Source organism: Pseudomonas sp. MWU12-2029 (assembly GCF_023242425.1).
In the GTDB taxonomy this organism is placed as follows: domain Bacteria; phylum Pseudomonadota; class Gammaproteobacteria; order Pseudomonadales; family Pseudomonadaceae; genus Aquipseudomonas; species Aquipseudomonas kribbensis.
On the sequence record NZ_JALJDY010000001.1, the window covers coordinates 795,445 to 850,770 of the forward strand.

General features: G+C 60.4%; 56 protein-coding genes and 1 pseudogene (2 of these 57 cut by a window edge). 22 read left to right on the forward strand and 35 right to left on the reverse strand.

Going from position 1 to position 55,326, the window contains the following annotated elements; translation table 11 throughout:
• Window positions 1-12 carry the beginning of a phosphate-starvation-inducible protein PsiE gene (locus M5B44_RS03810; RefSeq protein WP_003221775.1) on the reverse strand. The gene continues 489 nt to the left of window position 1, outside the view, so only the first 12 of its 501 coding nucleotides appear in the window; it begins with the start codon at window positions 10-12; the stop codon falls past the left edge of the window.
• A gap of 293 nt (window positions 13-305) precedes the next feature.
• Between M5B44_RS03810 and M5B44_RS03815 the strand changes: the two are divergent.
• Window positions 306-563, forward strand: a pseudogene (locus tag M5B44_RS03815) (YebG family protein); the annotation flags it as partial.
• A gap of 167 nt (window positions 564-730) precedes the next feature.
• On the opposite strand, the gene M5B44_RS03820 reads toward M5B44_RS03815, so the two are convergent.
• A complete protein-coding gene (locus tag M5B44_RS03820; protein WP_085711736.1) occupies window positions 731-1,750 on the reverse strand; it encodes a Glu/Leu/Phe/Val dehydrogenase family protein in 1,020 nt (339 codons plus the stop codon).
• 184 nt (window positions 1,751-1,934) lie between these two features.
• Here M5B44_RS03820 and M5B44_RS03825 point away from each other — a divergent pair, with 184 nt between their 5' ends.
• Window positions 1,935-2,738, forward strand: a complete 804-nt coding sequence (locus M5B44_RS03825; RefSeq protein ID WP_085711737.1) for a SirB1 family protein — start codon at window positions 1,935-1,937, stop codon at window positions 2,736-2,738.
• Here the strand turns inward: M5B44_RS03825 and M5B44_RS03830 are convergent.
• From M5B44_RS03830 to hmgA, 4 genes are all read right to left on the reverse strand, one after another.
• Window positions 2,662-4,047 carry an MFS transporter gene (locus M5B44_RS03830; protein ID WP_248738272.1) on the reverse strand — a complete coding sequence of 462 codons (1,386 nt, stop codon included), beginning with the start codon at window positions 4,045-4,047 and terminating at the stop codon, window positions 2,662-2,664. The genes M5B44_RS03825 and M5B44_RS03830 overlap by 77 nt on opposite strands.
• 81 nt (window positions 4,048-4,128) lie before the next feature.
• The gene (maiA, locus tag M5B44_RS03835) at window positions 4,129-4,767 is read right to left on the reverse strand and encodes a maleylacetoacetate isomerase (RefSeq protein WP_248738273.1); all 639 of its coding nucleotides are present in this window, start codon (window positions 4,765-4,767) and stop codon (window positions 4,129-4,131) included.
• Between the two features lie 12 nt (window positions 4,768-4,779).
• Window positions 4,780-6,084: a fumarylacetoacetase gene (gene fahA / locus M5B44_RS03840; protein WP_248738274.1), complete on the reverse strand. Its 1,305-nt coding sequence runs from the start codon at window positions 6,082-6,084 to the stop codon at window positions 4,780-4,782.
• A gap of 3 nt (window positions 6,085-6,087) precedes the next feature.
• Window positions 6,088-7,383: a homogentisate 1,2-dioxygenase gene (hmgA, locus tag M5B44_RS03845; protein ID WP_248738275.1), complete on the reverse strand. Its 1,296-nt coding sequence runs from the start codon at window positions 7,381-7,383 to the stop codon at window positions 6,088-6,090.
• A 163-nt stretch (window positions 7,384-7,546) separates the two neighbouring features.
• Here hmgA and M5B44_RS03850 point away from each other — a divergent pair, with 163 nt between their 5' ends.
• Window positions 7,547-8,329, forward strand: a complete 783-nt coding sequence (locus M5B44_RS03850; protein ID WP_248738276.1) for an IclR family transcriptional regulator — start codon at window positions 7,547-7,549, stop codon at window positions 8,327-8,329.
• Window positions 8,330-8,341: 12 nt separating this feature from the next.
• On the opposite strand, the gene M5B44_RS03855 is transcribed toward M5B44_RS03850, so the two are convergent.
• The 5 genes from M5B44_RS03855 to M5B44_RS03875 form a co-directional block, all read right to left on the reverse strand.
• A complete protein-coding gene (locus M5B44_RS03855; protein ID WP_248738277.1) occupies window positions 8,342-11,791 on the reverse strand; it encodes a dermonecrotic toxin domain-containing protein in 3,450 nt (1,149 codons plus the stop codon).
• Between the two features lie 161 nt (window positions 11,792-11,952).
• A complete protein-coding gene (locus M5B44_RS03860; protein WP_248738278.1) occupies window positions 11,953-14,499 on the reverse strand; it encodes a helix-turn-helix transcriptional regulator in 2,547 nt (848 codons plus the stop codon).
• Between the two features lie 139 nt (window positions 14,500-14,638).
• Window positions 14,639-16,006, reverse strand: a complete 1,368-nt coding sequence (locus M5B44_RS03865; RefSeq protein ID WP_412546956.1) for a DUF1329 domain-containing protein — start codon at window positions 16,004-16,006, stop codon at window positions 14,639-14,641.
• A gap of 23 nt (window positions 16,007-16,029) precedes the next feature.
• On the reverse strand, window positions 16,030-17,823 hold the full coding sequence (locus M5B44_RS03870; RefSeq protein ID WP_248738280.1) for a DUF1302 domain-containing protein: 1,794 nt from the start codon (window positions 17,821-17,823) through the stop codon (window positions 16,030-16,032).
• A gap of 248 nt (window positions 17,824-18,071) precedes the next feature.
• Window positions 18,072-18,293 (reverse strand): hypothetical protein, encoded by a 222-nt coding sequence (locus tag M5B44_RS03875; RefSeq protein WP_248738281.1) that lies wholly within the window; start codon window positions 18,291-18,293, stop codon window positions 18,072-18,074.
• Between the two features lie 156 nt (window positions 18,294-18,449).
• Between M5B44_RS03875 and M5B44_RS03880 the strand changes: the two genes are divergently transcribed.
• Entirely contained in the window at window positions 18,450-20,558 is a 2,109-nt protein-coding gene (locus M5B44_RS03880) for an S-type pyocin domain-containing protein (protein WP_248738282.1), read from the forward strand.
• Window positions 20,555-20,815 carry a hypothetical protein gene (locus M5B44_RS03885; RefSeq protein WP_007957240.1) on the forward strand — a complete coding sequence of 87 codons (261 nt, stop codon included), beginning with the start codon at window positions 20,555-20,557 and terminating at the stop codon, window positions 20,813-20,815. Before M5B44_RS03880 ends, M5B44_RS03885 begins: the two co-directional genes overlap by 4 nt.
• Before the next feature lie 43 nt (window positions 20,816-20,858).
• Here the strand turns inward: M5B44_RS03885 and M5B44_RS03890 are convergent, their stop codons facing one another.
• The 5 genes from M5B44_RS03890 to M5B44_RS03910 all read right to left on the reverse strand — a co-directional run bounded on the left by M5B44_RS03890 (window position 20,859) and on the right by M5B44_RS03910 (window position 24,801).
• The gene (locus tag M5B44_RS03890) at window positions 20,859-21,770 is read right to left on the reverse strand and encodes an SDR family oxidoreductase (protein ID WP_248738283.1); all 912 of its coding nucleotides are present in this window, start codon (window positions 21,768-21,770) and stop codon (window positions 20,859-20,861) included.
• A gap of 152 nt (window positions 21,771-21,922) precedes the next feature.
• Window positions 21,923-22,825: an alpha/beta fold hydrolase gene (locus M5B44_RS03895; protein WP_248738284.1), complete on the reverse strand. Its 903-nt coding sequence runs from the start codon at window positions 22,823-22,825 to the stop codon at window positions 21,923-21,925.
• The gene (locus tag M5B44_RS03900) at window positions 22,825-23,607 is read right to left on the reverse strand and encodes a class II aldolase/adducin family protein (protein WP_248738285.1); all 783 of its coding nucleotides are present in this window, start codon (window positions 23,605-23,607) and stop codon (window positions 22,825-22,827) included. The genes M5B44_RS03895 and M5B44_RS03900 overlap by 1 nt, the downstream gene beginning before the upstream one ends.
• A 131-nt stretch (window positions 23,608-23,738) precedes the next feature.
• Window positions 23,739-24,425: an LrgB family protein gene (locus M5B44_RS03905; RefSeq protein WP_248738286.1), complete on the reverse strand. Its 687-nt coding sequence runs from the start codon at window positions 24,423-24,425 to the stop codon at window positions 23,739-23,741.
• On the reverse strand, window positions 24,415-24,801 hold the full coding sequence (locus M5B44_RS03910; RefSeq protein ID WP_248738287.1) for a CidA/LrgA family protein: 387 nt from the start codon (window positions 24,799-24,801) through the stop codon (window positions 24,415-24,417). Before M5B44_RS03910 ends, M5B44_RS03905 begins: the two co-directional genes overlap by 11 nt.
• A 95-nt stretch (window positions 24,802-24,896) precedes the next feature.
• Between M5B44_RS03910 and M5B44_RS03915 the strand changes: the two genes are divergently transcribed.
• Entirely contained in the window at window positions 24,897-25,784 is an 888-nt protein-coding gene (locus tag M5B44_RS03915; protein WP_248738288.1) for a LysR family transcriptional regulator, read from the forward strand.
• Here M5B44_RS03915 and M5B44_RS03920 read toward each other — a convergent pair.
• Window positions 25,774-26,229 carry a flavodoxin gene (locus M5B44_RS03920; protein ID WP_248738289.1) on the reverse strand — a complete coding sequence of 152 codons (456 nt, stop codon included), beginning with the start codon at window positions 26,227-26,229 and terminating at the stop codon, window positions 25,774-25,776. The genes M5B44_RS03915 and M5B44_RS03920 overlap by 11 nt on opposite strands.
• A 153-nt stretch (window positions 26,230-26,382) precedes the next feature.
• Here M5B44_RS03920 and M5B44_RS03925 point away from each other — a divergent pair, with 153 nt between their 5' ends.
• Together M5B44_RS03925 and M5B44_RS03930 are read left to right on the forward strand one after the other, a co-directional pair.
• Window positions 26,383-26,859, forward strand: coding sequence for a PAS domain-containing protein (locus M5B44_RS03925; RefSeq protein WP_114881444.1), 477 nt, complete (start codon window positions 26,383-26,385; stop codon window positions 26,857-26,859).
• A gap of 54 nt (window positions 26,860-26,913) precedes the next feature.
• Window positions 26,914-27,519 carry a hypothetical protein gene (locus M5B44_RS03930; protein ID WP_192559797.1) on the forward strand — a complete coding sequence of 202 codons (606 nt, stop codon included), beginning with the start codon at window positions 26,914-26,916 and terminating at the stop codon, window positions 27,517-27,519.
• A gap of 3 nt (window positions 27,520-27,522) precedes the next feature.
• Here M5B44_RS03930 and M5B44_RS03935 read toward each other — a convergent pair whose 3' ends face one another.
• On the reverse strand, window positions 27,523-28,482 hold the full coding sequence (locus M5B44_RS03935; protein WP_248738290.1) for a MerR family transcriptional regulator: 960 nt from the start codon (window positions 28,480-28,482) through the stop codon (window positions 27,523-27,525).
• Window positions 28,483-28,694: 212 nt separating this feature from the next.
• Between M5B44_RS03935 and M5B44_RS03940 the strand changes: the two genes are divergently transcribed.
• From M5B44_RS03940 to M5B44_RS03965, 6 genes are all read left to right on the forward strand, one after another.
• Window positions 28,695-29,264 carry an antibiotic biosynthesis monooxygenase gene (locus M5B44_RS03940; protein WP_248738291.1) on the forward strand — a complete coding sequence of 190 codons (570 nt, stop codon included), beginning with the start codon at window positions 28,695-28,697 and terminating at the stop codon, window positions 29,262-29,264.
• A gap of 56 nt (window positions 29,265-29,320) precedes the next feature.
• Entirely contained in the window at window positions 29,321-30,031 is a 711-nt protein-coding gene (gene folM, locus M5B44_RS03945) for a dihydromonapterin reductase (protein ID WP_248738292.1), read from the forward strand.
• 22 nt (window positions 30,032-30,053) lie between these two features.
• The gene (folE, locus tag M5B44_RS03950; RefSeq protein ID WP_085711759.1) at window positions 30,054-30,614 is read left to right on the forward strand and encodes a GTP cyclohydrolase I FolE; all 561 of its coding nucleotides are present in this window, start codon (window positions 30,054-30,056) and stop codon (window positions 30,612-30,614) included.
• Entirely contained in the window at window positions 30,615-30,986 is a 372-nt protein-coding gene (gene folX, locus M5B44_RS03955; RefSeq protein ID WP_007957207.1) for a dihydroneopterin triphosphate 2'-epimerase, read from the forward strand.
• Between the two features lie 68 nt (window positions 30,987-31,054).
• Window positions 31,055-31,351 carry a DUF1244 domain-containing protein gene (locus M5B44_RS03960; RefSeq protein ID WP_085711760.1) on the forward strand — a complete coding sequence of 99 codons (297 nt, stop codon included), beginning with the start codon at window positions 31,055-31,057 and terminating at the stop codon, window positions 31,349-31,351.
• Entirely contained in the window at window positions 31,344-31,682 is a 339-nt protein-coding gene (locus M5B44_RS03965; protein WP_248738293.1) for a HopJ type III effector protein, read from the forward strand. The genes M5B44_RS03960 and M5B44_RS03965 overlap by 8 nt, the downstream gene beginning before the upstream one ends.
• Window positions 31,683-31,745: 63 nt before the next feature.
• Here M5B44_RS03965 and trxB read toward each other — a convergent pair whose 3' ends face one another.
• Complete coding sequence (trxB, locus tag M5B44_RS03970; RefSeq protein WP_085711762.1) at window positions 31,746-32,708, reverse strand: thioredoxin-disulfide reductase; 963 nt, start codon at window positions 32,706-32,708, stop codon at window positions 31,746-31,748.
• A 312-nt stretch (window positions 32,709-33,020) separates the two neighbouring features.
• On the opposite strand from trxB, the gene cysZ reads away from it, so the two are divergent.
• Together cysZ and M5B44_RS03980 are read left to right on the forward strand one after the other, a co-directional pair.
• Entirely contained in the window at window positions 33,021-33,773 is a 753-nt protein-coding gene (gene cysZ / locus M5B44_RS03975) for a sulfate transporter CysZ (RefSeq protein ID WP_114881439.1), read from the forward strand.
• 42 nt (window positions 33,774-33,815) lie between these two features.
• A complete protein-coding gene (locus tag M5B44_RS03980; protein ID WP_248738294.1) occupies window positions 33,816-35,036 on the forward strand; it encodes a glycosyltransferase family 4 protein in 1,221 nt (406 codons plus the stop codon).
• On the opposite strand, the gene M5B44_RS03985 is transcribed toward M5B44_RS03980, so the two are convergent.
• The 3 genes from M5B44_RS03985 to M5B44_RS03995 all read right to left on the reverse strand — a co-directional run bounded on the left by M5B44_RS03985 (window position 35,005) and on the right by M5B44_RS03995 (window position 37,356).
• The gene (locus M5B44_RS03985; RefSeq protein WP_248738295.1) at window positions 35,005-36,108 is read right to left on the reverse strand and encodes an NADH:flavin oxidoreductase; all 1,104 of its coding nucleotides are present in this window, start codon (window positions 36,106-36,108) and stop codon (window positions 35,005-35,007) included. The two genes, M5B44_RS03980 and M5B44_RS03985, sit on opposite strands and share 32 nt — an antisense overlap.
• Before the next feature lie 157 nt (window positions 36,109-36,265).
• Complete coding sequence (locus tag M5B44_RS03990; RefSeq protein WP_248738296.1) at window positions 36,266-36,748, reverse strand: glutathione peroxidase; 483 nt, start codon at window positions 36,746-36,748, stop codon at window positions 36,266-36,268.
• 122 nt (window positions 36,749-36,870) lie between these two features.
• Complete coding sequence (locus M5B44_RS03995; protein WP_085711766.1) at window positions 36,871-37,356, reverse strand: FKBP-type peptidyl-prolyl cis-trans isomerase; 486 nt, start codon at window positions 37,354-37,356, stop codon at window positions 36,871-36,873.
• Here M5B44_RS03995 and M5B44_RS04000 point away from each other — a divergent pair.
• The 3 genes from M5B44_RS04000 (at window position 37,325) to M5B44_RS04010 (ending at window position 40,722) form a co-directional block, all read left to right on the forward strand.
• Complete coding sequence (locus M5B44_RS04000; RefSeq protein WP_248738297.1) at window positions 37,325-37,651, forward strand: DUF3565 domain-containing protein; 327 nt, start codon at window positions 37,325-37,327, stop codon at window positions 37,649-37,651. The genes M5B44_RS03995 and M5B44_RS04000 overlap by 32 nt on opposite strands.
• Window positions 37,652-37,712: 61 nt before the next feature.
• Window positions 37,713-39,812 carry a phosphate acetyltransferase gene (gene pta, locus M5B44_RS04005; protein ID WP_248738298.1) on the forward strand — a complete coding sequence of 700 codons (2,100 nt, stop codon included), beginning with the start codon at window positions 37,713-37,715 and terminating at the stop codon, window positions 39,810-39,812.
• A 4-nt stretch (window positions 39,813-39,816) separates the two neighbouring features.
• Window positions 39,817-40,722 (forward strand): acyltransferase, encoded by a 906-nt coding sequence (locus M5B44_RS04010; RefSeq protein WP_007959087.1) that lies wholly within the window; start codon window positions 39,817-39,819, stop codon window positions 40,720-40,722.
• 534 nt (window positions 40,723-41,256) lie between these two features.
• On the opposite strand, the gene cysN is transcribed toward M5B44_RS04010, so the two are convergent.
• From cysN to M5B44_RS04025, 3 genes are all read right to left on the reverse strand, one after another.
• A complete protein-coding gene (gene cysN, locus M5B44_RS04015) occupies window positions 41,257-43,155 on the reverse strand; it encodes a sulfate adenylyltransferase subunit CysN (RefSeq protein ID WP_248738299.1) in 1,899 nt (632 codons plus the stop codon).
• Window positions 43,156-43,164: 9 nt separating this feature from the next.
• Window positions 43,165-44,082: a sulfate adenylyltransferase subunit CysD gene (cysD, locus tag M5B44_RS04020; protein ID WP_007953546.1), complete on the reverse strand. Its 918-nt coding sequence runs from the start codon at window positions 44,080-44,082 to the stop codon at window positions 43,165-43,167.
• Between the two features lie 149 nt (window positions 44,083-44,231).
• Window positions 44,232-44,990 carry a Nif3-like dinuclear metal center hexameric protein gene (locus M5B44_RS04025; protein WP_248738300.1) on the reverse strand — a complete coding sequence of 253 codons (759 nt, stop codon included), beginning with the start codon at window positions 44,988-44,990 and terminating at the stop codon, window positions 44,232-44,234.
• A 103-nt stretch (window positions 44,991-45,093) separates the two neighbouring features.
• Here M5B44_RS04025 and algW point away from each other — a divergent pair, with 103 nt between their 5' ends.
• A complete protein-coding gene (gene algW / locus M5B44_RS04030; RefSeq protein WP_248738301.1) occupies window positions 45,094-46,251 on the forward strand; it encodes a Do family serine endopeptidase AlgW in 1,158 nt (385 codons plus the stop codon).
• 167 nt (window positions 46,252-46,418) lie between these two features.
• Window positions 46,419-46,790 carry a hypothetical protein gene (locus M5B44_RS04035; protein WP_248738302.1) on the forward strand — a complete coding sequence of 124 codons (372 nt, stop codon included), beginning with the start codon at window positions 46,419-46,421 and terminating at the stop codon, window positions 46,788-46,790.
• Between the two features lie 61 nt (window positions 46,791-46,851).
• On the opposite strand, the gene hisC is transcribed toward M5B44_RS04035, so the two are convergent.
• The 10 genes from hisC to M5B44_RS04085 all read right to left on the reverse strand — a co-directional run bounded on the left by hisC (window position 46,852) and on the right by M5B44_RS04085 (window position 54,802).
• Window positions 46,852-47,904 carry a histidinol-phosphate transaminase gene (gene hisC, locus M5B44_RS04040; RefSeq protein WP_248738303.1) on the reverse strand — a complete coding sequence of 351 codons (1,053 nt, stop codon included), beginning with the start codon at window positions 47,902-47,904 and terminating at the stop codon, window positions 46,852-46,854.
• 2 nt (window positions 47,905-47,906) lie between these two features.
• Window positions 47,907-49,232, reverse strand: a complete 1,326-nt coding sequence (gene hisD / locus M5B44_RS04045) for a histidinol dehydrogenase (protein ID WP_085711773.1) — start codon at window positions 49,230-49,232, stop codon at window positions 47,907-47,909.
• Window positions 49,233-49,357: 125 nt separating this feature from the next.
• The gene (gene hisG / locus M5B44_RS04050; protein WP_007953554.1) at window positions 49,358-49,993 is read right to left on the reverse strand and encodes an ATP phosphoribosyltransferase; all 636 of its coding nucleotides are present in this window, start codon (window positions 49,991-49,993) and stop codon (window positions 49,358-49,360) included.
• Between the two features lie 128 nt (window positions 49,994-50,121).
• Entirely contained in the window at window positions 50,122-51,387 is a 1,266-nt protein-coding gene (gene murA, locus M5B44_RS04055; RefSeq protein ID WP_248738304.1) for a UDP-N-acetylglucosamine 1-carboxyvinyltransferase, read from the reverse strand.
• A gap of 22 nt (window positions 51,388-51,409) precedes the next feature.
• On the reverse strand, window positions 51,410-51,649 hold the full coding sequence (locus M5B44_RS04060) for a BolA family protein (protein ID WP_096818978.1): 240 nt from the start codon (window positions 51,647-51,649) through the stop codon (window positions 51,410-51,412).
• Between the two features lie 115 nt (window positions 51,650-51,764).
• Entirely contained in the window at window positions 51,765-52,070 is a 306-nt protein-coding gene (locus tag M5B44_RS04065) for a lipid asymmetry maintenance protein MlaB (RefSeq protein WP_085711775.1), read from the reverse strand.
• Window positions 52,067-52,717: a phospholipid-binding protein MlaC gene (locus tag M5B44_RS04070; protein ID WP_085711776.1), complete on the reverse strand. Its 651-nt coding sequence runs from the start codon at window positions 52,715-52,717 to the stop codon at window positions 52,067-52,069. Before M5B44_RS04070 ends, M5B44_RS04065 begins: the two co-directional genes overlap by 4 nt.
• Window positions 52,718-52,728: 11 nt before the next feature.
• Window positions 52,729-53,196, reverse strand: coding sequence for an outer membrane lipid asymmetry maintenance protein MlaD (mlaD, locus tag M5B44_RS04075; protein ID WP_085711777.1), 468 nt, complete (start codon window positions 53,194-53,196; stop codon window positions 52,729-52,731).
• Window positions 53,196-53,993 carry a lipid asymmetry maintenance ABC transporter permease subunit MlaE gene (mlaE, locus tag M5B44_RS04080; protein ID WP_085711778.1) on the reverse strand — a complete coding sequence of 266 codons (798 nt, stop codon included), beginning with the start codon at window positions 53,991-53,993 and terminating at the stop codon, window positions 53,196-53,198. Before mlaE ends, mlaD begins: the two co-directional genes overlap by 1 nt.
• A complete protein-coding gene (locus tag M5B44_RS04085; protein ID WP_085711779.1) occupies window positions 53,993-54,802 on the reverse strand; it encodes an ATP-binding cassette domain-containing protein in 810 nt (269 codons plus the stop codon). The genes mlaE and M5B44_RS04085 overlap by 1 nt, the downstream gene beginning before the upstream one ends.
• Before the next feature lie 275 nt (window positions 54,803-55,077).
• Between M5B44_RS04085 and M5B44_RS04090 the strand changes: the two genes are divergently transcribed.
• On the forward strand, window positions 55,078-55,326 hold the start of the coding sequence (locus M5B44_RS04090; RefSeq protein WP_085711780.1) for a KpsF/GutQ family sugar-phosphate isomerase. It continues 726 nt past the right edge of the window; the window shows 249 of its 975 coding nt (coding positions 1-249); it begins with the start codon at window positions 55,078-55,080; its stop codon lies off the right edge, out of view.

Sequence of the window (55,326 nt, forward strand, 5' to 3'; positions counted from 1 at the left end):
GTTGATTTTCACGATGAAGGTTCCTTAGCCCGGTTCGAGCGGATGTTGCGTGCTGGACGTGACGGTTATTGCGCACGTACACAGATGCATGCAGAAAAGAGGCCACGCCATCATGGCGAGGCGCCGCGAAACCCGCGCCGTGGCGTTTGGTCGCACCTGTGCACAGGCGTCAGGCTGACAAACTCCGAATCCGGTCTACATTAAAAAGCCACTACCCAAAGCGCAGGGATTCGCTTATCCTTTTCGCTGTATATAGATACAGTAGTCGCAAAGACAACTTAATGTGAAGGCATGTGAGGTGGTGAATGGCCGTCGAAGTGGTATACCGCAGCAGCCGAGATCTGGAGCGCTTGTTCATGGATAAAGCCGAAGCTGACCGTCATGACAAAATGCTCGAACTGGCCGAACTGTTGGCCGAAGTGCTGGAAAAAGCCGTTCCTTCGTTGAGCGAGCAGCAAGTGGAAGAAGTCGGGATCTACATGGCGAAGAACCGCGATGTGTTTGCCCGGGCGTTCAAGAGCCAGCCTGATGCACTGTCGGAGCTGATCAACGCACCGGCGGCACCGGTTGTGGCGACCGAAACCGCAGACGTGGCCGAACCGGCAGAAGCCCCGGCCAAGCCCGCCAAGGCGGCGAAGGCTGCGAAGTAATCGACACCTGAATTGAAGCCTCTGAATTGAATAGCCCCTGAGTTGAATGACTCAGGGGCTTTTTCATGCCCGGACAAATCTCAGCGATACAACACCTTCTCCGCCAGCTCGTCCGCCACCCGCGCGGGTGAACGTTTTTCCGCCTGGGCGTGAGCGAAGACTTCGGTCAGCCGCGAACTGATCTTCGACAGGTGCGCGGTGATGGTCGTCAGCTCTTCGCCTCGATGCTTGAGGGAAACGTAGATCAGGCCGCCGGCATTGATCACGTAGTCCGGTGCATACAGGATGCCCCGCCGCTCCAGTTGATCGGCGACGTCCAGATGGGTCAGTTGATTGTTGGCCGAGCCTGCCACCGCCGAGCAGCGCAACTGGGTGACGGTGTGGCTGTTGAGCACACCGCCCAAACCGCACGGCGCAAGAATGTCGCACGGTGTGCTGAGCAGCGCGTCGTTGGCAATCGGATGAGCATTGAGCTGTTCCATCGCCAGTTGCACCTTGCCGTGGTCGATGTCGCTGACCAGCAGTTCGGCGCCGGCGGCATGCAGTTGTTCGGCCAGTGCGTAACCGACATTGCCCAACCCCTGAATCGCCACGCGCAAGCCTTCGAGGTTGTCGCTGCCCAACCGCGCCATGGCCGTAGCGCGAATCCCGGTAAACACGCCCATCGCGGCATGGGGCGCCGGATCGCCTGCGGAAGTGGTGCTAGTGACATGCTGGGTCTGCTGGGCGATGCAGTCCATGTCTGCCACCGAAGTGCCGCTGTCGATGGCGGTGATGTAGCGGCCGTCGAGTTGATCGATGCAACGACCGAACGCTTCGAACAGCGCGCCACGGTTTTCCACATGGGCCGGCCGCACGATCACGGCGACGCCGCCGCCCTGGGCCAGACCGGCCAGCGCCGCTTTATAGCTCATGCCTTGGGCCAGGCGTATGGCGTCCGCGACAGCGGACTCGTCATTAGGATAGGCAAGATAACGACACCCGCCCAGGGCTGGCCCGAGGCGACTGTTATGGATGGCAATGACCGCCTTCAATCCGGAGACCGGATCAACGCTAAGGTGCAGCGATTCCAGGCGAGTGCTTTGCATGAGAGCGAACATCGGCAGGCTCCCGAATCACTTCTGGTAGTCGCCAGTATAGGCTTGCGCCCAAAAATTGCTGAAGCACACGGGAATAAGGCCCGACAGCGACCAATGCGTTGCGGCATAACCCGATGGCAGAGCGGCGCGGTACTGGACGAATGACAGAGACGGGGCTAAAACGAGGCATTCTCCGGAGATTTTGATGAGTCCGCGCCAACGTTTTTTCGAGTGTCTGCACCGTTCACCGCCTGCGCTGCTGGAGGCAGCGTTGTGGATGGCCGCCGAGCACGATAAGCACGTCGATCCCGATGCGCTGTTGCAGGACTTCATCGAGCTGCAACAACGGGTCAGCTTTGGTTTGCCGTTGTTGCCGGTCAGCGAGCTGGCGCAACCGTTGCTGCGGCGCATGGTCGAGCTGGGCTTCGCGCAAGACGATTTTGCGCCAGTGCGCCCGCAGGCCGCGCTGCTGAACAAGGTGTTACAGACCCGCCGCGGTCAACCCCTGGCCCTGGCGCTGATTGCCCTGGAACTGGCCCGAGGCCTGGAGATTCCGCTGGTGGGCGTGAACTTCCCCGGACATTTCCTGCTGAAGGTTCCCGGAGCCGATCACCTGCTTGATCCCTGCGGTGGACGGCGCCTGTATCCGAACGATTGTCGCGAACTGCTGCATCGCCAATACGGCCACCAGATGCAACTCAAGGCCGACCACCTGCTGACCGCCACGCCGCTGCAAATGCTGCAACGTCTGTCACGCAATCTGCGTCAGTTGCATTTGACCCACGATGACTACATCGCGGCGCTGATCGATGCCGAACGCGTGCTCGAACTGGGCAATGCCAGCGTCGCCGACTACCTGGCCCGAGCCAGCCTGTATCAGCGGCTGGACTGCCCGAACGCAGAGCGCTTCGACCTGGAACACGCGCTGCTGCTCAGTGACGACCCGATTCAGCGGCTTCGCCTGACGGAGCGGCTGGGGCATCTGCCGCCCAATTCGGTGGTGCACTGACCGGCGAACGCACCTGAATGATCAGCAACGCCGCGATCACGGCCGGAATCGCGCAGAAGAAGAAAATCTGCTCCACCGGAATGTGCATCGCCAGCAACAGGCTGCCGAACAGCGGCCCGAGAATCGACCCGAAGCGCCCTACTCCCAGCGCCCAGCCAGTGCCGGTGGCGCGCACATGGGCCGGATAGAAATTGCTGGCGAAAGCATTCAGCGTCAGTTGGCCACCGATGATGCAGAACCCCGCCGCAAACACACAGGCCACCAGATAACGCGAATTGTCGTGATTCAGACCCAACAGAATCGTGCACAGCGCCGCGCCGGCCAGTACCCCGGATAGCAGACGCACTTTGCTTTTCAAACGGTCGGCGAACCACGCCATGCAGATCGCGCCCAGCGTACCGGCGAACAGGAACATCGACGTCACCAGGTTCGCCTCATTGAGTTTCAGGCCACTTTCCAGCAGCAGCGACGGCAGCCAGCTGATCATGAAATACAGCAGGATCAGGCTGACGAAAAACGTCGCCCAGATCAGCAAGGTCGGGCGTGCGTAACCATTGCGGAACAATTCCACCACGGTCAGTTTGCTGCCCTGCTCCCGCTCGTTCTGCTCGACCGATGCGGCGGGCGGTTGCCAGTCCGGCAGCATTCGCGCGGTGACCTTGCGCAGGCGCGCATACGGCGGTGCGTCACGCAGCAGTCGTGGCAAGGATTCCGGCAACATCCACCAGAGAAACGGGAACAACAGCAGCGGCGTGACACCGCCGGCGAGGAACACCGCTTGCCAGCCGAATCGATCAATGAACCCGGCCGCGACAAAACCACCCGCCGCCCCGCCGAAAGAGAAACCGCACGCCGCCAGCGTCACCATCAGCGTACGCAGGCGCGGTGGCGAATATTCCGACATCAACGCCATGGCGCTGGGCATTGCGCCGCCCATGCCGATGCCGCAAATGAAGCGCGCGATCATCAGGGTGTTCAGGGAATCGGCGAACACCATCAGCACGGTGAGGCTGGCGTAGATCAGTACACAGGCGAGCAGAATCCGCCGCACGCCGAAACGGTCGGCCAGCGGCGTCACGGCGAGCGAGCCAAGCGTCAGGCCGAGCAGGTTGGCGCTGAACACCGGGCCGAACGCCGACTTTTCCAGGCCCCAGTCCTGCGCCAGCGCCGGCACCACGTAACCAAGTACCTGAGCGTCATAGCCGTCGGTGACCAGCAGCAAGGCGAGAAGAATCAGGAGCAACCACTGAAAGCGGGACACAGGACGGGCGTCGAGTGCCGCGCGGAAGCTGGCAATCTGGTTGTGCATCGCAAGGTACCTGTTTTGTTTTTATGATTTTTTTCGGGTAACCGGAATGGCTCCCGTGCGCTGCACGGGAACCATCAAATGCTACTTCGGCGTGTCCGGCTGGTTCGCCGGATGCGCCGCAATGAACGCCGGATGTTCAGCGGCCAACGCGGCCACCCGACGGATCCTTGGATACGCCTCAAGCGAAACGTTAAAACGCTCGGCCGCGTACAACTGCGGAATGAGGTACACGTCAGCCACGCACGGCCACTCGCCGAAACAGAAACCGCTGTCGCCGATCAACTGCTCCACCGTCGCCAGCCCCTGACTGATCCAGTGGCCGATCCACTCGGTCACCTGCGATTCATCATGGCCCAACTGACGCAGGCGATTGAGCACACTGACGTTGTGCAGCGGATGCACGTCGCAGCCAATCACCGCCGCCACGCCGCGCACCTGGGCACGGGCAACGAGATCCTCTGGCAGCAATGGCACCTGTGGATAACGTTCTTCCAGGTACTCGATGATCGCTGGCGACTGAATCAGCAACTTGCCGTCATCAGTGCGCAGCGCCGGCACTCGCCCCTGGGGATTGATCGCCAGATACGCCGGTTGTCGATGTTCGCCACCGGGCGGTGCGATCAGGTTGACCGGCAACGCCTGGTAGTCGAGGCCTTTGAGCGCCAGCGCGATCCGTACCCGATACGACGAGGTGGAACGGTAATAGGTATAGAGATCCATGAGCCGCTCCTGTCAGCGCGCCGCCAGCACGGTGCCACGGCATTCGCCGAAACCGATGGAGGCAAAACCTTCGCGGGCGCAGCGAGCGCGCAGGATGATTTCGTCGCCGTCTTCAAGGAACTTGCGCACTTCACCGGACGCCAGTTCGATCGGCTTTTTGCCGCCCTCGGTGATTTCCAGCAGGCTGCCGAACTGACCGTTTTCAGGGCCGGACAACGTGCCCGAACCGAACAGGTCACCGGCCTGCAACTGGCAGCCGTTGACACTGTGATGCGCGACCATTTGTGCAACGGTCCAGTACATGTAGCGGGTGTTGCTCAGGGTCAGGCGATGGGCCGGCAGGTTCTGCTCGCGCATCTTCTCGGTGAGCAGCAGCACTTCCAGCTCGATATCGAAACCACCACCATCCTGATCACGCTTGTCGAGCAGGTACGGCAGCGGCTGTGGATCGCCTTGCGGACGCGCCGGTTGCGCGGTACGGAATGGCGCCAGCGCTTCGGCAGTCACCACCCATGGCGAGACGCTGGTGATGAAGCTCTTGGACAGGAACGGGCCGAGCGGCTGGTATTCCCACGCCTGGATGTCACGGGCCGACCAGTCATTGAGCAGGCAGAAACCGGCAATGTGTTCGGCGGCATCACCGATGGCAATCGGCTCACCCATCTCGTTGCCCTGACCGATCCAGATCCCCAGTTCCAGTTCATAGTCCAGCCGCGCACATGGGCCGAAGGTCGGCTCGGTCGCACCGGCCGGCAGGGTCTGGCCTTTCGGACGGCGCACGTCGGCACCGGAAGCACGCACAGTGGACGCACGACCGTGGTAGCCGATCGGCACGTGTTTGTAGTTCGGCAGCAGCGGGTTGTCCGGGCGGAACAGTTTGCCGACGTTCTGCGCGTGTTCGATGCCGACGTAGAAGTCGGTGTAGTCACTGATGCGCGCCGGCAGATGCAGCTGGCAATCGGCAGCCAACGGCAGCAGTTTTGCGCCCTGGGCTTCAATGTTGCCGCGATGGGTGCTGCCTTCGCTGAACAGCTCCAGCAGACGTTCGCGCAGGGCAACGCGGGCGTCGCGGCCGAGTTCGAAGAAAGCGTTCAACTGACCGCCGTGCATGGCTTCAACTGCACTGCGCGCAACGCCGTCGAACAGCCCGGCCTCCAGCGCAACCTGCAGATCGAAGATGTGTTCGCCAATCGCAACGCCCGCGCGCGGCGCCGAACCGTCGATGCTGAACACGCCCAGCGGCAGGTTCTGCAACGGGAAATCGGTGTGGCCGTTGGCCGAAGCGACCCAACTGCGGGTGATGGAATTCTGAGTCATTGGTTATCTCCGGGTCGGGTCGAACGTGGCGGGCAGGGTGGCCCAGCAGGCGTCGTAAGTGGATTGCAGTTGCGGGCAGTCGAGGGCGAAGCGGCTTGGGCGCAGCACCTGGCTGGTCTCGAACATGAAGGCCATGGTGTTGTCGATCTTCGCCGGTTTGAGGTCCGCGTTGATGGCTTTGGTACAGGTCTCGCCGTCCGGGCCGTGGGCGCTCATGCAACTGTGCAGCGATGCGCCGCCGGGCACGAAGCCTTCGGCCTTGGCGTCGTACTCGCCCTGGATCAGGCCCATGAATTCGTTCATCAGGTTGCGGTGGAACCACGGCGGACGGAAGGTGTTCTCGGCCACCATCCAGCGAGGCGGGAAGATCACGAAGTCGAGATTGGCCAGACCGTGGACGCTGGTCGGCGAGGTCAGCACGGTGAAGATCGACGGGTCCGGGTGATCGAAACTGACGGTGCCGATGGTGTTGAAACGGCGCAGGTCATATTTGTACGGCACGTTGTTGCCGTGCCAGGCGACCACGTTCAGCGGCGAGTGATTGAGTTCGGTGCCCCACAACTGGCCGAGGAATTTCTGCACCAGGGTGGTCGGTTGTTGCAGGTTTTCGTAGGCGGCGACCGGGGTCAGGAAGTCCCGTGGATTGGCCAGGCCATTGCTGCCGATCGGCCCCAGATCCGGCAGGCGCAGCGGCGCACCATGGTTCTCGGCGACATAACCGCGCGCTTGCGGATCTAGCAGTTCGACGCGGAATTTCAGGCCCCGTGGCAACACGGCGATTTCCAGCGGCGCCACGTCCAGCACACCCAGTTCGGTGGCGATACGCAGACGCCCCATTTGCGGCACCAGCAGCAGCTCGCCGTCGGCGTTGAAGAACACCCGCTCCATCGAACGGTTGGCGCAGTAGTGGTAGATGCTGATGCCGGCCGGTTTGTCGGCGCCGGAGTTCGCCGCCATGCTCACCAGACCGTCGATGAAATCGGTCGGTTCGGCCGGGATTTCCAGCGGGTTCCAGCGCAGGCGATTGGGGGTGACTTCACCCAACGGACCACCGGCCAGTTGCCGCTCCAGTTTGGCGAATGCCGGATGATTGGCCGACGGCTGGATCCGGTACATCCAGGTGCGCCGCGCTTCGCTGCGGGTCATGGTGAACGCGGTGCCGGAGAACAGTTCGGTGTACAGGCCGTACGGGGCTTTCTGCGGGGAGTTCTGGCCGACGGGCAGTGCGCCGGGCAATGCTTCGGAGCTGAATTCGTTGCCGAAACCGGACTGGTAAGCCAGGGCTGAATCGAGGTTCATGGAGCCTCCTGAACAGGGAGTCGGCATGGCCGGACGCTCTGGGTCAGAGGTCTTGGCACGCCGGGGTTATTTTTATCGTAATTCAATTACGCATAACGTAATTTGCTCGCTATCCAGCGTCAAGCTATAAAGACGCCCATTCGTTCCGGGACACGGCAGCACCATGGAAAAAACCAGCGACAGCAACGGCAAACAGAAAGTCCGCTCCGCCGAAGTCGGCACCGACATCCTCAAGGCCCTGGCCGAGTTGTCGCCGTCCACTTCGCTGTCGCGCCTGGCCGAACATGTGCAGATGCCGGCGAGCAAGGTACATCGCTATCTGCAGGCCTTGATCGCCAGTGGTTTCGCCGAACAGAACACCGCCACCAACCACTACGGCCTCGGCCGTGAAGCGCTGCGCGTGGGCCTGGCTGCTCTCAACAGTATGGACGTACTGAAAGTCGCCGCCCTGCCGCTGGCCGAACTGCGCGACGAACTCAACGAAACCTGTTTCCTGGCGGTGTGGGGCAATCAGGGCGCGACCGTGGTGCACATCGAGCCGGCGGTGCGCGCGGTAACCGTGGTGACGCAACTTGGCTCGGTGCTGCCACTGCTCAGTTCTTCGACAGGCCTGGTGTTCGGCGCCTATCTGCCACACCGGGAAACCGACGAATTACGCGAACAGGAAATCGCCGGCGGCGGCCATCCGCTGGCGGACGAGAAGGCCTATGCGGCGTTGTGCGAACAGATCCGCGAACGCGGCCTGCATCATGTGCACGGTTTGCTGATGCCCGGTGTCGACGCCCTCTCGGCACCGGTGTTCAACGCCCTCGGGCAGGTCGCGGCGGTATTGACCATCGTCGGCCCGACGTCGCTGTTCCACGCCGACGAAAACGGCCCGGCGGCCCAGCGGTTGCTGGCGGCGACGCGGGCCGTGAGTTGGCGGATGGGGTATCAACCCGCCTGATGGATTGAATGTTCAGCCGACAATGTGGGTTCTGCTGTCCGCGATCACATGGGGAGAAACCGCTGCGGTGATGTAACCGATCCCGACCGGCACGCCGGTCGCGGTCGATACGATGTCCGCAATATCCTTGACCCGCGACAACGCGTCCACCGCCGAAACCGATCCACCAACACCCGCGATCACACCGACATACAGGAGAATGGAACTTCTCCAGGCCGAGGCGAGATGATTCCTGCCTGCGTCGTCATCCCCCAGACTGTAGGCAACGATGCCTTGAACAATCGACTGTGTGATCCGTACGATACTGGCGACCAGCCCCACTGGCGGGACAAACAGCGAGACGATATCCACCGCCAGCTCCGTGACCACCAGCACCGTGTTCCAGAAACGTTCGGCAGGCGTGGTCGTTTGATGATCGACGTCGCTGAGCACCCGCGAAATCATGCTGTCGAACTCGAACTTGAAATGAGTCACGGCGTAACTGTTGTTCAATGCAGGTGCAGGGAGGGCGCTTGCAGCTTGCTGACAACGCGTGACGAAATTCTGCACGACAGCCCGGTGCTCCAGCCTTGCCAGTGCAATGACGTGATTGCCCAGACTGCCGCCCTTGAGTCCCAGCGTCAGCGATTCGAGCGGGCGAAAGCTTAAACCGTCCGGTGCCTTGGGAATGTAGACCAGCAGTTGCAACTTCCCCGCCACACGGCGTCCGAACGTGTAGGCACCCTCGATGCGTCGACCCTCAAGGGTCAGCGTATAAATACCTTCCTGCGGGGTGGTTCCGGGTTTGAACGGTTCCAGCTCGTGAGGGCGGTCATGATCCAGCCCTTCAATCAATCCCGCCAGCCAATTGAACTGCTCGGAGGACAGGGAGCCCTGCATCTTTTGGGTCAATGCAGCCTTGAGCATTTCGTTTTGCTTGACCTTGCAGAAGAGCTTCGCCTTCAGGCTCTGCTTCGGGGAGTTGGCGAAATGGTCAACCAGATGCCACTCATACGCCATGGCCGGTTTCAGGCTGATCAAGGATCCCACAACACTCGCATTCAGGGCTCCCAGTGAAGCACCATTTCCGGAGGAAAATGCCACCTGACCATCGCTCGGCCAGAGCTGCCATTGAATGAACAGTTGGGTGAGCGTCATCCAGTCTTGTCCACGCACCTTGACGTTCACTTGGTCAGGATCGATCAGGGGGTGTTTCGGGTCAGACCGTCGCAGATGACTGTTCAGCCTTTCCATCACCAGGTCTCGCGAAAACGACACCATCGTGGGGATATTCAGCTCATCTTTTGACACTTCGTAGATTGCCTTGAACTCCGTATTCAGCCGGGTGAGCAGCTCACGATCCTGTGCCGCCGCGTTCCGGTACCAGACAGGTGTGGCCACTTTTTCCTCTGCGACTTCCCAGTCGATGATCCTGTGGACGGCCCCCATCAGCGGGCCATCATCCAGCCCTTGAGCCCACTGCACCAATGTCACGCCCTCCCACCACCATGGCTGGAATACCGGGCCCGGTTCGCTGAAGGAAAGGTAGTCCTTCTCGAATTCCGCACGATCTTCACTGAATGCCTGACCGATCAGGAAGTCACGGTCACGCGGCTCGAATCCCCAGGCAATGAACTGTCGCTTCAGTGCCGTCAGATCGGTGAACTCGAACCACTGCTGCCCTGTCGGTCCACCGGGTGCATACAGGACATGCCTCGAGCGATCAGGCGCCGCGTCTTTCGCACGAAAGGCAAGCATGTCCCTGAACGGTTTGTAGTAACGCCGGAAAGCAACACCCGAAGCCTCCATTCCCGGGTCCCCAAGCAAATACCGCTGCACCATATCCTGCGCCTGCGGGCTGATGTGTTTTTGCAGGATCGCGGCGAAGTTGCTGACGGCAATCTGTTGCGCCAGCACTTCGCGCATGGCTTCTCTGACGGACGCCCGTCCAAAGCGGTCATTGCGTTCGTTGGCGTATTGCACCCGCAGATCAAACTGGCGGATGGCGTGTTCGATATTGGACGCGGTCAGTCGCGGGTTGTTGTGAAACGCCTCGAACTTGATCGAGTACGCAGCCCCCTTGTCATGCACGCCGTACATGAACAGCTGGGTCAGGGTTTTACGCTCGATATGCTCGATACGCCGGCTGCCCATCGGCAGCGAATGTTGCACCGTCACCCAGACCGCATCAGGATCAACACGTTGCGTATCGCCTGCGGAAATATGAGTTTCGACGACACCGCGCACATACTCCTGGAATGAAGACACCCCACCCATCGACTCATGCAATGCCACCTGACTTCTGAACAATCCCTTTTCCATCGAGGCGAAAACTTCCTGATGGGTGGCGGGAACATCCTTGAGCCATTGCGGCCGATTTTTTTTGTTCATCAAGACCAGGAGGTGGGCAATGCGTCCCCTGGCGACATCGATCACTGTCTGCTGACGATGCACCGATTCGATGGAATGAATGACGGCCTGCAGATCCACGCCGGTTTTTTCCAGTTGGCGAAGGTGCCAGGTGACGTCTCTTTGCTGCTTTTCAAGCAACTGGGCCGTGAGGGTGTGAAAGAGTTCTCCCTGAATGTTCAGGTAACGGATGTCCGGAACATGCCTGACCTGAGCGGCGTCTTCCAGGGCAACACCCTTGAGCAGTTGCAGCCGGCTGTCCGGGTTGCTCAGGCGCTGCTCCAGAACACGCTGCATCATGGTCGATGTACGGAATGTTTCCAGGCCGTTCACGTGAGTGAAAAGAACGACCCAATCGTCCTCGCCCGGTACCAATTCAGAAACCGATCGACCATTGAGGTAAGTGACAAAGCAACCGGTCAGCGTCGCGAATCGGCCGTTTTCCAGTTGCAGAGAAACGCTGTAGGCCGGCGTCATGGATGCGCCCCTTATGAAGACGGCAAAACTTTCCTCTACTTCCGGCCGCACGCCTTGCAACTGCACTGTCGCACTCAATTCCTGCCAGAACAGCGCTGCACAGGCATCCTGCAGCTGGCGGCTGCGCGACGGCAGCTTGCGCCCCTTGTCATCCTTGCCCGAAGAAGCGGCCCAGTATTGCGCCAGCAAGGGCGGGTACTTTTGTGCCAGCGAGCCCAACACATTGCCGATCACCGAGCCGACGGCAACCACATCCAGACCCTGGATCAGATCCTCTTCATCCGTGGAGTCACGCCAGTCGTAGACGCCGTATTGGCTGGCGTCATACACAGGTGCCCGGCCCAGCGCCAGGCACTGCATGAATACGTCCATGACCAGCCCGGTCGGTTGCGGATTGACGATTTCCTGACTTCGGGCCGTGATGTAAGTCTTGCTGATGTAAATGTCCGGCAGCAATCTCTGAAGTTCTTTTAACACCACCTCCTGCAAAAGCGATTTGAACGAAGGCAACCCTCCCAGCATGCGTTCAAACTCTACAAAACCCTGATCAACCTTACTCAGACCTGTTTCAAACGAAATCTTTTCCATGGCACTCATAAACAAACTCCGTAAATACACGTTACAACCAGGCAATACAACATTACCTGAACCGTGCAATTAACCTAGCCTGAAAGTACCAACACAAACACCCACCATACTTTACGAAGTATTGAAAACCTTAAAACCTCAACATGACCTACAACTTTATTAACTGACAATTAACTGCACAAGCCCAGTATTCTCGCACGCGCCACGGCATGCGTCCGACGTTCCACGCCCAACTTGGCGTGAATTCGCCGGACATGAGTTTTAACCGTATGCAACGAGATGAACAACTTGTCCGCTATTTGTTGATTGGAATTTCCCGAAGCAATCAACTCCAGAACCTGAGACTCTCGCAAACTCAATGAACTTTCATCGCCACTTTCATCAGAAAGTTTCTTTTCCTGTGCCAAATCAACCCAAGCATCCGACACTTGCTCTTCAAACTTCAGCAACAGTCGCGACAAATTGAAATGGCTGGCCAATGTCCGGCCTCTTTCAAAATACTGTCGGGCCGATTCCCGTTCATCGAGCAACGAAGCCACCTCACCCATTGCCAGTAACAGCTCGGCTTCAAGAACAATCATCCGATTGGCTTGAGCCTGTTCGAACAGGCACTGCAGACGCGCCATGGGTTGCAGTGCCTGATGCAACCGGGTCTCGGCCAGAATCAGCAAACACTCGATGCGCGGGACAAGCTCCAGCGTCGCCGGCGGTGCCTGTCGTGCGTGGGGGCCACGATAGTGCCGAAGTACCCGAGTCAAGGCCTCCCGGGCCAGTTCTGGCCGCCCTTGTTGCAACCAGAATTCGCTGCTGACCTGCAACAGGACGCCGCGATAAACCGTGTCCGGAATCTGTCGCTGCTGCATCAACCGTTCAGCATCGCGCAGGCGCATGAAAGCCTGTGGGTAATCGCCCTGATCGGCGGCCAGTTGCGCCTGTCCGAGAAAGCCGTAAAGCACCCGCTTGTCAAAGCTGCGCAGACAGTCGTCGAGTCCCTGCTGAAAGTGCTCGGCCGCCCGTTCCTGTTGCCCCATGCTCAGCGCCAGTCGCCCTCGACGCAGGGCAATGCGCCCCAGCAGCGGCGTCGGTCGCTCGACGGACGAGCCGAGTATTTCGCAAAGGCCGGCCAGCAGTTCTTCGGCTCGGGCCGACGCCCCTCGCTGTTCCAGCAATTGGGCGTGATCAAGTTCCAGCAATGCCTCGAACAGCAATGAACCCTCTGCCCGGGCCAGGCAAAGGGCTTCACGATTGATCGAATGAGCCAGCTCCAGCTCACCGCACAGCAACGCCTGCTGTGTACGTCCCGACAGGCACAGCAGACGCGCCGTCCAGGCCTTCGGCGACAGATCGCTCAACGCTTGCTCAAAGTGATCCCGCGCCTCCTCCATCCGCCCTTGCAGGTGCAACAGCCAGCCTTGCTGAGCCTGCCAACGGGCGATCAATTGCCGTTGCTGGCCAGCCGACGGTGGCGGCAAAAAACGCGACAGTTGCCCGATGCAATCCGCCGCCTGGGCAAAGCGCCCGGCGAACAACAAAGCAGCCGTGATCAGACCGACCAGTTGCGCCGAACCCAGCAACAGTTCCTCGCCGCGTTGCTCATAAAGACGCAGCAACAGCACGACCGTCTGTTCCTCGAACAGATGCTCGAAACTGAAGTGTTGCAACAGACTCACCGCGACCTCGTACTCTTCGGCCAGCAACGCCTGCTCGAAGGCGCATTTCCAATGCTGCCCGGCAGCAAACCACTGACAGGCCCGGCGATGCCAGGAACGCCCGGCAGGCCACGGTTCGTCACGCATCAAACGCGACAGTGGAGCACATACCTGCAACCAGTCCGAAGATCCATGCCAGGGTTCGATGAAACACCCGAGGGTTTGCAGACTGCGCATCCATTGCGCCCCGTCCCCGGCACCGAACAGGTGATCGCACAGGCTGGCATTGAAGCGCGGCAAATGCGCCAGCACCCGCCAGGCTTCGGCCAGCTCCGGGCTCAGGCCGCTGAACAGCTCGTGTTGCAGATAGTCGAGCAAGGTGTCCATGCGTTGCTGCGGCAAGGTCCTCTGCGACCAGTCGCATTTTTGCATCATCAGCATCCGTACCCCGGCACACCAGCCGCCGCTGCGCTGATGGATGCGAGCAGCGACGCTAACGGCCTGGGCTGGCGGCAAGTGGCGCAACACTTGTGCGATTTCTTCCCTGGTCAGCGCCAGCGTCGCGCCTTCACATTCGTACAGTGCGTCATCCAGCAGCAGGCGCGGCCAGTTGCAGAGTGGACGCCGCCGCGTGCCGATCCACCACGTCAGGGCCGGGCTACTGATCGCCAGCATCCGGTCGAGCAATGCATCCAGCGCAGGTTCCGGACTCCGGCAGTAATCGTCGATCAACACCCAGATTGCCGAGGACCGTCGTGCCAGTTCATAAAGCAGCGAAGCCTCGTCCGAGGCAGTCAGTCCCATCGAACGCGCAAGCCGTTCGCAAAACTCGCCGACGCTCAAGGACGCCCCTGCCAACGGCAACCAGCAGACGGTGCAATTGACCGGAGCCTGCAGCAGGCACTCGGTGAGTAGCGCGGTTTTACCGCTGCCGGCCGGCGCGCAGATCAGTTTGACCCGAGCCGCCGAGCCGAGCAGTGCCTCGTAAAGGCGCGGGCGTGGCAGATGATGGGGAGACAGTCTCGGGAGAAAATCCGGTCTATCCAGACAGGGTGTCATGGCGGTCATCGGGTGCGCCTTTTTATCGTTGTACGCTCACCCTAGCCCTCTCCCCGACGCTTGTTGACGAGTATTCAGTACGCTGATCGCAGCCCATAAAAAAGGCGACCACCCGGTCGCCTTTTGTCTTGCCGGTGTATCGAAAACCCTAGCGCACGCCCTCGGCACGCAAGGCTGAAGGGGTGAAGTCGGCGACCTTGGCTTCGAAGCCGAATTCGAAACTGTGCTTCTCTTCGTTCTTCATCCCAAGGGCGATGTAGCGACCGGCGATGATGTCGTAGAGCGCTTCCAGCGTGTAGGCCTGAGCCTGGTGATCGTAGTAGTACTGGGCATGCCCCTCGGCCACCCGCCACAGCTGCCCGCGACCATCGTAGTGATCAACCAGTGCCACCTGCCAGCTGTCCTCGTCGATGTACATGTGGCGCTTGGCGTAGATGTGTCGCTCGCTCGGCTTGACCGTACCGATCACTTCCCAGACGCGATGCAATTCATAGCGGGTCAGGTCCTGATTGATGTGCCCGGCCTTGACGATGTCGTCGTACTTGAGCTTCGGCGAATCGAGTTTGTAGCTGTTGTACGGAATGTACATTTCCTTCTTGCCGATCAGCTTCCAGTCGTAACGATCCGGCGCGCCGGAGAACATGTCGAAGTTGTCCGAAGTCCGCAGGCCATCCGCCGCAGTGCCAGGCCCGTCATACGCCACCTGCGGCGCACGGCGAACCCGACGCTGGCCGGCGTTGTAGATCCACGCCAGACGCGGCTCCTTCACCTGATCGAGGGTTTCGTGCACCAACAGCACGTTGCCGGCCAGGCGCGCCGGCGCGGTCACCGACTGCTTGAAGAAAGTCAGCACGTTGGCCGCCTGCTGCGGGTCCAGGTCCTTCATCAACTGCGGCACAGCGATCTCTTCCTCGAAGCGGATCGGCGTGTAGCTGCCATTGGTCTGCGGTGTCACCTGGGTGATGATCCGCCGCAGATTGCCGCCGTGATAACGGGTGATGTGGTTCCAAAGTACCTCGACGCCGTTCTTCGGAATCGGGAAGGCGTAGTAGCGATTGCCGGTGAAATTGGCCAGGCCGTTGCCGTCGTTGATCGTGGTCACGTTCAACGCGCTGCGCTTGGCCGATTCGTAGATTTCCGGTGGCACGGCGACGGTGCGGTGGGTCGGGTAGACCGGAATCCTGTAGGTTTCCGGGTAGCGCTTGAACATCGCCACCTGCCCTTCGGAGAGTTTGCCCTTGTACTGGTCGACGTTGGCGGCTGTGATGGTGAACAGCGGTTTTTCATTGGCGAACGGGTCGGCAAGAAAGCCCTTGCTGTCCACCGCCCCGGCGTTTTTTGGAATGCCGCCGGTCCAGGCCGGAATCGAACCGTCGGCGTTACCGGCCTTCTCGGCGCCAAGCGGCGTCAGGCTGGTACCGAGCTTGTCGGCCTCTTGCGGCGACACCGCCGCGATCACGTTGGCGGCCAGCAGACTCAAGGCCAGGACACCGCATTGCAGAATCATCTTGCGCATGGATTTCATCCTTCTCGGGCAGATCAGAAGTTCACGCCGAAGCTCAGGGCCACGAAGTCACGGTCGGTGAGGACGTTGTAGTCGCCGCCAAAAAAATCGGTGTAACTGAGGCTGGCGGTGTAGGTGTTGCGGTAGTCGGCATCGACGCCGACGCTGATGGCCTTGGCGCCTTCGTTGAACAACCCGTTGGGGCCGTAACCGGAAACGTCGTGGGACCAGGACAGGTTGGGTTTGAGGTTGATCCCGCCGATCACGTTGGCGTAGTCGAGGATGGCCCGGGCGCGATAGCCCCAGGAAGTCGAAGTGACGAAACCACCGGTGTCACCGCCGAAACCGTACTGGCCGTACACCGAGTCGCGGCCGTAACGCAGCTTGCTGCGCGACTCCAGACCACCGACCCGGACCACCGCCGCCTCACCGACCACGGTCAGGCGTTCGGCACCCAGCACCTGATCGAAGAAGTGCGTGAGGGTGCTCTGGACCTGCGTCACCTCCTTGCGCCGATAGCCTTTGTTGTCCGCACCCGGCGAGGTGCTCAGCGGCGATGCAGTGCCGCCGGCAATCGGATTGAGCAGTGCCAGCGTCAAGTCGTTGGTGTTGACCTGCACCGGGGCGTTGGGCCGGTAGCTGAGCTCGCCGGTCCACGCGGTGCCGGTGGGCAATGTGGTGGCGAAACTCGCGCCATAGAGGCGGATGTCTTCCGGGTATTCGAGGTAGTACTGACCGCGACCGAGCATCACGCTTTGCGCCAGGCCGGAACCGCTGCCGGGGGCCAGGCGGTTGGCGGTGCTGACCATCCCCGGCAGTGCCGACAGGGTCGACAGCCCGGCGGTGGTGGTGCCGACCGTGGGTGTGCGGCTGTGGTAATTCATGAAGTACAGGCCATATTCGGTATCGTCGCCGAGCCAGCGCAACGCCGTCCCCCACTGCCCGGAGTCCCGCGCATCGCGATCACCGCCACGAGGCACGACCACGCCTTCGCGAGTGACCTGGATGGGTTGCCCGAAGGCAGCGGCCAGCGGCGCCAGCGGAGCAATCGCCGGACTGCCGACGGTGTAACCGTTGTTGCAACCATCCGCCGCCACGTCGACACCGAAGAAGGTCCCGCAGTTGTCGAGAACGGTCTGGTCCCACTCCAGCTGATAGAAGCCTTCGACCGAGAGCTTGTCAGTCAGGCTTTGCGAGCCGAACAGCATGTTCACCGGAATCAGGCCTTCCTTGATCTCGGCACCGGGCCGGCGGAACGCCGAGACGTCGATCGGGTTGATGCTGTTGATCGAGTTGCCGATGAAGGTACTTTCGCCCCAGCTCACCACCTGCTTGCCGGCGCGCACGGTGCCCGGCAGATCGGCAATGGAGTAGTTGTGATAGACGAACGCATCGAGAATCTGCCCGCCGGAAGACTTGGCGCCTTCCTTGCGGCCCTTGTCGCTGATCGGCTTGAACTCGCGGTCTTCGTCCTTGAGTTCGAAGTCGTACCAGTACTTGCCACGCACAAACACACCGGTGTCGCCGTACTTCAACTCAAGGTCGTGGATGCCCTTGAAGATCTTGGAAAACGTCTCGCCCTTCTTGAAGTTCAGGCGCCCGTCATCACCGGTCGAAGACTGGCCCGTACCGCCATTGACCGTGCCGACCAGCGACTTGTCGGCATCGCGCATGCCCCAGCTCGCGCCGACCGACAGCGACGAGTCGAACGTGCCTTCGATTTCACCGATGTTGAAATCCACGGCATGAGCCTGGGCCCAGCAACCCAAGGCCACCGCAGCGGCCAGCGCCTGCGGTTTGAAGATGGCGCGCATTGTTGTTTTTGTCATGCGTCTTCCCCGGTGAGTGACAGAAGGCCCCACCCTACTGCCGCCACACGGGGACGATAAGCGCACCAAGGAGGTATTCGCGCTGTCGCTCGAAAGGATGAATCCCTACCTGGGACGGGGCTTTGCGCAGGACATGAACCGGCTGGATAACCCATGATCAACACAACGGATGATCCCCACCTCGGAGCACCCCACTGTTACATGCCCCGTAACAGTGCATGTCCAGAATCGCTATTTTTCCTTTGGCCTCAGGCGCTTATTCTGAGCGGGCTTTCACGGCAGACCGCCACGAAGCAAAAGTCCGCGACCGAGTCGTCGGCAACCGATTTCTGATGGATTGAAGCGTTCTTCGCTCCATCGCCCAGGTGTTCACTGACGTTGATTTGTAGCTCCTTGATCCAACGTCTTACCTTGGCCGCTGCGTTTGCAGCGGCCTTTTTTATGCGTGCGAAAAAGATCACATCGTTCACTCATGGCAGATTCCGAAAAGCTTGTCAGATATTTCCATTTTAAAACGGGAAATACCTATTCTTTTTAATACCCGCTCAAATTTCATACAGTTTAATTCGCCATCAACTACAGCCTAATCAGAATCAAGCCAAGACGTCTTGCTGTAACTTAATGCCATGCAAACGCTTGCCGGCACTAAGATTTTTGCGCCGACTTATTACAAACCTGCTTATTCAAAGGATATGAATATGGCAAACCCTCCATCAGGAAGATTGGAAATAGGTATTAACGACGCCGTCCATATACGAGGCATTGCACCACGCGACACGTTCATTATGCCGCCATCCCATTCGCCCAGAATTCCTCACGGCAGCGGGATGTTTGGACATGGGCACGTCATGCAAATGACCGCCCATTCCGTTCAAATGATCACCCACGCCATGCAATCAAATATCAGTGTTCTGGAAAGTGAATATCAAACTCGCACGACTCAATTACCACAAACAATTGAACATGAATTAGCGACGATTCGGCAGGAGGGCTCCAATCACTATCTACCTCCCACGCAAGCGGTTATTCGCGAACTGGACATTCGCAACAGGTTGATTGCGCACAAGACTGCGGTACTTCAGCAACAAAGCGCCATCGCTAACCAGTTCTTCGGCAGTGACCCTGCCAATAAAACGCTGGCCGAGTTTATCCAAAAGGCTTCGCAGATGGAGCCGCAGATCAAGCCTTATGGCATAGCCATACAAGCTTGGACCGTTTCGTATCGCGCGGCTCATGAAGTGAGGCTGCTGTCCCAGACCATCGACATTCTGAGTAGACAGAACGCCAACTACTACACCTGGCTTGCCGCTTCCCAAGCCAACGACCGGGAGCTGGCCAGGCAAACAGCCGAACGAGCCCGAATCGCTGCCGAGCAACACCGTCAGCAAGCACTCGCAGAGGCAGCACGGCAGCAAAAGGAACAAGAGGAAATCCGGGCCCGTGAAGAGGCGCGCCTTGCAGCGCTGGCTGAAGCGCAAAGGCTTGCTGCTGAGCAGGCGCAAATCACCGCCGAAGCCATCGCACAGCAGATTGCTGCCGAGCAGGCACGTCTGCAAGCGGAAAACGCCCCGGACGGACAATCTCCAGTTTTTGCCAATGCCGGATCAATGGCCGCATTCGGCCCCACCTTTACCGGGCCGCTTGGCGTCTTTGGCAACAACCCGGCAACTACGCTGGCACTCAGAACGTCGCTGCGAACGGCGGTGTCCCTGGCGCTGACGGGGATATCCACAGCGGCGGCACCGGTGATCGTCGGATTCGCCGCTTTGCTCGCGCCCTCGAAACTGGGTAACAGCGACCTGTATTCGGCCAGCGTTCCGCTGTCAGACCTTGCACCGGATCTGAATGCAGATCTTCAAAACCTGGCAGCCGTCGGGGGAACAGTCAATCTGCCGGTCACGCTGGGCTCGTCGACGATGGGCGACAAAGTCGAATTTGTCGTAGTAGTGACGGACGGAGCGACAGTCCCCGCCCATGTTCCCGTGAGAGCCGCTCGCTTCGACGCCAGTAAAAACGTCTACGTTTCCACCGCCAGCGACACCAAGGGTCCCACTCTGACCTGGACGCCGTTGGTACAGCCACAAGACACCTCCACCAACCTGCCGCTGGCCGATACCGATCCTCCGGTCTACGACGGTGCTGAAGTTGTTCCAGACGAAGGACGGATCGATCCGTTTCCCGAGCTGGATCGGTATGGGTTTGGCGGGTTTATCACGGTCTTTCCGATTGAGTCGGGAATACCGCCGTTGTATGTGGTTTTCAGCAGTCCCTATGAGGGAGGCGTTGAAGGTGGCGAGCACAGCGGCCGCGCGTTTAACCCCGAGGAAACCGGTGGACCAATTCTTGATTTGGAATGGTCCCCTGTAACTGCAACATCAGAAGGAGCAAGCACTGTGAGACTACACATCTCAAGATTTCCTGAGTCGGCCGCCAATAAGGTAATGATTGATCGCTTGGAAAAAATCATCAGCGGAGAGATTGAGATAACGGATACAGACAAGCGCTTCTACACTCATGAGTTGAGAGAGCTAGAAAGATTCAGAGCCTTGGGATATGGAGATAACGAACGACCTGATCCGAACTCTCCTGTGTGGAACAATGTTCACACAGCAACGCTGGAGGACTTCAAACTCAAAGACGATGCTTCGCTGCTGTACACACCTGAAGCGCTGGCCGCCGACGCAGAACAAGTAGAGCGCGAATACCAAAGGTTGTTGAAGGAGATGTGGAAATGAATACTGTCGAACAAATCGTAAAAAACGAGTCCCTTGATGACATCGTTGCAGTGTTCGCTTTGATCAAAGCAAATCCACATCTGGACAGGATGATCAGACTCTACAACCGCGACATCCTCAAAGAGTATGGCGCACTCGAAAACGCCTACTCCCGCCTCTTCGCCGCCGGGGTACTTGCTCTCGGAGAGCACGGCCTGGCGATCAAAGGCCCGAACTGGTCCCCTCCAAAATTCATGATCGAAAACAGATACACCTGATCGGCAAATCGGCCACCAGGCTCTCACCTGGTGGCCGCTCGGGTTACAACGAATACTTCTGCAAATTCCCCATCATTTCTTTCAGCGCTTCGATATTGTCCTTCGGATGCGCGGCCCCTTCGAAATCACAGATCTGCTGCCAGTGTGCCGCCACATCTTCCGGCGAGAACCCTACGCGAGGATCGAACCCGGCCCCCAGGCTGCGTTCCCAGCGCACCTTGCCCATCCAGCCGCCGCCGACTTCGAACAGGCCCGAGGTTTCCTGGCACTGCTCGCTGGCCAGGTACACCACCAGCGGGCTGACCAGTTCCGGTTTGAGTTGGTCGAACACTTGCGGCGGGATCAGGCCTTCGGTCATGCGGGTGCCGCCGGTGGGGGCAATGGCGTTGACCAGGATGTTGTTCTTGCGGCCTTCGATGGCCAGGGTGCGGGTCAGGCCGTAGAGACCGAGTTTGGCCATGCCGTAGTTGGACTGGCCGAAGTTGCCGTAAATGCCAGAGGTCGATGCGGTGAAGATCACCCGCCCATAGTTTTGCTCGCGCAGATGCGGCCATGCGGCGCGGGTCATTTTGTAGGCGCCTTCGACGTGAACGCGGTAGACCAGATCCCAGTCAGCGTCCTCCATCTTGTGGAAAGTCTTGTCGCGCAGGATGCCGGCGTTGTTGACCACCACGTCGACGCGACCAAACACATCGAGGGCGTTCTGCACCAGTTTGTCGCCGTCGGTCACCGAGTCATGGTTGGCTTCGGCGATGCCGCCGGCCTCACGGATTTCCGCCACCACGCGGTCGGCGGCCGAAGCGTTGGCGCCTTCCCCCTGGGTCGAGCCGCCGAGATCGTTGACCAGCACTTTGGCGCCCTGTTTGGCGAACAGCAAAGCATGAGCGCGTCCCAGGCCACCACCGGCTCCGGTGACGATCACGACTTTATCTTCGAAACGCACAGACTCATTCATCGAGGCAACTCCAGCAGGCCTGAGGGACAGTGCCCCCGAGTGTCAGGCACGACGCGTTCGGTCACAACGAACACGGCTGAGGCTGAATGGTGCGCGATAAGGCTGGGGGATGATGAAACCGTGCAGAGGCGCAACGCGCCCCCGCCCTGCGATCAGGAGCACGCCACCTTGCGCGGCGGCAGCACGAAGTGATCACGAAATTCCAGGTAGTGCTTGAGCACCTGCACCGGCGCTTCGCTTTGCGGGTAATGACCGATGCCGGGCAACAGCACGGTGTCCGCGTCGGGTATCAACTCGCGATAACGTTCGACCATGTGCACGCCGGAGATCGGATCGACCTCGCCGTCGATCACCCGCAACGGCACCTCGCCGCGCTGCATCGCTGCGACCCAGCGATCACGCTGCACCCGGCGTTCCGGAATGTAGGTGATCAGCTTGTGCATGATGCGCGGCCCGCGATTGCATTCGACCAGGCTCCAGAAGTCGTCCATTTCACTTTCACTGGGCCGGGTGTCCGGGCCGAAGATCTGCCGGAAGCTTTTCACCAGTGCATCGCGGGTAAACGCGCGGCCGATCATCCAGCCCAGCGGGCTGAGCAACAGCTTTTGCGCCAGCAGTGGCCGATGGGTTTCCGGGAACAGACCACCGTTGAGGAACACACAACTGGCGACTTCGATCTTCTCTTCGTAATGCCGGGCCAGCAGCTCCTGGGCAACGCTGTCGCCGTAGTCATGGGCAAGGAGATGCACCGGTTGCTCGACCTGAAGATGCGCGAGCAGGGCTTGTTGCAGATCGGCTTGCTCCAGCAGGCTGTAGGTGTGGTTCAACGGTTTGGCCGAGTCGCCGAAGCCGAGCATGTCGCAGGCGATCACCCGAAAGCGCTGGGCCAGCGGCTGCCACAGGTAATGCCAGTCCCAACTGGCCGTCGGGAAGCCGTGGATCAGCAGCAACGGTTCGCCCTGCCCGGCCGTCCAGTAACGGATCGGCTGGCCACGAAAGACAATCGACTGGCTGCGTTTGCGCCAGGCACTCAGAGGAATCTCGGCGAGAGGCATTAGAGTTTATACCCCGGATCTTGTTTATCGAGTTTGCGCAGCAGCGCCGGCCAGGCCAGCGCGCCGCCCATGCCTTGGGCACTTTTGGTGACGCCGGCGATCATCGCCTTGGCGCCCGCCAGAATCTGCGGTTCGATGGCGATCAATTCGGCACCGCCGGTCTGCGCCATGACCTGGATGTCGCAGGCGCGCTGGAAGGTAAACATCATCAGGAACGTGTCCGCGATGGTGCCGCCACAGGTCAGCAGACCGTGGTTGTGCAGCATCAGGAAATTGTTGTCGCCAAGGTCGGCCTGCAACCGAGCCTTCTCTTCGTGGTTGAGTGCTACACCTTCATAGGCGTGAAAGGCCAGGCTCGACAGCACGAACAACGATTGCTGACTGATCGGCAGCACGCCCTGCTTCTGCGCCGACACGGCGACACCGGAAGCGGTGTGGGTGTGCAGCACGCAGGCCACGTCATGGCGCACTTCGTGGACGGCACTGTGAATGGTGTAGCCGGCAGGATTGATTTCGTAGGGGCTGTCCATGAGCTTGTTGCCGGCCTGGTCGACCTTCACCAGGCTGGACGCGGTGATCTCATGGAACATCATCCCGAACGGATTGATCAGGAAATCTTCGGTGCCAGGCACCTTGGCCGAGATGTGGGTGAAGATCAGATCGTCCCAGCCATGCAGGGCGACCAGTCGATAGCAGGCGGCGAGATCGACCCGGGTCTGCCACTCCGCAGCACTGACCTGATCTTTGACATTCAAGGAAGAAGGGACGGGGGCTACGCTCACTGTATGCACCTCTGTTTTTGTTTTTTTCGGCAGGTGTCAGCAGTCTAGTCAGCCCCGGGGGTTCGCGTAGTTGCATTGGCAGCCAGCTTGATGACTGAGCGAGTCAGCTGCGCAAACCGCTTGGATCCATGTCAAAGCAACGACGCCAACAAAGGTGCGGCGAACAGATTGAGCAACCCGGTGAGCACCATCACCAGCCCCGCCACCGAGCCTTCTTCACCACCCACTTCATGGGCGCGACTGACGCCCGCACCATGGGCGCCCACGCCAAACAACGCGCCCCGAGCCAGGGCACTGCGCAGTGGCAGCCACTTGAGCAGCACCCCGCCCAGCATGGCGCCGAACACCCCGGTGAACATCACGAACACCGCCGTCAGCTCAGGTACGCCACCCAGATCCTGCGCCAGCGGCATGGCAAACGGCGTGGTGATCGAGCGCGGCACCAGCGACAACGTGACCGAACTGTCCAGCGCCAAAGCCCTGGCCAGACCGAACGAGGTGGCAATCGATGCGGCACTGCCGGCCAGCATGCCCAGCAACAACGCCGACCAGTGCCGCACCAGCAAACGTCGCTGTTGCCAGATCGGCACCGCAAACGCGACGGTGACCGGCCCGAGCACCAGCATCAGCCAGTGGGTGTTGCTCGAATATTCGGCGTATGCGGTATGCAACGGCACCGCGAGCGCCAGCAGCAACGTGGGGACCAGAATCAGTGGCGACAGCAGGTAACGCCCGGTAAGGCGATACAACCAGCGACTGAACAGGTAGGCCAGCAAGGTGAACGCCAGCCAGAACATCGGCATCAGCTCAAGCTTCATGGGACCGCCTCAGGCGCACGGCCAATTCAACGGTGAACGCCGTCACCAGCATCACCATCAGCGTGCTGGCCGCGATCACCAGCAGAATCCGCCAGCCGTCGTCACGCAGCAAGGCGCCGTAATCCAGCAGGCTCATCAGCGCCGGTATGAAAAACAGCAGCATCTCGGCCATCAACAGTCCCGCGCCCATTTGCAACGCCGCCGGCTTGACCCAGCCGAATGCAAAAGCCAGCAGCAACAGTGCCATGCCGATCACGCCGCCGGGGATCGGCATGGCCAGCCAAGCGGCCAACTGGCAGCCAAGCAGGTAGAGACCGAGCAGCACGGCCAGTTCAGCCAGCAGGCGAGAGAGATATTTAAATGTCGAGGCTTTCATCGGGGGGCTCCTTTCAGGTGCCTATTTTACGAACCGGACTGCCATCTCCAAAGCGAATTGTTAGACTCAAAGCCATTCCAATCCGGAATCAGGCCATGGAATTCAAACAGCTCAAAAGCTTCGTCGAAGTCATGCATCAGGGCGGTTTCACCCAAGCGGCGAAAACCCTGCACATCAGTCAATCCGCCGTGAGCAAGCAGATCGCCCAGCTCGAACAGAGCCTCGGCACCCCGCTGCTCGATCGCCTGGGTTCGCAATTACGCCTGACCGCCGCCGGCAGCGTGGTGCTGCAACGGGCCGAAGGCATGCTGCGCCTGCGCGATGAATTGCTCACCGAACTGGATGATCTCAGTCATCTGGCGCGCGGCGAGTTACGCCTAGGATTGCCCTTGCTGGGCAGCGATGCGCTGTTCGCCGGGCTGTTCGCCGAATACCGACGGCGCTACCCGAACATCAGCGTGCAATTGCTCGAAGGCGGCAGCCGCAATGTCGAACAGGCGGTGCTGAGCGGGGAACTGGAGCTGGGCGGCAGTCTGCTGCCGAAAGATCCTCAGTTCGACTTCCAGCCGTTCTGCGATGAGCCGCTCGATGCGCTGCTGCCGGTGGATCACCCATTGGCGACGAAAGGTGAAATCGGTCTGGAGGAGCTGGCCGAGACGCCGTTCCTGCTGTATCAGCGCAGTTTCGTGCTCAACGATCGTTTGCTTCAGGCGTGCCAGCAGATGGGCTTCACCCCGAAGGAGGGTGGCCGTAGCGGTCAGGCGGATTTTCTCGCGGCGCTGGTGGCCGCCGGGCAAGGCGTGGTGCTGCTGCCCAGCGTGGTGGCCCGCGGGCTGGTGCGGCCAGGCGTGGTACGCCTGACCTTGAACGCGCCGGACTACCTGCGCTGGGACATCGCCTTCATCTGGCGCCGGGGCGCCTATCTGTCGAAGGCGGCGCAGGCCTGGCTCGCACTGCTGCGCGAGCGCAGAATCAACCTTTGAGCGTGGCGATCAACTGCTCGATCCAAGGCTCCGCGTCGGTTTCCGGGGTGACGCTTTCGCTGGCGTCGATGCGCAGCATGTCCTGCACTTCACGCACGCCCAGCTCGCCGAACAATTCACGCATCTGCTCACCACCGCCGCAGAACGTGTCGCCGTAACTGGCGTCGCCCAAGGCGATCACAGCGCCAGGCAAACCGCACCAGGCCGCCGGCAACTGGTCGCGAATGCTCGAGTAGAGTGGTTGCAGGTTGTCCGGCAACTCGCCCATGCCGGTGGTCGAAGTTACTGCGAGCAAGGCCTCGGGGCCAAAGTTCTGGAGATCGGCGAGGCTGGCGCGCGAGTTGTAGAAGGTTTCAAAACCGGCGGCTTTCAGCAGGCTTTGCGCGTGGCGAGCGACTTCTTCGGCGGTGCCGTACACCGAGCCGGAGAGGATGGCGACTTTCATCAATCTGATCCTGAAACTGAAAAAAAGAGCGGCGATAGTAACAGCCACCGGCGCAATGTTGCGATTGGCTCTCGATAAGCGCTGATGGCCAGTAGACAGCGCTGATTGATCTTCTAGAATGCCTGCCACCGACAACCTTGAAAGGATTCAAAGATGATCAATGCCAGCCTGCTGCAAATGGTGATCAACGCGTCGAATGACGGAATCGTGGTAGCCGAGCGAGAAGGCAAGGAAGACAACATCCTGATTTACGTGAACCCGGCTTTCGAACGCCTGACGGGTTACACCAGTGAAGAGATCCTGTATCAGGATTGCCGTTTTCTGCAGGCCGGAGACCGGGACCAGGAAAACCTGCCGCTGATCCGCGAAGCTTTGCGCAGTAACGGTTCGTGTCGGGAAATCATCCGTAACTATCGCAAGGACGGCACACCGTTCTGGAACGAGCTGTCGCTGTCGACGGTAAAAAACGCTGATGATGGACAGACTTACTTCGTCGGTGTGCAAAAGGATGTCACCGTGCAGGTCAAGGCACAGCAACGGGTTGCGCAGCTGGAGGCCCAGGTCGCGGCTCTAGAAGCAGAACTGGCGGCCGTGAAAGCGACGAACGGCGCAAACAAAACTGCGAACTAAGTGTCATTAACTACAATCACCAATGACTTTGTAATTATTTATTTCGAGCTAGCCATGCAACGCGACGCCCTCCTGACCCAGGATGAGCTGGATTTCATCCAGACCATGCAACACAACCCGCAGCTCAATGTGCGGGATGCGACGTCGAGCCTGCTGGTCAATGGTGGTTCGCAGATCCGTGATCTGCTCACGCGCCTGGCGGCCCATGAGCAAGTCACCATCCAGGCCAACTTCGAAAACCAGCAGATGACCTTTCCGCTGCATCTGGTGGAAGACGAATTCCATGCCCTGCATTTACGTCTGGGTGTGCCAAGCATCTATGAAGACGGACCGATGGTTCGCCCGTGGCGTCTGGCCCTTGAAGAACCGGTAGCTCTGGAGAATGCCAAGGGCCAGCCGGGGATGCTGTGGGTTCACGAGGTTTCGCATAAAGGCGTGCTGCTGGAAGTGCGCAACAAGACCAAGCCACCGAAGCATTTCGCCCTGTGGTTCAGCCCTTCAGGCTATGAGCGGATTTCCCTACGCGGCACCTTCGAACGGGAAACCGAAAGCGGTTTCTACGCCTACGACCTGAGCCAGAGCGACGCTGACGAAACCGAGCGGCTGCGCCAGTTCATCCTTCAGCAACACCGACTGACCCACCCTGCCCTGCATACCTGATCTTCAGGTATCCAGCGTCCCGGCCAGAAACCGGTTCAAACGCTGACGCATCGTCGCCCCTTCATTGCCCAGACAGCCGACCGACGATCCGGCTAGGCTATCCTGGGCCAGATCCGCCGCGTCACCGGCCAGCAGCAACTGGCAGTCGAGGCTGAGGGCCAGACGATTCAGGCGCCGGGGCAACTCCGCCGTCGGCGCGTGATTGGAAAACAGCACCAGCGCCTGGGGTTTGATCTTTTCGCAAACCAATGTCAGCTCATCGAACGGCTGGCCGGTGGTCAGCACCCGAACGCCTGCATCGTTGCCACTGAGAAACAGTGCCGCCACCAACAATTCGAGCTCACGGCATTGCCCGGCCAGGGCACTGACAATCACCTTGCGCGGATGCGAGCCACGCAACACAACGATGCGCTGCAGTACCCGCGCCCTCAGGAAACCGTCGAGGAACAGCCACTCGCTGGTTTGCCCGAATGAGTCCTGGCGCTGCAACAGCTGCAGCCAAAGCGGCATCAGGATGTCCTGGAACACCACAGGCAGCATGTAGGAAGAGAAAATCTGCCCGTAGACCCGATCCAGTTCCTGGTCATCGAACGAACTGACCGCCCGCTGAACCTGCTCCTGCCATTGCAGGTAGTCGGCCTGCACCAGGTCATCGGGAATGATGTGTGCCAACACCTTCATCGGCTCGGTCTTGGCCAGGATCCTGCCGACCTTGCTCACCGAGACACCACGATCGATCCAGTCGACGATACTGCGAACGCGCTCGATATCGGTCATTGAATACAACCGGTGCCCACTTTCGGTGCGCGTCGGCTGGATCAGACCATAACGCCGCTCCCATGCGCGCAACGTGACCGGGTTCACTCCGGTCAGGCGCGCCACCTCGCGTATGGGGAAAAGCTCTTCGCGCTCAAGCGCAACAGAAGCCTGCGAGGCAAGGCGAACGTCAGTAATGACAGGCATGTGTGCAGACACGTCCTTGTTGGCGTAGTTGGATCCCATTCTACCTCTGAAGCCCCATTCCGATTCAAGCGATGAAATGGGACGAACGTCTCTGGTCTCGTCACAATAATCAGGAATAATCCTTGCTTGTCGAAAGCGCAGCCCTCTACCCCGGTGCTGCGTCAGGCGAAGTTCCTACCCGGAGCGACGCATATGCAATTCGGAGATACACAATGTCTACTTCCCCCGTCACGCTGATGGTCGCCCGTCGCGTCGCCGATGGTCGCTATCAGGACCTGATCGCCTGGCTGCGCGAAGGCGAACAACTGGCCACCGATTTCCCCGGCTACCTCGGTTCCGGCGTCCTGGCTCCGCCTCCCGGCGATAATGAATTCCAGATCATTTTCCGCTTTGTCGACGAACAGACCCTGCATGCCTGGGAGCACTCTGCATCGCGCACCGCGTGGCTGTCCCGTGGCAGTGATCTGTTCGCCCATCCGAAGGAACATCGGGTCAGCGGCATCGAAGGCTGGTTCGGCGCAGCAGGCGTCCGCCCACCGCGCTGGAAACAGGCCGTAGCCATCTGGCTGGCGTTCTTCCCGGTGTCGCTGCTGTTCAACTTCGTGCTGGGCCCGCTGCTCGGTGAAATGAGCCTGTTGCCCCGCGTATTCATCAGCACGCTGTGCCTGACACCGTTGATGGTCTATTTCTTCATCCCGCTGTCGACGCGTCTGCTGGCCGGCTGGCTCAACAGCGCCCCGGCCCGTCCATTGCCCGGTGCGGCATCCGCGCAAAATCGCTGAAACCATCGCTCGCGTCGCTGTTATAGTTTTTGCTCAGACCTCGACGCGAGCCAATCATGACCTCCTTTGCAGCCCCCATTCTCATCACTGGCGCCGGCCAGCGTGTCGGGCTGCATTGCGCGCAGCGGCTGCTGGAAGACGGCCACCGGGTCATTTTCACCTACCGCAGCGAACGTCCCGGTGTGAAAACGTTAAGGGATCTGGGGGCCATCGGCGTATTCGCGGATTTTTCCAGCGAGGCCACGATCCTCGCTTTCATCGCTGAACTGAAGATCCACACCGACAGCCTGCGAGCCATCGTGCACAACGCTTCCGAATGGCTGGCGGAAAACGGCGACGGTGAAGCCGAAGCCTTCACCCGCATGTTCAACATCCACATGCTGGCGCCGTACCTGATCAACCTGCATTGCGCCGATCTGCTGCAACGTTCGAGCCCCGCCGACATCATCCACATCAGCGACGACGTCACGCGCAAGGGCAGCAGCAAACACATCGGCTATTGCGCCAGCAAGGCCGGGCTCGACAGTCTCACGCTGTCCTTCGCCGCGCGCTATGCGCCGTCAATCAAGGTCAACGGCATCGCACCGGCCCTGCTATTGTTCAATCCCGACGACGACGCGGCATACCGCGCCAAGGCGCTGGCCAAGTCCGCGCTGGGCATCGAGCCGGGCAGCGAAGTGATCTATCAGAGCCTGCGTTATCTGCTCGACAACCCTTATGTCACCGGCACCACCCTGACCGTCAACGGCGGGCGGCACGTCAAGTAAAACGCCCCCGCGAGGATGCTCCATGACCCGTTCCCTGCCCGAAAACTACCGCGAGATCCTCATCGGCCTCGGTGAAGATCCCGACCGTGAAGGCTTGCTCGACACACCGGTGCGCGCGGCCAAGGCCATGCAGTATCTGTGTCACGGCTATGAACAGAGCGTCGACGAGATCGTCAATGGTGCGCTGTTCGCTTCCGACAGCGACGAGATGATCATCGTCGCCGACATCGAGCTGTATTCGTTGTGCGAACATCACCTGCTGCCCTTCATCGGCAAGGCCCATGTGGCTTATATTCCGACAGGCAAGGTACTGGGACTGTCTAAGATCGCGCGACTGGTGGACATGTTCGCCCGCCGCCTGCAGATCCAGGAAAACCTCACCCGGCAGATCGCCGAGGCGGTCCAGCAAGTCACCGATGCCGCCGGTGTCGCGGTGGTCATCGAAGCCCGGCACATGTGCATGATGATGCGCGGTGTCGAGAAACAGAATTCGACCATGAACACCTCGGTCATGCTTGGCGCCTTCCGCGAGTCGAGCAACACCCGCCAGGAGTTCCTGCAATTGATTGGACGGAGCAAGTAAATGCCACAACTTCAACCGGGAATGGCGCGCATCCGGGTCAAGGATCTGCGCCTGCGCACCTTTATCGGGATCAACGAGGACGAGATCCTCAACAAGCAGGATGTGCTGATCAACCTGACCATCCTGTACGCCGCGCAGGAAGCGGTGCGTGACAACGACATCGACCACGCGCTGAACTACCGCACCATCACCAAGGCGATCATCGCCCATGTGGAGGGCAACCGCTTCGCGCTGCTCGAGCGCCTGACCCAGGAATTGCTGGATCTGGTGATGGCCAACGAATCGGTGCTGTACGCCGAGGTCGAAGTCGACAAGCCGCACGCGTTGCGTTTTGCCGAGTCGGTGTCGATTACCCTCGCCGCCAGCCGCTGAGTGCGTCTGGCGCTCCGGGCGTCAGACTTTTATCATCCGCGCCACGATTTGACTGCACAGAGCCCATCATGACCGAGCAACAACGCCTCGAACTCGAAGCCGCCGCCTTCCGCCGGCTGGTCGCCCACCTGGACAGCCGCAAGGATGTGCAGAACATCGACCTGATGAACCTCTCCGGGTTCTGCCGCAACTGCCTGTCCAAGTGGTACAAGGCCGCCGCCGACGAGCGCCAGATCGAGGTCAGCCTCGACGATGCCCGGGAAGTGGTTTACGGCATGCCGTACGCCGAGTGGAAAGCCCAATATCAGCAAGAAGCCAGCGCCGAACAACAAGCGGCGTTCGCCAAAGGAAAACCCAATGAGTGATCTGAACACCCTGCGCGCCAGCCTCAAGAGCGGCGAACACGTTTTTGCCGACACCCTGGCGTTCATAGCCGCCGGTTACGACTACCAGCCTCAGGCGTTCAACAACGGCGGCGTGGAAAACGCGGCCGGGCAAAACGAAGGCTCGTGCAAGACTCTGGGTCTGGCGCTGCTGGAAGGCTTGAGCGATGAAGAAGCCCTGCTGGCGTTCGGCGAACACTACCGTTCGGTTGTGGCAACGCCTGAAGGCAGCGATCACGGCAATATCCGTGCGCTGATCAAGCACGGTCTGGCGGGCGTGAAGTTCGAAGCGCAGCCGCTGACCCGCCGCTGATTCCGAGCGAATCGCGAACATAAAAAAACCGGCCAATTGGCCGGTTTTTTTGTACCTGCGATCTTAGAACGAAGCGTTCTGCAGATCGTCCAGGTAACGCTCGGTGTCCAGTGCCGCCATGCAGCCGGCGCCGGCCGAGGTAATGGCCTGACGGTAAACGTGGTCGGCCACGTCGCCGGCGGCGAAGATGCCTTCGACGCTGGTCGCGGTGGCGTTGCCTTCACGGCCGCCCTGAACGACGAGGTAGCCGTCCTTCAGCTCCAGCTGACCTTCGAACAACGAAGTGTTCGGGGTGTGGCCGATCGCGATGAACACACCGTCAACTTTGATTTCGTCGAAGCTGCCGTCGTTGTTCTTCAGACGTGCACCGGTCACGCCCATGTTGTCGCCCAGCACTTCGTCCAGGGTCGCGTTCAGTTTCAGCTCGATCTTGCCTTCGGCCACACGGGCGTTGAGCTTGTCGATCAGGATCTTCTCGGCGCGGAAGGTTTCGCGACGGTGGATCAGGGTGACCTTGCTGGCGATGTTGGCCAGGTACAGGGCTTCTTCGACAGCGGTGTTGCCGCCACCGACCACGGCCACCGGTTTGTTGCGATAGAAGAAACCGTCGCAGGTCGCGCAGGCCGAAACGCCTTTGCCCATGAACGCTTCTTCCGACGGCAGGCCCAGGTAACGAGCGCTGGCACCGGTGGCGATGATCAGGGCGTCGCAGGTGTAGGTGCCGCTGTCGCCGGTCAGGCTGTACGGTTTGGAAGCGAAGTCCACGGCGTTGATGTGATCGAAGACGATCTCGGTTTCAAAACGCTCGGCGTGCTCGCGCATGCGTTCCATCAGCACCGGACCGGTCAGGCCGTGGACGTCGCCCGGCCAGTTGTCGACTTCGGTGGTGGTGGTCAGTTGACCGCCGGCCTGCATGCCGGTGATCAGCAGCGGCTTGAGGTTGGCACGGGCAGCGTAGACAGCAGCGCTGTAACCGGCAGGGCCGGAACCGAGAATGATCACTCGCGAATGACGGACTTCAGACATGAACCTGTCTCCTGTTGACCGGCCGATACATCAGGCGCGGACGCCGGACTGCCGGCGAGAATAAAAAAGGACTGTGGATAACCTTGGGGAAGGCGTGAGCTCGACAGTCCTGTAAAAAGTTGGGTGCAGCGTATCGAGGGGGGCAAGATTAAGGAAATACGGTTTAACAATCCAGCTCATAGGTGGTCTCTATGCCGACACACTGACGAGATGGACGTCTTTGTTACAGTGAATGTCGATCCCGCTGCCGCGCTTTCACAGCTTATGCAAAGCCGGTAAGGTCGGCGCGTTTTCCCTTGCTCGGAGCACCCTATGCCCGCCCCTGTTCTCTCCGGCCCGCAATACCTGCGCGAAGGCCTGAAACTGGTCCTCAGTCCTGGCCTGCGTCTGTTCGTGCTGCTGCCGCTGGCGATCAACCTGGTGCTGTTCGTCGGATTGATCTATTTCGCCGGCCACCAGTTCAGCCTGTGGGTCGATTCCCTGATGCCGTCGCTCCCGGACTGGCTGAGCTTTCTGAGCTACATCCTGTGGCCGCTGTTCGTGGTGCTGGTGGCGTTGATGGTGTTCTTCACTTTCACCATGCTCGCCAACGTGATCGCCGCGCCGTTCAACGGCTTTCTCGCGGAAAAAGTCGAAGTCGTGGTGCGCGGCACCGACGACTTCCCGGCCTTCAGTTGGGGCGAACTGATCGCGATGATCCCGCGCACCCTCGCCCGGGAAATGCGCAAACTGGGCTATTTCCTGCCCCGGGCCATCGGCCTGTTCATCCTGTCGTTCATCCCGATGGTGAACATTATCGCCGCGCCGCTGTGGCTGCTGTTCGGTGTATGGATGATGGCGATCCAGTACATCGACTACCCGGCGGACAACCACAAACTGGGCTGGAACGAGATGCTCGCCTGGCTGCGGCAGAAACGCTGGCAGAGCATGAGCTTCGGCGGGATCGTTTACCTGGCGCTGCTGATTCCGGTGGTGAACATCCTGATGATGCCGGCGGCGGTGGCCGGGGCGACCTTGTTCTGGGTGCGTGAGCGCGGGGCCGAAAATCTTGTGACACAACGCTGAGCGCACGTCACAAATCCATCATCCGAACGTCACAAGCGCGACATGGCCTCAGCCGACACTGAGGCCATGACGACAGCTCTACACATCACTCTGATCAGCGAAACCTTCCCACCGGAAATCAACGGCGTGGCCAATACCCTTGGCCGCTTGTGCGACGGTTTGCGCGCGCGCGGGCATCGGGTGGAACTGGTGCGGCCACGTCAGGGTGACGATCCTCAGCGCAGTGAAGACGACGCGCTGCTGTTGTGCCGCGGCTGGCCGCTGCCGGGTTATCCGGGGTTGCAGTGGGGTCAGTCGTCAATGCACAAATTGTTGCGGCGCTGGACACGTCAGCGCCCGGACGTGCTGTACATCGCCACCGAAGGCCCCCTCGGTTTGTCGGCACTGCGCGCGGCACGTCGCCTGGGCATCGCTGTGGTCAGCGGCTTTCACACCAATTTCCAGCAGTACACCAATCAGTACGGTCTCGGTCTGCTGACGCGTCTACTGACGCATTATCTGCGCTGGTTCCACAATCGTTCGGCGCTGACCCTGGTGCCCAGCGTCAGCCAGCGCCTGGAACTGGAACGGCGGCATTTCGATCGTCTGGCGCTGTTGTCCCGAGGCGTCGACAGCCAGTTGTTCCACCCGACCAAACGCCTGAATGCCCTGCGCGAACAATGGGGACTGAGCGAGCAGGACATTGCGGTGATTCACGTCGGACGCCTGGCACCCGAAAAGAATCTTGGTCTGCTCAAACGCTGCTTCGACAAGCTCGCTGGCGCGTACCCGCAACGCAATCTGAAGCTGATCATCGTCGGTGACGGACCGCAGCGTGTAGCTCTGGAAAAGGAATTGCCCGACGCGATTTTCTGCGGCTCACAACGCGGCGAAGCATTGGCGGCGCACTACGCGTCCGGCGATCTGTTCCTGTTTCCGAGCATGACCGAGACGTTCGGCAACGTCGTGCTGGAAGCTCTGGCGTCAGGCCTTGGCGTGGTGGCCTACGATCAGGCAGCGGCTGCGCAGCATATTCGCCACGGCTACAACGGCGTGCTGGCAATGCCGGGGGATGAAGAGGCGTTTTGCGATGCAGCGCAGTGGCTGCTGGAAGAGGATGAAACCTTGCGCTGCGTCAGATTGAACGCCCGCCAACATGCCAGTCGTCAAGGCTGGGCGGCGATCATCGAGCAGTTTGAACACCATTTGCAGGGAGCTTGCCGCGACCTGCGCGACAAGCCCCCCACGTCGATCAAACCAGCGTCATCAACGCCTCACGGCTGAACGGCAAAATGTCCTGCTCGCGGCCTTCGCGCACTTTCTGCGCCCAGTCCGGATCCACCAGCAGCGCACGACCTACCGCCACCAGATCGAACTCGTCATTGTTCAGACGCTCCAGCAGCTTTTCCAGACTGGCCGGTTGCGCCACCTTGTCGGTGTTGACCATGAATTGCAGGAACTCGCCATCGAGGCCGACGCTGCCGACGGTGATGGTCGGTTTGCCGGTCAACTTGCGGGTCCAGCCCGCCAGGTTCAGTTCGGAACCGTCGAATTCCGGCTCCCAGAAACGGCGCGTCGAGCAGTGGAAAATATCCACGCCAGCGTCGGACAACGGCTTGAGGAACTCGCCCAGCGCCTCCGGGGTTTGCACCAGACGGGCGGTGTAGTCCTGCTGTTTCCACTGCGAGAAGCGGAAGATGATCGGGAAACCCTCGCCCACTGCAGCACGCACGGCCTGGATCAGCTCGATGGCGAATCGCGAACGGTTGGCCAGGCTGCCGCCGTATTCGTCGGTGCGCTGGTTGCTGCCTTCCCAGAAGAACTGGTCGATCAGGTAACCGTGGGCGCCGTGGATTTCCACGCCGTCCATGCCGATGCTCTGGGCATCTTTGGCGGCCTGGGCGAAGGCCGCGATCACGTCTTGGATATCCTGCTTGGTCATGCCGTGCACCACGACCTGACCGTCCTTGAGTTTCTCGGTCGGGCCATACCCCGGCACGCTGGCATCCGGCTCGGTGCCGATGCGGCGAACGCTGCCGACGTGCCACAGTTGCGGAACAATCTTGCCGCCTTCGGCGTGCACCGCGTCGACGACTTTTTTCCAGCCGGCCAGTGCCGCTTCGCCGAAGAACTGCGGCACATTCGGGTAACCGTTGGAGGCCAGGTGGCCGACGGTGGTGCCCTCGGTGATGATCAGGCCGACACCGGCCGCCGCACGACGACGGTAGTACTCGATCACTTTGGAATTGGGTACGCCGCCCGGAGAGAACGAACGGGTCATCGGCGCCATGACCACGCGGGTCGGCAGTTCGAGGGCACCGAGCTGGAACGGTTTGAACAAGGCTTGAACAGGCATGGGAGGCTCCACGAAAAATTGATCGACGGGCATTGAATTCATATGACGGCGATAATATGCGGAGTTCCAACAGTGTCATAGCACTATTGATCTGAATGATTAAGGGTCAAAAGGCAGGCAAAAAAAATCGCAGCTCGATGGCTGCGATTTTCGCGTTTCAGCTCAGGGCTTTTTCAATCGCCGTGATCACCGAAGGATCATCCGGCGCCGTGCGCGGCGAGAAGCGGGCCAGTACACGACCGTCCTTGCCGAGCAGGAATTTCTCGAAATTCCAGGTGATGTCGCCGGGAAATTCGGCACCCTCGCCCGCCAGCAGACGGTAGAGCTGATGGCGATCGTGGCCGTTGACTTCGAGCTTCTTCGACAACGGAAAACTCACGCCATAGTTGAGGCTGCAGAATTCCTGGATCTCCTGCTCGCTGCCCGGTTCCTGGCCGGCAAACTGGTTGCACGGCAGGCCCAGCACGCTGAAGCCTTTGCCCTTGTATTGCTGATAGAGGTTTTCCAGCGCCGCGTACTGTGGGGTCAAGCCGCATTTGGAGGCGACGTTGACCACCAGCACGACTTGGCCCTTGAAGGGTGCCAGTGGTAGCTCCTGACCATTCAGGGCTGTCAACTTAAGGTCGTGAAAAGCACTCATGACGAACTCCAGATTCCCGTGTTCTACTCGAAACAGCCACTTGGCGAGACGACCAAGGACAGCCGCGGACTAAAAAGGCGCCCTCGGGCGCCTCTCCAGTTCTCTGAGCTTAGCGCAGAAAATCAGTGGTGATGGCCACCTTCGCCATGGACGTGACCATGAGCGACTTCTTCCTGGCTGGCGTCACGGATGGCAACGACCTTCACTTTGAAGTTCAGGCGCTGACCGGCCAGCGGGTGGTTGCCGTCGACGGTCACGTCGTCGCCGTCCAGATCACGGATGGTGACGATCTGCATCTGGCCGTCCGGCGCCGAAGCGTGGAACTGCATGCCGACTTCCAGCTCGTCGACACCTTCGAACATGCTGCGGCTCAGGGTGCTGACCAGTTCGGCCGAGTACTCGCCGTAGGCATCTTCCGGCTCGACGGAAACTTCCAGCTCGTTGCCGACTTCCTTGCCTTCCAGGGCTTTTTCCAGGCCCGGGATGATGTTGCCTGCGCCATGCAGGTAAACCAGCGGAGCGCCGCCGGCGGAGCTGTCGATGACCTCACCAGCGTCGTTGGTCAGGGTATAGTCGATGGAGACAGCCTTATTGGCGGCGATCAGCATGGGGCGAGACCTTTTGCATAAGAATATAGAAAGGCCAAGTTTAGCGAAGCAATCGCTCGAAAGCGAACACAACCCTGACAAACGGGATTCGACGATCACGGGCTTCCGTCAGGACGAGGACGGTCACTGGGTGGCCGAGCTCTCCTGCGGCCACACCCAGCATCTGCGCCACCAGCCACCCTGGCAGTCACGGGCATGGGTGCTGGACGCAACGCAACGTATTGAAAAAATAGGCCAACCCTTTGCTTGCGGTTGGTGCGCTCAAGGCGCGGTTAGCGCTAACCTTGACGCCTGAAAAATCGGTGGAAGGCCAGCCATAGGCCCACGCCCTTGCCATGCACCCTTAGAGAATCCGCATGCAAACTTTTTTTATCGCGCCCACCGATTTTGGTGTGGGTCTGACCTCCATCAGCCTCGGGCTGGTGCGTACGCTGGAACGGGCCGGGCTGAAAGTCGGCTTCTTCAAACCGATTGCCCAGCCGCACCCGGGCGACACCGGCCCTGAGCGCTCCACCGAACTGGTGGCCCGCACCCACGGCCTGAAACCGCCTCAGCCGCTGGGTCTGGCCCATGTCGAGCGGATGCTTGGCGACGGTCAGCTCGACGAGTTGCTCGAAGAAATCATCGCGCTCTACCAGCAGGCTGCCGTCGGCAAGGACGTGCTGGTCGTCGAAGGCATGGTGCCGACCCGCAGCGCCAGCTATGCCGCGCGGGTCAACCTGCACCTGGCCAAGAGCCTGGACGCCGAGGTGATTCTGGTCTCGGCGCCGGAAAACGAAGTGCTCACCGAACTGTCCGGCCGCGTCGAGTTGCAGGCGCAACTGTTCGGCGGTCCGAAAGACCCGAAAGTCCTCGGCGTGATCCTCAACAAGGTCAAGACCGACGAGAGCATGGATGCCTTCGCCGCGCGCCTGAAAGAACATTCGCCATTGCTGCGCAGCGGTGATTTCCGTCTGCTCGGCTGCATTCCTTTCCAGCCCGAACTCAACGCCCCGCGCACCCGCGACGTCGCCGACCTGATGGGCGCCCAGGTACTCAACGCCGGCGACTACGAAACCCGGCGCATGACCAGAACCATCATTTGTGCGCGCACCATGCGCAACACCGTGGACCTGCTCAAGCCCGGCGTGCTGGTGGTGACCCCCGGCGATCGCGACGACATCATCCTCGCCGTCAGCCTCGCCGCGATCAACGGCGTACCGCTGGCCGGCCTGCTGCTGACCAGCGACACCCTGCCGGATCCACGCATCATGGACCTGTGCCGTGGCGCGCTGCAGGCCGGTTTGCCGGTGTTGTCGGTGAGCACCGGCTCCTACGACACCGCCAACCTGCTCAACGGCCTGAACAAGGAAATCCCCGTCGATGACCGGGAGCGCGCGGAGATCATCACCGATTTCGTCGCCAGTCATCTGGATGCCAAGTGGCTGCATCAGCGCTGTGGTACGCCGCGAGAAATGCGCCTGTCTCCAGCGGTGTTCCGCTATCAATTGATTCAACGCGCCCAGGCCGCCAACAAGCGCATCGTCCTGCCTGAAGGCAGCGAACCGTTCACCGTGCAAGCGGCGGCGATCTGTCAGGAACGCGGCATTGCCCGTTGCGTGTTGCTGGCCAAACCGGCGGACGTCGAAGCCGTCGCCCGGGCCCAGGGCATCGTGTTGCCGCCGGGGCTGGAAATCCTCGATCCGGATCTGATCCGCGAGCGCTACGTCGAACCGATGGTCGCCCTGCGCAAGAGCAAAAGCCTCAACGCGCCGATGGCCGAGCAGCAACTGGAAGACACCGTGGTGATCGGCACCATGATGCTGGCGCTGGATGAGGTCGACGGACTGGTTTCCGGCGTCATCAACACCACCGCCAACACCATCCGCCCGGCCCTGCAACTGATCAAGACCGCACCGGGCTGCACCCTGGTGTCGTCGGTGTTCTTCATGCTGTTCCCCGAAGAAGTGCTGGTCTACGGCGACTGCGTGATGAACCCGCACCCGAGCGCCGCCGAACTGGCCGAGATCGCCCTGCAAAGCGCCGACTCGGCCGACGCGTTCGGCATCACTCCGCGCGTGGCGATGATCAGCTACTCCAGTGGCGAATCCGCCACCGGCGAAGAAGTCGAGAAAGTCCGCGAAGCCACCCTGCTCGCCCACGAGCAACAGCACTCGCTGCTGATCGACGGGCCGTTGCAGTACGACGCCGCCGCCAACGAAACCGTGGCCCGGCAACTGGCGCCGAACAGCCAGGTGGCCGGTCGCGCCACGGTGTTCGTGTTCCCCGACCTGAACACCGGCAACACCACCCACAAAGCCGTGCAGCGCAGCGCCGACTGCGTGAGCCTCGGCCCGATGCTGCAAGGCCTGCGCAAACCGGTGAACGATCTGCCGCGCGGCGCGCAGGTCGACGACATCGTCTACACCATCGCCCTGACTGCGATTCAGGCTGCCAACCGACCTCTGGATATCTGACCCGATGCTGGCTTTTCTCCCTGCGACCCTGCGCGGCGTGATCGCCGCGCTGCTGTTGGCGCTGAACACGATCCTGCTGTGCTCGTTCCTGTTTCTGGTCGCACTGATCAAAGTGCTGCCGTTCGACCTCGCACGCCGCGCCTCGCGCTGGCTGATGAGCCACACCCACGAAGCCTGGATCAGCAACAACAAAGGCTGGATGAACCTGGTACGCCGCACCCGCTGGCACCTCAGCGGCCTGCAAGGCCTGGACTATCAACACTCGTACCTGATCACCAGCAACCACCAGAGCTGGGTCGACATCCTGGTGCTGCAATACGTGCTCAACCGTCGTATCCAGCCGCTGAAGTTCTTTCTCAAGCAGGAACTGATCTGGGTCCCGGTGATCGGTCTGGCGTGGTGGACACTGGGCTTCCCGTTCATGAAGCGCTACTCGAAAGCCTACCTGGAGAAGCACCCGGAAAAGAAAGGCAAAGACCTGGAAACCACCCGCAAGACCTGCGCGAAATTTCGCGACAACCCGGTGGGCATCTTCAACTTCGTCGAAGGCACACGCTTCACCGAAGGCAAGCACGCGCAGCAGCAATCACCGTTCAAATACCTGCTCAAACCCAAGGCCGGCGGCATTGCATTCGTGCTGGATGCGATGGGTGAACAACTGGAATCGATCGTCAACGTGACCATCCACTACCCGGGCGGGCGCCCAGGCTTCTGGGATCTGCTGTGCGGTAACGTACGGGACGTGGTGGTGCATTTTGAAGAACTGAAAATCCCGCCACAGTTCATCGGCAAGAACTACGACCAGGACGGCGAGTACCGACTGCAATTCCAGGGCTGGATCAACCAGCTGTGGCAGGACAAGGATGCGTTGCTGGAGCAGATGCATCGCGAGTATCCGAACCAACGCTGATTACCCTGAGGGAGCCCCGACAGAACAGGCCGGCTGTCAGGCCGCCATCGCCAGCAGGCTGGCTCCCACAGAAAAGCAGTTCGCTATTGGCTTTTCGCTTCCCACCACTCAACACAATGAGCGTTAGCTCGAGTACCGCTTTTGACGTGCCGGCCCCTTCGGCAGGCTGAGTGGAGGGATTTATCCGGGGGTGGGCGCGCAGCGCCGTTTGGCGAAGCCAAACACATCGAGAGGAGGTGCAGCGAAGCAAACCGGAGGCGATGCCCCCGGATGAATCCCGGAACGAAGGAACACCGAGCCAAAGCGAGGTGCCGAACGCCGGGGCCCAGCGTTTTTGGTTACTTTTTAGGCGCTTGTAAAAAGTGACCCGCTGTAAGAGCGGAACCGCCAGCCGCAACCCCCGAAGAAACGGATATACACCCAAAACCCCAAGAGCATGGCCGGCCCAAAGGCCGCCACCGCCAGCAGGCCAACCACAAAAGAAAAGCCCGCCGATAATCACTCATCGACGGGCTTTTTATTGGCAGCTAACGCTTAAATCGCGCCACGCTTGCGCAACAGATCCAGCACTTGCTTGACGCCTTCTTCCAGCGACAGCGACTGGGTATCGATCACCAGATCAGCATCCAGCGGCACGTCATACGGGAAGGACTCACCCGGAATGTTATCGCCACCCGCCGCGTACAAACCTTGCGGATCACGCTCGGCGCAAACAGTCGGCGAAGCCTGGACGTAAACCGTCAGCAGACGCTCCTTGCCGATCAGATCTTTCGCTTGTTCACGACCTTCAGCACTCGGCGCCACAAACGCCGCAAGCGTCAGCAGACCCGCTTCGTTGAACTGACGCGCCACATGCGCGGCACGACGCCAGTTCTCGGTGCGACCGGCGCGATCCTGCGGCAGACCTTTGTTGAGGTCATGACGCAGATTCTGACCATCCAGCACAAACACCGCACGACCCAGATCGAACAGCTTGCGCTCGACCGCGTACGCCAACGTACTCTTGCCCGCGCCGGACAGTCCGCTGAACAGCACGGTGGCCGGTTGCTGACCGAAACGCTGGGCGCGCTCGGTGGTCGCTACATGGGCCAGTTTGCCGTGATGAGTGGCAGTGCCATGAGCCAGCGGCTGAGCGACGATCATGCCGGCGCCGACGGTGCCGTTGGTCAAACGGTCGATGACAATGAACGCGCCGGTAGTGCGGTTGCTGTCGTAACCGTCGAGGGCGATCGGCGCATCGAGCGCGATCTTCACCTTGCCGATTTCGTTGAGCTGCAACGCGCTCGCCGGGCCTTCTTCGAGGGTGTTGACGTCGACCTTGTTGACGATGCTGGCGATGGAGCCCGGCACGTAACTGGTGGCGCGTTTGATGTCGTATTTCTTGCCCGGCAGCATCGGCTCTTCAGCCATCCACACCAGCATCGCTTCGAAACTGTCGGTCACCGGCGGAACATTGTCGGCGTGTACCAGCAGGTCACCACGGGAGATGTCGATCTCGTCTTCCATGGTCAGCGTCACCGCCTGACCCGGGCCGGCATGCTCCAGCTCACCTTCGAAGGTGACGATGGATTTCACGCGGCTGCTCTTGCCCGACGGCAGGACCACGACTTCGTCGCCCTTCTTGACGATGCCGCTGGCCAGGGTGCCGGCGAAGCCGCGGAAGTTCAGGTTCGGACGGTTGACGTACTGCACCGGGAAACGCAGATCGGTGAAGTTGCGGTCGCCCGCCACTTCCACGGTCTCGAGGATTTCCATCAGCGACTGGCCGGTGTACCACGGCGAGCGCTCGGATTTGTTCACCACGTTGTCGCCTTTCAGGGCAGACATCGGCACGAAGTGCATGCTGGTCGGCTTCATCTTCAAGCCTTCGGCGAACTTCAGGTAGTCGGCCTTGATCGACTCGAACACGCCCTGATCGAAGCCCTTCAGGTCCATCTTGTTGATGGCGACAACGATGTGCTTGATGCCCAGCAGGGAGGCGATGAAGCTGTGGCGACGGGTCTGGGTCTGCACGCCGTAACGGGCGTCGACCAGGATGATCGCCAGGTCACAGGTGGAAGCACCGGTGGCCATGTTGCGGGTGTACTGCTCATGGCCGGGGGTGTCGGCGATGATGAATTTGCGCTTGGCGGTGGAGAAATAGCGGTAGGCGACATCGATGGTGATGCCCTGCTCACGCTCGGCCTGCAGGCCGTCGACCAGCAACGCCAGGTCGATGTCGTCACCGGTGGTGCCGACTTTCTTCGAATCGCGGGTGATGGCTTCGAGGTGATCTTCGTAGATCATTTTCGAGTCGTGCAGCAGGCGCCCGATCAGGGTGCTCTTGCCGTCATCGACGTTACCGCAGGTCAAAAAGCGCAGCAGCTCTTTACGTTCGTGCTGGCCCAGGTAGGCGAGGATGTCCTCGCTGATCAAATCAGATGCGTGCGACATGACAGCCCCTTAGAAATAGCCTTGACGTTTCTTGTCTTCCATCGAGCCTGCGCCATCGTGGTCGATGACACGGCCCTGGCGCTCGGAAGTTCGCGTCAGGAGCATTTCCTGAATGATGTCCGTCAGGCTTTCGGCCTCGGACTCCACCGCGCCCGTCAACGGGTAGCAGCCAAGGGTACGGAAACGCACTTTCTTTTTGACGATGCGCGCCTTGTCCTCGTCGGACAGGTGCTCGAGGATGCGCTCGTCGTCGATCATGATCAGCGTGCCGTTCTTCTCGATCACTTCGCGTTCGGCAGCGAAGTACAGCGGCACGATCGGGATGCCTTCGAGGTAGATGTACTGCCAGATGTCCAACTCGGTCCAGTTCGACAACGGGAACACACGGATGGATTCGCCCTTGTTGACCTTGCCGTTGTAGACGTTCCACAGTTCCGGACGCTGGTTCTTCGGATCCCAGCGGTGCTTGCTGTCACGGAACGAGTAGACGCGCTCCTTGGCGCGGGACTTCTCTTCATCGCGACGGGCACCGCCGAAGGCGGCGTCGAAACCATGCTTGTCGAGCGCCTGCTTCAGGCCCTCGGTCTTCATGATGTCGGTGTGTTTGGCGCTGCCGTGGGTGAACGGGTTGATGCCCTGCGCAACGCCATCCGGGTTGACGTGGGTGATCAGGTCCAGACCAAGCTCTTCGACCATCTTGTCGCGGAACTTGTACATCTCCTGGAATTTCCAGCGGGTGTCGACGTGCATCACCGGAAACGGCAGTTTGCCCGGGAAGAACGCCTTGCGTGCCAGATGCAGCATCACGGCGGAGTCTTTACCGATGGAGTACAGCATCACCGGGTTGTCGAACTCGGCGGCCACCTCGCGGATGATGTGGATGCTTTCCGCCTCCAGCTGTTTCAGATGCGTCAGTTTGTCGACCATGGCTACTCACGAAAGCTTTCTTATGAACGGCCAGCGGGCCGTGTTCGAGCGGGGAATCCTAGCACAGCGCCCTTCTTCTAATCAGGGCGCGGACTAGAACGAAAGAGCATATGAATATGCCCGCCCGTTCGGGTGCTTTCAGGGGAAAGTCAGATCGGATTCGGGCAATCGATGAAGATGTGTTCGAGCGCGAATCGCTTCGCCAGATAATCGCCCAGCGCCTGCACGCCGTAGCGTTCGGTGGCGTGGTGGCCGGCGGCGATGAAGCTGATGTCGTTTTCCCGGGCACTGTGGAACGTCTGCTCGGACGCTTCACCGCTGATAAACAGATCGACGCCGGCAGCAATGGCATTGTCGATGTAGCCCTGACCGCCGCCGGTGCACCAGCCGACCCGACGGATCATCGCACTGCCCTCGATCAGCAGCGGCTCTCGGCCCATGCGTTCCTGCACGCGACGGGCGAAGTCGCGGGCGGTCACCGGCTCGTCCAGCGAACCGACCAGCCCGACGATCTTCAGGTTATCCGGGTCCAGCGGCCCTTCGACAGTGATGTCGAGCTGCCGGGCCAGTTGCACGTTGTTGCCGACGTCCGGGTGCAGATCCAGCGGCAGGTGATAGGCCAGCAGACTGATGTCGTGCTTGAGCAGGGTCTTCAAGCGGCGTTGCTTCATGCCGGTGATGCACGGGTTCTCGCCCTTCCAGAAGTAACCGTGATGTACCAGCACCAGATCGGCCTCGGCTTCGACGGCGGCATCGAGCAATGCCTGGCTGGCGGTGACACCGCTGACGATGCGCATCACCTGCGGACGGCCCTCGACCTGCAGGCCGTTGGGGCAATAATCGGCAATTTTCGCACTGCCGAGGTAGCGGTCGGCTTCTTCGACCAGGGTACTGAGGGCAACGGCCATGAAAGACTCCTGAAAATCCCGTTCAGAGGCACGCGCGGCCTCGTATAATGCGCGACATTATGGGCGGTCTGACCCCGCCTGCAACTTTTCCAGGACGTGCTTAATGCTCAAGGCGCTGCGTTTTTTCGGCTGGCCGCTGTTGGCCGGTGTGCTTATCGCTCTGTTGATTATTCAGCGTTACCCGCAGTGGGTCGGGCTTCCGAGCCTCGACGTCAACCTGCAACAGGCTCCGCAGACCACCAGCGTGCAACAGGGGCCGGTGTCCTACGCCGATGCGGTGGTGATTGCCGCGCCGTCGGTGGTCAACCTTTACACCACCAAAGTCATCAACAAACCGGCGCATCCGCTGTTCGAGGATCCGCAGTTCCGCCGCTTCTTCGGTGACAACTCGCCGAAACAGAAGCGCATGGAATCGAGCCTCGGCTCCGGCGTGATCATGAGCCCGGAAGGCTACATCCTGACCAACAACCACGTCACCACCGGCGCCGACCAGATCGTCGTGGCGCTAAAGGACGGTCGTGAAACCCTGGCCCGGGTGATCGGCAGTGACCCGGAAACTGACCTGGCGGTGCTGAAGATCGACCTGAAGAACCTGCCGGCGATCACCGTCGGTCGCTCCGACAACATCCGCATCGGCGACGTCGCACTGGCCATCGGCAACCCGTTCGGGGTCGGCCAGACCGTGACCATGGGCATCATCAGCGCCACCGGCCGTAACCAGCTGGGCCTGAACAACTACGAAGACTTCATCCAGACCGACGCGGCTATCAACCCGGGCAACTCCGGCGGCGCACTGGTGGATGCCAACGGCAACCTCACCGGCATCAACACCGCGATCTTCTCCAAGTCCGGCGGCTCCCAGGGCATCGGCTTCGCGATCCCGGTGAAGCTGGCAATGGAAGTGATGAAATCGATCATCGAGCACGGTCAGGTGATTCGTGGCTGGTTGGGGATCGAGGTGCAACCGCTGACTCAGGAACTGGCGGAGTCGTTTGGTCTGTCGGGGCGTCCGGGGATCGTGGTGGCGGGAATTTTCCGCGACGGCCCGGCACAGAAGGCCGGCCTGCAACTGGGCGACGTGATCCTCAGCATCGACGGCGAACCGGCCGGCGATGGCCGCAAGTCGATGAACCAGGTGGCGCGAATCAAACCGACCGACAAGGTCACGATTCAGGTGATGCGCAATGGCAAGGAGTTGAAGCTGACCGCCGAGATCGGCCTGCGTCCGCCACCGGCGCCGATCCAGGAAAAAGAAGAATAGGACGTTGCAAACCGCGCTCTAATTTCCTTTTGACTGGTTTCAAAGCGAGTTCACCGCAAAAACGGTATTGATACCTGTCATTTCTGTCAGTAGTACGGCTTTCGCATTACCCATAGCCTGATCCCTGTTGTTGCACACTTTCATTTATCAACACAGGGATCAGCAAAATGGATGTTTCCACAGCACTCGAAAACGCGAAAGACAGCGGCTCGTTCAGTGTTCGGCTCAGCAACGGCGAAGGTTTTGATGCGGTTTTGACCAACGCTGTCCCGACGGGTAGTGGCGGCGGTATCCTTGTGGGTGCGAACGGCACCGACATCATAATGCTCAACTACCCAAAACTCGCAGCCGGTACTCATAAAGTAACGTTTGGCAACGGTGATGCGCGCACATCTATCAACGACGTGTCATACGTTGCCCAAAGTGGGGAGATGGAACTGACTGTGGATGATCCGCTGACAACAGCGAAAGGAACCTACAGTTTTACAACTTCAGACAGGATCAAGGTCGAAGGCGAGTTCGACGTCAATGCCGTTTAAGCGCCCAAAAAAAAGCCCCCGCTTCTGAAAGGTTCAGAATCGGGGGCAATCGCTTCATTTGTTACAAGTCTCCAAGGCCATCGATCAACGCCTGATTCTGCTCCGGCGTACCGATCGAGATCCGCAAGAACTGGGCAATCCGCTCCTGCTTGAAGTGGCGCACGATCACTCCCTGCTCACGCAGTTTCGCCGCCAGCCCCGCCGCATCGTGTTGCGGATGCCGGGCGAAGATGAAGTTGGCCGCCGATGGCAACACTTCAAAGCCTTTGGCCTGCAACTGGGCAACCACCCACTCGCGACTCTCGATGACCAGTGCACAGGTCTTGTCGAAGTATTCGCGATCCTCGAACGCCGCCGCAGCGCCGACGTTCGCCATGCGATCGATCGGGTAGGAGTTGAAGCTGTTCTTGACCCGCTCCAGCGCCTCGATCAGGTCCGGATGGCCGACCGCCAGACCGACCCGCAGGCCTGCCAGCGAACGCGACTTGGACAAGGTCTGTGTCACCAGCAGGTTCGGATAACGGTCCACCAGACTGATCGCGGTTTCGCCACCGAAGTCGATGTAGGCCTCGTCGACCACCACCACCGAATCCGGGCTGGCCTTGAGGATCTGCTCGACCGCTTCCAGTGCCAGCAGGCAACCGGTCGGCGCGTTCGGGTTGGGGAAGATGATCCCGCCGTTCGGTTTGGCGTAGTCCGCCGGGTTGATCCGGAACTGCGCATCCAGCGGCACCGCGTCGAACTTGATGCCGTACAGGCCGCAGTAGACCGGATAGAAGCTGTAGCTGATGTCCGGGAACAGCAGCGGCTGATCGTGTTGCAGCAGACCGTGGAAGATGTGCGCCAGCACTTCGTCCGAACCGTTGCCGAGGAACACCTGATTGCTCTGCACGCCGTAGTAGTTGGCGACGGCGTTTTTCAGCAGATCGCTGTTCGGATCCGGGTACAGACGCAGATTGTCGTTGAGTTCGGTCTGCATCGCCGCCAGGGCTTTTGGCGACGGGCCGTACGGGTTTTCGTTGGTGTTGAGTTTGACCAGACGGGTCAGCTTCGGCTGCTCGCCCGGCACGTAAGGCACCAGATCCTTGACGAACGGGCTCCAGAATTTACTCATGTTCAGTTCCCCTTCACTTCGTCTTTGATGCGGTATTCGGCGCTGCGAGCGTGGGCGCTCAGCGATTCACCACGGGCCAGGATCGAGGCGGTCTTGCCCAGTTCCGAAGCACCGGCCTCGGAGCAGAAGATGATCGACGAGCGTTTCTGGAAGTCGTACACACCCAGCGGCGAGGAGAAACGCGCAGTGCCGGACGTCGGCAGCACGTGGTTAGGACCTGCGCAGTAGTCGCCCAGCGCCTCGGAAGTGTGCCGCCCCATGAAGATCGCACCGGCGTGACGAATCTGCGGCAACCAGGCCTGCGGATCGGCGACCGACAGTTCAAGGTGCTCCGGCGCGATGCGGTTGGCGACTTCGATGGCCTGGGCCATGTCGCGCACGTGAATCAGGGCACCACGGCCGTTGATCGAGGTTTCGATGATGGTTGCGCGATCCATGGTCGGCAGCAGTTTGTCGATGCTCGCGGCGACCTTGTCGAGGAATTCGGCGTCGGGGCTGACCAGAATCGCCTGGGCGTCTTCGTCGTGCTCGGCCTGGGAGAACAGATCCATGGCGATCCAGTCCGGATCGGTCTGGCCGTCGCACACCACGAGAATTTCCGACGGGCCGGCGATCATGTCGATACCGACCTGACCGAACACGTGGCGCTTGGCAGTCGCCACATAGATGTTGCCCGGGCCGACGACCTTGTCTACTTGCGGCACGCTTTCAGTGCCATAAGCCAACGCGGCAACGGCTTGGGCGCCACCGATGGTGAACACCCGGTCGACACCGGCGATGCACGCCGCCGCCAGTACCAGTTCATTGACCTCGCCACGTGGAGTCGGCACCACCATCACCACTTCGGTGACACCGGCGACCTTGGCCGGAATCGCGTTCATCAAGACCGACGACGGGTACGACGCCTTGCCGCCCGGCACGTACAGACCGGCGCGGTCCAGCGGCGTGACTTTCTGACCCAGCACCGTGCCGTCGGCTTCGGTGTAGCTCCAGGAGTCCTGCTTCTGTTTTTCGTGGTAGCTGCGAACGCGGGCAGCAGCTTTTTCCAGCGCTTCGCGCTGCGCCACGGTGATGCGGGTCAGGGCCAGTTCCAGACGCTCGCGCGGCAGGATCAGGTCCGCCATCGAAGCGACTTCGAGACCGTCGAACTTCTGGGTGAACTCGACCAGCGCCGCGTCACCGCGTTCGCGCACAGCCTTGATGATGTCCAGCACCCGCTGATTGACCGAGTCGTCAGACACACTTTCCCAGCTCAGCAGATGATCCAGATGATGCGCGAAATCCGGGTCAGCAGCGTTGAGTCGGCGAATTGCAGTCGGTGCGGTCATAGCGAGAGCCTCATAGGAATGGCAAAAACTCAGGCGCCCTAACTTAGCAGTCGTTTCCGCTTGGGCACCTGAGATTCTGGCTATGAGGCGGATAGACGGGCGCGACTCAACGTCGCGCAGGTACATCAGCCGCGGTGTCGAGACTCCACTGCCTTGCGCAGTGTGTCGATCAACGCCTGGATTCGGGCGTGTTGCATTTTCATCGAAGCTTTATTGACCACCAGACGCGAGCTGATCGTGGCGATCAGTTCCTGGGGTTCGAGACCGTTGGCACGCAGCGTATTACCGGTGTCGACCACGTCGATGATCTTGTCGGCCAGACCGATCAGTGGCGCCAGTTCCATCGAGCCGTACAGCTTGATGATGTCGACCTGACGGCCCTGCTCGGCGTAGTAACGCTTGGCAACGTTGACGAATTTGGTCGCAACGCGCAGACGGCCCTTGGGCTCGACAGCACCGACCTTGCCGGCAGTCATCAGCTTGCACTGGGCAATCTGCAGGTCCAGCGGTTCGTACAGGCCTTGCCCCGTGTATTCCATCAGCACGTCTTTACCGGCAACGCCGAGGTCGGCCGCGCCATGCTCGACATAAGTCGGCACGTCGGTGGCGCGCACGATCAACAGGCGTACGTCTTCCTGGGTCGTGGGGATGATCAGCTTGCGGCTTTTGTCCGGATTCTCGGTCGGCACGATGCCCGCTTCGGCGAGAAGCGGCAGGGTGTCGTCAAGGATGCGGCCCTTGGACAGTGCGATGGTCAACATGGGAAACGTCAGTCCTTATCAAGGTACTCATGCCCGGTCGCAATCGGCGCCGGACATACATCGAGGGCGTTACCACCCCCGATCAAAACGAATTCAACGGACACTTCCCTGTGTCCAGGATGCAGCGACTAGCCCGGAACGCGACGGATCTTGGCGCCCAGCATCTGCAGTTTTTCCTCGATGCACTCGTAACCACGGTCGATGTGGTAGATGCGGTCGATCAGGGTATCGCCTTCGGCCATCAGGGCCGAGATCACCAGGCTGGCCGAAGCCCGCAGGTCGGTTGCCATCACTGGCGCGCCCTTGAGGATTTCAGTGCCGGTGACGATGGCGGTGTTGCCTTCGACCTGGATCTTGGCGCCCATGCGGTGCAGTTCGTAGACGTGCATGAAACGGTTTTCGAAGATCGTCTCGATCACGGCACCGGTGCCTTCGGCAATGGCGTTGAGCGAGATGAACTGCGCCTGCATGTCGGTCGGGAACGCCGGGTACGGCGCGGTACGCACGTTGACCGCTTTCGGGCGTTTGCCGTGCATGTTCAGCTCGATCCAGTCTTCGCCGCTGGTGATTTCTGCACCGGCTTCACGGAGTTTTTCCAGAACCGCTTCAAGGATGGTCGGATCGGTGTCCTTGACCTTCACGCGACCGCCGGTGACCGCAGCGGCCACCAGGTAGGTGCCGGTTTCGATACGGTCAGGCATGACCTTGTAGAAGGCCGAACCCAGACGCTCGACGCCATCGATGGTGATGGTGTCGGTACCGGCGCCGGAAACCTTGGCGCCCATGGCGTTCAGGAAGTTCGCCAGGTCGACCACTTCTGGTTCGCGAGCGGCGTTCTGCAGCACACTGCGGCCCTTGGCCAGAGCAGCGGCCATCATGATGTTTTCGGTACCGGTCACGCTGACGGTATCGAAGAAGAAGTGCGCACCGCGCAGGCCGCCTTCAGGCGCCTTGGCCTTGATGTAGCCGCCTTCGACGTCGATGATCGCACCCATGGCTTCAAGGCCGCGGATGTGCAGATCGACCGGACGCGAGCCGATGGCGCAACCGCCAGGCAGGGCGACTTCGGCTTCACCGAAACGGGCGACCATCGGACCAAGCACCAGGATCGACGCACGCATGGTTTTCACCAGCTCGTACGGAGCGACCAGGGTCTTGATGGTGCGCGGGTCGATTTCGACGCTGAGCTTCTCGTCGATCACAGGCTCGATGCCCATGCGACCGAACAGCTCGATCATGGTGGTGATGTCGTGCAGGTGCGGCAGGTTGCCGACGGTCACCGGGCCATCGCACAGCAAGGTGGCGGCCAGGATCGGCAGGGCGGAGTTCTTCGCCCCGGAAATGCGGATCTCGCCATCAAGACGAGCGCCACCGGTAATAATCAATTTATCCATAACAATCTCGACGCCCTAGGGCTCAGGTGCGCTCGGCCCAGGCCGCGCTGCTGAAAAATTTCATAGTGACCGCGTGGATGCTGCCATCGGCGATCCATGGGTTCAAATGGGCATAGATGCTTTGCTGACGCTTGACCGGGCTCAACGCCGCCAGTTCATCACTAATCACGTTCAGCTGAAAGTTGCAGCCTTCGCCTTCAACTTCCACCCGGGTTCCGGGCAGATTTGCTTCAAGGAAGCTTTTCACTTCTACGGCCTGCATGCTCAACCTCAATCGGCGCCCTGTGCGCACGGGTCGGACATCATACAAAAAAGCCCCGCGCCTGCGAACCCCGCTGCGCAGGACTCTGACGGGGGGCTTCTTTATAGATGCGGGTTCAGGGTTGCGCCAACAGCTCGGTCAGCTCGCTGACCTGAGCGATTTCACGCATGTCTTCCGGCATCCCGCGGATGCTGACCGCCTTGCCGGCGGCTTTCGCATCGCGAATGAAGCACAGCAGCAACGACAGGCCGACGCTGCTGGACTTTTCCACCGCCGAACAATCGATCACCAGTGCCGGGGCATTGCACGACTTGATAAGCGCCCGGCCCTGTTCCCGAAGGCCAGGACCGGTGCGGTAATCCAGCACACCGGTGAGCTGAAGCTGACTGGCTTCGTCCAGACGAATGGCCGACTCGGTCATTGGGCAGGCTTCTCTTGTTTCTCGGCGGTCTGCTTGGCCTTGGCCACTTCGCCGGCCCAGCCGTTGATGGTCTTGTCCAGGTCGTTACCGTTGCGCTGCATCGCGTCGGCGAACTGGTCACGGAACAGCTTGCCGATGTTGATGCCGTTGATGATCACGTTGCGCAGCTTCCACTCGCCGTTGATCTTCTCCAGCGTGTACTGAACCGGATAGATCGCGCCGTTGTTGCCCTTGACGGTCATGCCGACACTGGTGCGGTCGCCCGACTCATCCTTCGGCGCATCGACGGTGATGCCCTGGTTGTTGTATTCCAGCAAGGCGTTGCCATAGAACTGGAACAGGCCACGCTTGAAGTTTTCCTGGAAGGTCTGCATCTGCGCCGGGGTAGCCTTGCGCGAGTACTTGACCGTCATGATGCTTTTGGAAATGCCTTCGGCATCCACCACCGGACCCACGATGGTATTCAGCGCGGTGTAGAAGTCCTGCGGGTCCTGCTTGTACTTCTCTTTATTCGCCGCCAGATCGGCGAGCATCCGGTTGGTGGTGTCCTGGACCAGATCGTGCGCCGACTGCCCGGGCGCAGCGTTCGCCAGCAGCGGCAGTGTCGCGAGCAACACCAACAGGCCACGTCGCAAGGTAGAGATCATTCAAAAGCTCCTCATTTGGCGTCTTTGCTAACGGTATTGAGCAGGAATTTACCGATCAGGTCTTCCAGCACCAGAGACGACTGGGTGTCGTGAATGGTTCCACCATCCTTGAGCCGGGTTTCTTCCCCGCCCACGCTGATGCCGATGTACTTCTCGCCCAACAGGCCAGCGGTCAGGATAGACGCTGTGGAGTCGGTCGGCAGGTTGTCGACCTTTTTATCCACCAGCAGGGTCACCCGGCCGGTAAAACTGTCGCGGTCCAGATCGATCGCCGTGACCTTGCCGATGGTCACACCGGCCATGGTCACTTTGGCTCTGACCGTCAGACCGGCGATATTGTCGAAGTAGGCATACAGCTTGTAGGTATCGGTGGTCGAAGTCGGAGACAGGCCACTGACCCGCAGGGCAAGCAGCAACAAGGCCAGGATCCCTGCCAGCAGGAACAGGCCGACACCGATTTCCAGGGTGCGGTTTTGCATCAGAAATCTCCAAACATCAAAGCGGTCAGAATAAAGTCCAGGCCGAGCACTGCCAGCGAGGCGAATACTACGGTCTTGGTGGTGGCACGACTGATTCCCTCGGAAGTGGGCTCACAGTCATAGCCTTGGAATACGGCGATCCAGGTCACGACAAAGGCGAAAACGATACTTTTGATAACGCCGTTGAGCACGTCGCTGGAGAAGTTCACGCTGTTCTGCATGTTCGCCCAGTAGGAGCCTTCATAGACGCCCAGCCAGTCGACCGCGACCCAAGAACCGCCCCAGATGCCGACCACGCTGAAGATCATCGCCAGCACCGGCAGGGAAATGAAACCGGCCCACAGACGCGGAGCGATGATGTACTTGAGCGGATCGACACCGATCATTTCCAGGCTGGACAACTGCTCGGTGGACTTCATGTTGCCGATTTCCGCCGTCAGCGCCGAACCGGCGCGACCGGCGAACAGCAGCGCCGTCACCACCGGGCCCAGCTCACGCAGCAAGGTCAAGGCAACCATCTGCCCCACCGCCTGCTCCGAGCCATAGCTCGACAGAATGTTGAACCCCTGCAGCGCCAGCACCATGCCGATGAAAATCCCGGAAACGACGATAATCACCAGCGACATCACGCCGACCGAGTGCAGTTGCTTGACCAGCAGGCCGAAACCGCCGCCTATGCCACCACGCCCCAGCAGGGCATGAAACAGGAACAGCGTCGCCCGTCCGAATACCCCGACGGCATCGATAGCCGATTCGCCGAACCGACGTACGCGTTCTATTAATGAGATTCTGCGCATCAACGCTTCCCCAGAAGATCTGCGCGGTAATCCGTCGCTGGAAAGTGATACGGAACCGGACCATCGGGATCGCCGGTCATGAACTGACGGATACGCGGCTCATCCGAGTTCATCAACTCGTCCGGCGTACCCTGCCCCAGCACCTGACCATCGCCCACCACATAGATGTAATCGGCAATGCTCGCGGTTTCGGCGAGATCGTGGGAAACCACGATACTGGTGATCCCCAACGCATCGTTCAGCAGACGGATCAGGCGCACCAGAACGCCCATGGCGATCGGGTCCTGGCCGACGAACGGCTCGTCATACATAAGAATCTGCGGATCGAGCGCAATCGCCCGGGCCAGAGCCACGCGGCGCTTCATGCCGCCGGACAGCTCATCGGGCATCAGCTCGATGGCGCCCCGCAGACCGACCGCCTGCAATTTGAGCAGCACGATGTCGCGGATCATCTCTTCCGGCAACTGGGTATGAACGCGCAGGGGAAAGGCGACGTTCTCGAACACATCGAGATCGGTGAACAGCGCGCCACTCTGGAACAGCACGCCCATGTGCTTGCGCGCATCGAACAGATCGCTGCGCGACAGCTTCGGCAGGTTCTGGCCGTTGACCCAGACCTCGCCCTGCGATGGCCGCAACTGGGCACCCATCAGGCGCAACAGCGTGGTCTTGCCACACCCGGAAGGCCCCATGATGCCGGTGACCTTGCCGCGCGGGATGCGGATATCGACGTTATTGAAAATGCTCCGCGCACCGCGCTTGAAGGAGACTCCCTTCAGCTCGACCGCGTAGGCGTTATCGGCACTCATCTAAACTCCTTGCGATGCAGCCTCTCACTCGGACGCCTGGCTTTCTGGAGAAAGCCCCTACATCCCGGGCAGGCCGAACTGGCGGCGAACTATATCACTGCAAAGGGCAAGCGCCCAAGGCCTCTCCCCGGCCACGTTCAGCGATATGACAGGCCCGAAGCTTCTATTAAGAGGTTTTAGTAACCGGGAATGACAAAGCACGACGAACTTGCGTGAGGCTTTTCAACATAACCGCTATAATCGCCGCCTTTTCATCGGGCTATACGATTTCTGACATGAGCCAAACCAGCGACCTGATTCAATCGGCACAACGCACCATCCGCCTCGAAGTGGAAGCCGTACAAGGCTTGTTGCCCCATATCGACGCCGATTTCGTACGCGCTTGCGAGATGATTCTGGCCAGCAAGGGCCGTGTAGTGGTGGTCGGCATGGGCAAGTCCGGGCACATCGGCAACAAGATCGCCGCGACCCTGGCCAGCACCGGCACCCCGGCGTTTTTCGTGCACCCGGCCGAAGCCAGCCAC

What these genes read in the sequence shown, in the direction of transcription:
- M5B44_RS04060 (WP_096818978.1), bottom strand. Translation starts at nt 51,649, where the DNA reads ATGCAGGCCGTAGAAGTGAAAAGCTTCCTTGAAGCAAATCTGCCCGGA.
- M5B44_RS03890 (WP_248738283.1), bottom strand. Translation starts at nt 21,770, where the DNA reads ATGAATGAGTCTGTGCGTTTCGAAGATAAAGTCGTGATCGTCACCGGA.
- M5B44_RS03880 (WP_248738282.1), top strand. Translation starts at nt 18,450, where the DNA reads ATGCAAACGCTTGCCGGCACTAAGATTTTTGCGCCGACTTATTACAAA.
- M5B44_RS03985 (WP_248738295.1), bottom strand. Translation starts at nt 36,108, where the DNA reads ATGCCTGTTCAAGCCTTGTTCAAACCGTTCCAGCTCGGTGCCCTCGAA.
- folX (WP_007957207.1), top strand. Translation starts at nt 30,615, where the DNA reads ATGCCACAACTTCAACCGGGAATGGCGCGCATCCGGGTCAAGGATCTG.
- mlaD (WP_085711777.1), bottom strand. Translation starts at nt 53,196, where the DNA reads ATGCAAAACCGCACCCTGGAAATCGGTGTCGGCCTGTTCCTGCTGGCA.
- cysD (WP_007953546.1), bottom strand. Translation starts at nt 44,082, where the DNA reads ATGGTCGACAAACTGACGCATCTGAAACAGCTGGAGGCGGAAAGCATC.
- M5B44_RS03930 (WP_192559797.1), top strand. Translation starts at nt 26,914, where the DNA reads ATGCAACGCGACGCCCTCCTGACCCAGGATGAGCTGGATTTCATCCAG.
- mlaE (WP_085711778.1), bottom strand. Translation starts at nt 53,993, where the DNA reads ATGCGCAGAATCTCATTAATAGAACGCGTACGTCGGTTCGGCGAATCG.
- M5B44_RS04010 (WP_007959087.1), top strand. Translation starts at nt 39,817, where the DNA reads ATGCTGGCTTTTCTCCCTGCGACCCTGCGCGGCGTGATCGCCGCGCTG.
- M5B44_RS03885 (WP_007957240.1), top strand. Translation starts at nt 20,555, where the DNA reads ATGAATACTGTCGAACAAATCGTAAAAAACGAGTCCCTTGATGACATC.
- M5B44_RS03860 (WP_248738278.1), bottom strand. Translation starts at nt 14,499, where the DNA reads ATGACCGCCATGACACCCTGTCTGGATAGACCGGATTTTCTCCCGAGA.
- M5B44_RS04085 (WP_085711779.1), bottom strand. Translation starts at nt 54,802, where the DNA reads ATGAGTGCCGATAACGCCTACGCGGTCGAGCTGAAGGGAGTCTCCTTC.
- M5B44_RS03960 (WP_085711760.1), top strand. Translation starts at nt 31,055, where the DNA reads ATGACCGAGCAACAACGCCTCGAACTCGAAGCCGCCGCCTTCCGCCGG.
- M5B44_RS03915 (WP_248738288.1), top strand. Translation starts at nt 24,897, where the DNA reads ATGGAATTCAAACAGCTCAAAAGCTTCGTCGAAGTCATGCATCAGGGC.
- hmgA (WP_248738275.1), bottom strand. Translation starts at nt 7,383, where the DNA reads ATGAACCTCGATTCAGCCCTGGCTTACCAGTCCGGTTTCGGCAACGAA.
- M5B44_RS03865 (WP_412546956.1), bottom strand. Translation starts at nt 16,006, where the DNA reads ATGCGCAAGATGATTCTGCAATGCGGTGTCCTGGCCTTGAGTCTGCTG.
- M5B44_RS03980 (WP_248738294.1), top strand. Translation starts at nt 33,816, where the DNA reads ATGGCCTCAGCCGACACTGAGGCCATGACGACAGCTCTACACATCACT.
- M5B44_RS04000 (WP_248738297.1), top strand. Translation starts at nt 37,325, where the DNA reads ATGGAGACAGCCTTATTGGCGGCGATCAGCATGGGGCGAGACCTTTTG.
- M5B44_RS03910 (WP_248738287.1), bottom strand. Translation starts at nt 24,801, where the DNA reads ATGAAAGCCTCGACATTTAAATATCTCTCTCGCCTGCTGGCTGAACTG.
- hisC (WP_248738303.1), bottom strand. Translation starts at nt 47,904, where the DNA reads ATGAGTAAATTCTGGAGCCCGTTCGTCAAGGATCTGGTGCCTTACGTG.
- M5B44_RS03895 (WP_248738284.1), bottom strand. Translation starts at nt 22,825, where the DNA reads ATGCCTCTCGCCGAGATTCCTCTGAGTGCCTGGCGCAAACGCAGCCAG.
- M5B44_RS03870 (WP_248738280.1), bottom strand. Translation starts at nt 17,823, where the DNA reads ATGACAAAAACAACAATGCGCGCCATCTTCAAACCGCAGGCGCTGGCC.
- M5B44_RS04065 (WP_085711775.1), bottom strand. Translation starts at nt 52,070, where the DNA reads ATGACCGAGTCGGCCATTCGTCTGGACGAAGCCAGTCAGCTTCAGCTC.
- cysZ (WP_114881439.1), top strand. Translation starts at nt 33,021, where the DNA reads ATGCCCGCCCCTGTTCTCTCCGGCCCGCAATACCTGCGCGAAGGCCTG.
- murA (WP_248738304.1), bottom strand. Translation starts at nt 51,387, where the DNA reads ATGGATAAATTGATTATTACCGGTGGCGCTCGTCTTGATGGCGAGATC.
- M5B44_RS03855 (WP_248738277.1), bottom strand. Translation starts at nt 11,791, where the DNA reads ATGAGTGCCATGGAAAAGATTTCGTTTGAAACAGGTCTGAGTAAGGTT.
- M5B44_RS04035 (WP_248738302.1), top strand. Translation starts at nt 46,419, where the DNA reads ATGGATGTTTCCACAGCACTCGAAAACGCGAAAGACAGCGGCTCGTTC.
- M5B44_RS04025 (WP_248738300.1), bottom strand. Translation starts at nt 44,990, where the DNA reads ATGGCCGTTGCCCTCAGTACCCTGGTCGAAGAAGCCGACCGCTACCTC.
- trxB (WP_085711762.1), bottom strand. Translation starts at nt 32,708, where the DNA reads ATGTCTGAAGTCCGTCATTCGCGAGTGATCATTCTCGGTTCCGGCCCT.
- pta (WP_248738298.1), top strand. Translation starts at nt 37,713, where the DNA reads ATGCAAACTTTTTTTATCGCGCCCACCGATTTTGGTGTGGGTCTGACC.
- M5B44_RS03935 (WP_248738290.1), bottom strand. Translation starts at nt 28,482, where the DNA reads ATGCCTGTCATTACTGACGTTCGCCTTGCCTCGCAGGCTTCTGTTGCG.
- algW (WP_248738301.1), top strand. Translation starts at nt 45,094, where the DNA reads ATGCTCAAGGCGCTGCGTTTTTTCGGCTGGCCGCTGTTGGCCGGTGTG.
- M5B44_RS03825 (WP_085711737.1), top strand. Translation starts at nt 1,935, where the DNA reads ATGAGTCCGCGCCAACGTTTTTTCGAGTGTCTGCACCGTTCACCGCCT.
- folM (WP_248738292.1), top strand. Translation starts at nt 29,321, where the DNA reads ATGACCTCCTTTGCAGCCCCCATTCTCATCACTGGCGCCGGCCAGCGT.
- hisD (WP_085711773.1), bottom strand. Translation starts at nt 49,232, where the DNA reads ATGACCGCACCGACTGCAATTCGCCGACTCAACGCTGCTGACCCGGAT.
- M5B44_RS03850 (WP_248738276.1), top strand. Translation starts at nt 7,547, where the DNA reads ATGGAAAAAACCAGCGACAGCAACGGCAAACAGAAAGTCCGCTCCGCC.
- hisG (WP_007953554.1), bottom strand. Translation starts at nt 49,993, where the DNA reads ATGTTGACCATCGCACTGTCCAAGGGCCGCATCCTTGACGACACCCTG.
- M5B44_RS03965 (WP_248738293.1), top strand. Translation starts at nt 31,344, where the DNA reads ATGAGTGATCTGAACACCCTGCGCGCCAGCCTCAAGAGCGGCGAACAC.
- fahA (WP_248738274.1), bottom strand. Translation starts at nt 6,084, where the DNA reads ATGACTCAGAATTCCATCACCCGCAGTTGGGTCGCTTCGGCCAACGGC.
- M5B44_RS03990 (WP_248738296.1), bottom strand. Translation starts at nt 36,748, where the DNA reads ATGAGTGCTTTTCACGACCTTAAGTTGACAGCCCTGAATGGTCAGGAG.
- M5B44_RS03995 (WP_085711766.1), bottom strand. Translation starts at nt 37,356, where the DNA reads ATGCTGATCGCCGCCAATAAGGCTGTCTCCATCGACTATACCCTGACC.
- M5B44_RS03820 (WP_085711736.1), bottom strand. Translation starts at nt 1,750, where the DNA reads ATGTTCGCTCTCATGCAAAGCACTCGCCTGGAATCGCTGCACCTTAGC.
- cysN (WP_248738299.1), bottom strand. Translation starts at nt 43,155, where the DNA reads ATGTCGCACGCATCTGATTTGATCAGCGAGGACATCCTCGCCTACCTG.
- M5B44_RS03940 (WP_248738291.1), top strand. Translation starts at nt 28,695, where the DNA reads ATGTCTACTTCCCCCGTCACGCTGATGGTCGCCCGTCGCGTCGCCGAT.
- M5B44_RS03830 (WP_248738272.1), bottom strand. Translation starts at nt 4,047, where the DNA reads ATGCACAACCAGATTGCCAGCTTCCGCGCGGCACTCGACGCCCGTCCT.
- M5B44_RS03925 (WP_114881444.1), top strand. Translation starts at nt 26,383, where the DNA reads ATGATCAATGCCAGCCTGCTGCAAATGGTGATCAACGCGTCGAATGAC.
- M5B44_RS03905 (WP_248738286.1), bottom strand. Translation starts at nt 24,425, where the DNA reads ATGAAGCTTGAGCTGATGCCGATGTTCTGGCTGGCGTTCACCTTGCTG.
- folE (WP_085711759.1), top strand. Translation starts at nt 30,054, where the DNA reads ATGACCCGTTCCCTGCCCGAAAACTACCGCGAGATCCTCATCGGCCTC.
- maiA (WP_248738273.1), bottom strand. Translation starts at nt 4,767, where the DNA reads ATGGATCTCTATACCTATTACCGTTCCACCTCGTCGTATCGGGTACGG.
- M5B44_RS03920 (WP_248738289.1), bottom strand. Translation starts at nt 26,229, where the DNA reads ATGAAAGTCGCCATCCTCTCCGGCTCGGTGTACGGCACCGCCGAAGAA.
- M5B44_RS04070 (WP_085711776.1), bottom strand. Translation starts at nt 52,717, where the DNA reads ATGATCTCTACCTTGCGACGTGGCCTGTTGGTGTTGCTCGCGACACTG.